Origin of the sequence: Salinisphaera sp. T5B8, assembly GCF_040361255.1 — a bacterium.
GTDB lineage: Bacteria > Pseudomonadota > Gammaproteobacteria > Nevskiales > Salinisphaeraceae > Salinisphaera.
This window is the reverse complement of sequence record NZ_APNG01000014.1, coordinates 1-57,164: the sequence shown is the minus strand read 5'-3', so window position 1 is coordinate 57,164 and position 57,164 is coordinate 1. Positions and strand designations below refer to the sequence as shown.

The 57,164-nt window shown below is 62.2% G+C and carries 51 protein-coding genes (1 of these 51 running past the window's edge); 20 read left to right on the top strand and 31 right to left on the bottom strand.

Going from position 1 to position 57,164, the window contains the following annotated elements:
• The 3 genes in view from aroE to T5B8_RS13275 are tightly spaced (each overlapping or abutting the next) and all read right to left on the bottom strand, a layout consistent with a single transcriptional unit that may run on beyond the window.
• On the bottom strand, positions 1-206 hold the beginning of the coding sequence (gene aroE / locus T5B8_RS13285; protein ID WP_353179462.1) for a shikimate dehydrogenase. The gene continues 637 nt to the left of window position 1, outside the view; only the first 206 of its 843 coding nucleotides appear in the window; its start codon is at positions 204-206; its stop codon lies off the left edge, out of view.
• On the bottom strand, positions 203-1,324 hold the full coding sequence (gene waaF / locus T5B8_RS13280) for a lipopolysaccharide heptosyltransferase II (protein WP_353179460.1): 1,122 nt from the start codon (positions 1,322-1,324) through the stop codon (positions 203-205). Before waaF ends, aroE begins: the two co-directional genes overlap by 4 nt.
• Positions 1,321-2,370, bottom strand: coding sequence for a hypothetical protein (locus T5B8_RS13275; protein ID WP_353179459.1), 1,050 nt, complete (start codon positions 2,368-2,370; stop codon positions 1,321-1,323). The genes waaF and T5B8_RS13275 overlap by 4 nt, the downstream gene beginning before the upstream one ends.
• 92 nt (positions 2,371-2,462) lie before the next feature.
• On the opposite strand from T5B8_RS13275, the gene T5B8_RS13270 reads away from it, so the two are divergent.
• The 3 genes from T5B8_RS13270 to T5B8_RS13260 are packed head-to-tail and all read left to right on the top strand — an operon-like array spanning position 2,463 to position 6,123.
• Positions 2,463-3,704, top strand: a complete 1,242-nt coding sequence (locus T5B8_RS13270; protein ID WP_353179457.1) for a glycosyltransferase — start codon at positions 2,463-2,465, stop codon at positions 3,702-3,704.
• The gene (locus T5B8_RS13265) at positions 3,701-4,939 is read left to right on the top strand and encodes a glycosyltransferase (protein ID WP_353179455.1); all 1,239 of its coding nucleotides are present in this window, start codon (positions 3,701-3,703) and stop codon (positions 4,937-4,939) included. The genes T5B8_RS13270 and T5B8_RS13265 overlap by 4 nt, the downstream gene beginning before the upstream one ends.
• Complete coding sequence (locus T5B8_RS13260) at positions 4,936-6,123, top strand: glycosyltransferase family 4 protein (RefSeq protein ID WP_353179453.1); 1,188 nt, start codon at positions 4,936-4,938, stop codon at positions 6,121-6,123. The genes T5B8_RS13265 and T5B8_RS13260 overlap by 4 nt, the downstream gene beginning before the upstream one ends.
• A 107-nt stretch (positions 6,124-6,230) precedes the next feature.
• Here the strand turns inward: T5B8_RS13260 and T5B8_RS13255 are convergent, their stop codons facing one another.
• The 3 genes from T5B8_RS13255 to hemB all read right to left on the bottom strand — a co-directional run bounded on the left by T5B8_RS13255 (position 6,231) and on the right by hemB (position 8,715).
• On the bottom strand, positions 6,231-6,980 hold the full coding sequence (locus T5B8_RS13255) for a class I SAM-dependent methyltransferase (protein WP_353179451.1): 750 nt from the start codon (positions 6,978-6,980) through the stop codon (positions 6,231-6,233).
• Positions 6,970-7,614 carry a protein kinase family protein gene (locus T5B8_RS13250; protein WP_353179450.1) on the bottom strand — a complete coding sequence of 215 codons (645 nt, stop codon included), beginning with the start codon at positions 7,612-7,614 and terminating at the stop codon, positions 6,970-6,972. The genes T5B8_RS13255 and T5B8_RS13250 overlap by 11 nt, the downstream gene beginning before the upstream one ends.
• Positions 7,615-7,713: 99 nt before the next feature.
• Positions 7,714-8,715 (bottom strand): porphobilinogen synthase, encoded by a 1,002-nt coding sequence (gene hemB / locus T5B8_RS13245; RefSeq protein ID WP_353179448.1) that lies wholly within the window; start codon positions 8,713-8,715, stop codon positions 7,714-7,716.
• Positions 8,716-8,824: 109 nt separating this feature from the next.
• Here hemB and arsS point away from each other — a divergent pair, with 109 nt between their 5' ends.
• The 3 genes from arsS to T5B8_RS13230 all read left to right on the top strand — a co-directional run bounded on the left by arsS (position 8,825) and on the right by T5B8_RS13230 (position 11,303).
• Positions 8,825-9,781, top strand: a complete 957-nt coding sequence (arsS, locus tag T5B8_RS13240) for an arsenosugar biosynthesis radical SAM (seleno)protein ArsS (RefSeq protein WP_502950800.1) — start codon at positions 8,825-8,827, stop codon at positions 9,779-9,781.
• A gap of 191 nt (positions 9,782-9,972) precedes the next feature.
• Positions 9,973-10,536, top strand: a complete 564-nt coding sequence (locus T5B8_RS13235) for a sigma-70 family RNA polymerase sigma factor (protein WP_353179444.1) — start codon at positions 9,973-9,975, stop codon at positions 10,534-10,536.
• The gene (locus T5B8_RS13230) at positions 10,536-11,303 is read left to right on the top strand and encodes an anti-sigma factor (protein ID WP_353179443.1); all 768 of its coding nucleotides are present in this window, start codon (positions 10,536-10,538) and stop codon (positions 11,301-11,303) included. Before T5B8_RS13235 ends, T5B8_RS13230 begins: the two co-directional genes overlap by 1 nt.
• A gap of 56 nt (positions 11,304-11,359) precedes the next feature.
• On the opposite strand, the gene T5B8_RS13225 is transcribed toward T5B8_RS13230, so the two are convergent.
• Both T5B8_RS13225 and T5B8_RS13220 read right to left on the bottom strand, forming a co-directional pair.
• Positions 11,360-12,193: a DUF547 domain-containing protein gene (locus tag T5B8_RS13225; RefSeq protein WP_353179441.1), complete on the bottom strand. Its 834-nt coding sequence runs from the start codon at positions 12,191-12,193 to the stop codon at positions 11,360-11,362.
• Positions 12,183-13,166 (bottom strand): alpha/beta fold hydrolase, encoded by a 984-nt coding sequence (locus tag T5B8_RS13220; RefSeq protein ID WP_353179440.1) that lies wholly within the window; start codon positions 13,164-13,166, stop codon positions 12,183-12,185. The genes T5B8_RS13225 and T5B8_RS13220 overlap by 11 nt, the downstream gene beginning before the upstream one ends.
• A gap of 201 nt (positions 13,167-13,367) precedes the next feature.
• On the opposite strand from T5B8_RS13220, the gene glpK reads away from it, so the two are divergent.
• The 3 genes from glpK to T5B8_RS13205 all read left to right on the top strand — a co-directional run bounded on the left by glpK (position 13,368) and on the right by T5B8_RS13205 (position 16,749).
• The gene (gene glpK / locus T5B8_RS13215) at positions 13,368-14,852 is read left to right on the top strand and encodes a glycerol kinase GlpK (RefSeq protein ID WP_353179438.1); all 1,485 of its coding nucleotides are present in this window, start codon (positions 13,368-13,370) and stop codon (positions 14,850-14,852) included.
• A gap of 178 nt (positions 14,853-15,030) precedes the next feature.
• The gene (locus T5B8_RS13210) at positions 15,031-15,978 is read left to right on the top strand and encodes a glycosyltransferase family 2 protein (protein WP_353179436.1); all 948 of its coding nucleotides are present in this window, start codon (positions 15,031-15,033) and stop codon (positions 15,976-15,978) included.
• Positions 15,979-15,990: 12 nt separating this feature from the next.
• Entirely contained in the window at positions 15,991-16,749 is a 759-nt protein-coding gene (locus T5B8_RS13205) for a methyltransferase domain-containing protein (RefSeq protein WP_353179434.1), read from the top strand.
• Here T5B8_RS13205 and T5B8_RS13200 read toward each other — a convergent pair.
• On the bottom strand, positions 16,743-18,050 hold the full coding sequence (locus T5B8_RS13200; protein WP_353179432.1) for an asparagine synthase-related protein: 1,308 nt from the start codon (positions 18,048-18,050) through the stop codon (positions 16,743-16,745). The two genes, T5B8_RS13205 and T5B8_RS13200, sit on opposite strands and share 7 nt — an antisense overlap.
• Before the next feature lie 59 nt (positions 18,051-18,109).
• Here T5B8_RS13200 and T5B8_RS13195 point away from each other — a divergent pair, with 59 nt between their 5' ends.
• A complete protein-coding gene (locus T5B8_RS13195) occupies positions 18,110-18,919 on the top strand; it encodes a glycosyltransferase (protein ID WP_353179430.1) in 810 nt (269 codons plus the stop codon).
• A 10-nt stretch (positions 18,920-18,929) separates the two neighbouring features.
• On the top strand, positions 18,930-19,862 hold the full coding sequence (locus T5B8_RS13190; RefSeq protein WP_353179429.1) for a glycosyltransferase family 2 protein: 933 nt from the start codon (positions 18,930-18,932) through the stop codon (positions 19,860-19,862).
• A 75-nt stretch (positions 19,863-19,937) separates the two neighbouring features.
• Here T5B8_RS13190 and T5B8_RS13185 read toward each other — a convergent pair whose 3' ends face one another.
• On the bottom strand, positions 19,938-20,909 hold the full coding sequence (locus T5B8_RS13185; protein ID WP_353179428.1) for a malate dehydrogenase: 972 nt from the start codon (positions 20,907-20,909) through the stop codon (positions 19,938-19,940).
• Positions 20,910-21,181: 272 nt separating this feature from the next.
• Here T5B8_RS13185 and T5B8_RS13180 point away from each other — a divergent pair, with 272 nt between their 5' ends.
• From T5B8_RS13180 to T5B8_RS13165, 4 genes are read left to right on the top strand one after another with little or no spacing between them, the layout of a single operon-like run.
• Positions 21,182-22,447 carry an NAD(P)/FAD-dependent oxidoreductase gene (locus T5B8_RS13180; protein ID WP_353179426.1) on the top strand — a complete coding sequence of 422 codons (1,266 nt, stop codon included), beginning with the start codon at positions 21,182-21,184 and terminating at the stop codon, positions 22,445-22,447.
• Positions 22,440-23,213 (top strand): DUF1365 domain-containing protein, encoded by a 774-nt coding sequence (locus tag T5B8_RS13175; protein ID WP_353179424.1) that lies wholly within the window; start codon positions 22,440-22,442, stop codon positions 23,211-23,213. Before T5B8_RS13180 ends, T5B8_RS13175 begins: the two co-directional genes overlap by 8 nt.
• A 4-nt stretch (positions 23,214-23,217) precedes the next feature.
• A complete protein-coding gene (locus T5B8_RS13170; RefSeq protein WP_353179422.1) occupies positions 23,218-24,435 on the top strand; it encodes a class I SAM-dependent methyltransferase in 1,218 nt (405 codons plus the stop codon).
• Positions 24,436-24,442: 7 nt separating this feature from the next.
• Positions 24,443-25,774, top strand: a complete 1,332-nt coding sequence (locus T5B8_RS13165; RefSeq protein ID WP_353179420.1) for an MFS transporter — start codon at positions 24,443-24,445, stop codon at positions 25,772-25,774.
• A gap of 955 nt (positions 25,775-26,729) precedes the next feature.
• Here the strand turns inward: T5B8_RS13165 and T5B8_RS13160 are convergent.
• From T5B8_RS13160 to pilM, 18 genes are all read right to left on the bottom strand, one after another.
• Positions 26,730-27,332 (bottom strand): SCO family protein, encoded by a 603-nt coding sequence (locus T5B8_RS13160; RefSeq protein ID WP_353179418.1) that lies wholly within the window; start codon positions 27,330-27,332, stop codon positions 26,730-26,732.
• A complete protein-coding gene (locus tag T5B8_RS13155) occupies positions 27,329-28,192 on the bottom strand; it encodes a cytochrome c oxidase assembly protein (RefSeq protein ID WP_353179417.1) in 864 nt (287 codons plus the stop codon). The genes T5B8_RS13160 and T5B8_RS13155 overlap by 4 nt, the downstream gene beginning before the upstream one ends.
• A 101-nt stretch (positions 28,193-28,293) precedes the next feature.
• Complete coding sequence (locus T5B8_RS13150; RefSeq protein ID WP_353179415.1) at positions 28,294-28,485, bottom strand: hypothetical protein; 192 nt, start codon at positions 28,483-28,485, stop codon at positions 28,294-28,296.
• Complete coding sequence (locus T5B8_RS13145) at positions 28,485-29,237, bottom strand: SDR family NAD(P)-dependent oxidoreductase (RefSeq protein WP_353179413.1); 753 nt, start codon at positions 29,235-29,237, stop codon at positions 28,485-28,487. The genes T5B8_RS13150 and T5B8_RS13145 overlap by 1 nt, the downstream gene beginning before the upstream one ends.
• Complete coding sequence (gene yihG / locus T5B8_RS13140) at positions 29,234-30,169, bottom strand: 1-acylglycerol-3-phosphate O-acyltransferase, YihG family (RefSeq protein ID WP_353179411.1); 936 nt, start codon at positions 30,167-30,169, stop codon at positions 29,234-29,236. The genes T5B8_RS13145 and yihG overlap by 4 nt, the downstream gene beginning before the upstream one ends.
• Positions 30,170-30,269: 100 nt before the next feature.
• Positions 30,270-31,316, bottom strand: coding sequence for a uroporphyrinogen decarboxylase (gene hemE, locus T5B8_RS13135; RefSeq protein ID WP_353179410.1), 1,047 nt, complete (start codon positions 31,314-31,316; stop codon positions 30,270-30,272).
• Positions 31,317-31,429: 113 nt separating this feature from the next.
• Complete coding sequence (gene pyrF, locus T5B8_RS13130) at positions 31,430-32,149, bottom strand: orotidine-5'-phosphate decarboxylase (protein WP_353179408.1); 720 nt, start codon at positions 32,147-32,149, stop codon at positions 31,430-31,432.
• 71 nt (positions 32,150-32,220) lie between these two features.
• Complete coding sequence (locus tag T5B8_RS13125) at positions 32,221-33,657, bottom strand: glutamate synthase small subunit GltD family protein (RefSeq protein WP_353179407.1); 1,437 nt, start codon at positions 33,655-33,657, stop codon at positions 32,221-32,223.
• A gap of 79 nt (positions 33,658-33,736) precedes the next feature.
• Positions 33,737-38,194 (bottom strand): glutamate synthase large subunit, encoded by a 4,458-nt coding sequence (gene gltB / locus T5B8_RS13120; RefSeq protein WP_353179405.1) that lies wholly within the window; start codon positions 38,192-38,194, stop codon positions 33,737-33,739.
• Positions 38,195-38,443: 249 nt separating this feature from the next.
• Positions 38,444-39,553 (bottom strand): 3-dehydroquinate synthase, encoded by a 1,110-nt coding sequence (aroB, locus tag T5B8_RS13115; protein WP_353179403.1) that lies wholly within the window; start codon positions 39,551-39,553, stop codon positions 38,444-38,446.
• Positions 39,550-40,062 (bottom strand): RDD family protein, encoded by a 513-nt coding sequence (locus tag T5B8_RS13110; RefSeq protein WP_353179401.1) that lies wholly within the window; start codon positions 40,060-40,062, stop codon positions 39,550-39,552. Before T5B8_RS13110 ends, aroB begins: the two co-directional genes overlap by 4 nt.
• Positions 40,059-40,589 carry a shikimate kinase AroK gene (gene aroK / locus T5B8_RS13105; protein ID WP_353179399.1) on the bottom strand — a complete coding sequence of 177 codons (531 nt, stop codon included), beginning with the start codon at positions 40,587-40,589 and terminating at the stop codon, positions 40,059-40,061. Before aroK ends, T5B8_RS13110 begins: the two co-directional genes overlap by 4 nt.
• A gap of 170 nt (positions 40,590-40,759) precedes the next feature.
• On the bottom strand, positions 40,760-42,472 hold the full coding sequence (locus tag T5B8_RS13100; protein WP_353179397.1) for an Ig-like domain-containing protein: 1,713 nt from the start codon (positions 42,470-42,472) through the stop codon (positions 40,760-40,762).
• 65 nt (positions 42,473-42,537) lie between these two features.
• Positions 42,538-44,643, bottom strand: coding sequence for a type IV pilus secretin PilQ (locus tag T5B8_RS13095; RefSeq protein WP_353179395.1), 2,106 nt, complete (start codon positions 44,641-44,643; stop codon positions 42,538-42,540).
• A gap of 14 nt (positions 44,644-44,657) precedes the next feature.
• Positions 44,658-45,170 (bottom strand): pilus assembly protein PilP, encoded by a 513-nt coding sequence (locus tag T5B8_RS13090; RefSeq protein ID WP_353179393.1) that lies wholly within the window; start codon positions 45,168-45,170, stop codon positions 44,658-44,660.
• Positions 45,167-45,808, bottom strand: coding sequence for a type IV pilus inner membrane component PilO (locus T5B8_RS13085; RefSeq protein ID WP_353179391.1), 642 nt, complete (start codon positions 45,806-45,808; stop codon positions 45,167-45,169). The genes T5B8_RS13090 and T5B8_RS13085 overlap by 4 nt, the downstream gene beginning before the upstream one ends.
• On the bottom strand, positions 45,805-46,419 hold the full coding sequence (locus T5B8_RS13080; RefSeq protein WP_353179389.1) for a PilN domain-containing protein: 615 nt from the start codon (positions 46,417-46,419) through the stop codon (positions 45,805-45,807). The genes T5B8_RS13085 and T5B8_RS13080 overlap by 4 nt, the downstream gene beginning before the upstream one ends.
• Positions 46,416-47,495 (bottom strand): type IV pilus assembly protein PilM, encoded by a 1,080-nt coding sequence (gene pilM / locus T5B8_RS13075; protein WP_353179388.1) that lies wholly within the window; start codon positions 47,493-47,495, stop codon positions 46,416-46,418. Before pilM ends, T5B8_RS13080 begins: the two co-directional genes overlap by 4 nt.
• A 287-nt stretch (positions 47,496-47,782) precedes the next feature.
• Between pilM and T5B8_RS13070 the strand changes: the two genes are divergently transcribed.
• The 3 genes from T5B8_RS13070 to T5B8_RS13060 all read left to right on the top strand — a co-directional run bounded on the left by T5B8_RS13070 (position 47,783) and on the right by T5B8_RS13060 (position 51,515).
• Positions 47,783-50,161 carry a penicillin-binding protein 1A gene (locus tag T5B8_RS13070; protein ID WP_353179386.1) on the top strand — a complete coding sequence of 793 codons (2,379 nt, stop codon included), beginning with the start codon at positions 47,783-47,785 and terminating at the stop codon, positions 50,159-50,161.
• 132 nt (positions 50,162-50,293) lie between these two features.
• Positions 50,294-50,929 carry a hypothetical protein gene (locus tag T5B8_RS13065; protein ID WP_353179385.1) on the top strand — a complete coding sequence of 212 codons (636 nt, stop codon included), beginning with the start codon at positions 50,294-50,296 and terminating at the stop codon, positions 50,927-50,929.
• Between the two features lie 121 nt (positions 50,930-51,050).
• Positions 51,051-51,515 (top strand): universal stress protein, encoded by a 465-nt coding sequence (locus tag T5B8_RS13060; RefSeq protein WP_353179383.1) that lies wholly within the window; start codon positions 51,051-51,053, stop codon positions 51,513-51,515.
• Between the two features lie 16 nt (positions 51,516-51,531).
• Here T5B8_RS13060 and cysQ read toward each other — a convergent pair whose 3' ends face one another.
• Positions 51,532-52,341, bottom strand: coding sequence for a 3'(2'),5'-bisphosphate nucleotidase CysQ (gene cysQ, locus T5B8_RS13055; RefSeq protein WP_353179382.1), 810 nt, complete (start codon positions 52,339-52,341; stop codon positions 51,532-51,534).
• A gap of 245 nt (positions 52,342-52,586) precedes the next feature.
• Positions 52,587-53,894, bottom strand: coding sequence for a DEAD/DEAH box helicase (locus T5B8_RS13050; RefSeq protein ID WP_353179380.1), 1,308 nt, complete (start codon positions 53,892-53,894; stop codon positions 52,587-52,589).
• A 329-nt stretch (positions 53,895-54,223) separates the two neighbouring features.
• Here T5B8_RS13050 and trxA point away from each other — a divergent pair, with 329 nt between their 5' ends.
• Entirely contained in the window at positions 54,224-54,550 is a 327-nt protein-coding gene (trxA, locus tag T5B8_RS13045) for a thioredoxin TrxA (RefSeq protein ID WP_348766524.1), read from the top strand.
• A gap of 375 nt (positions 54,551-54,925) precedes the next feature.
• Positions 54,926-56,182 (top strand): transcription termination factor Rho, encoded by a 1,257-nt coding sequence (rho, locus tag T5B8_RS13040; protein ID WP_353179560.1) that lies wholly within the window; start codon positions 54,926-54,928, stop codon positions 56,180-56,182.
• Positions 56,183-56,471: 289 nt separating this feature from the next.
• Here rho and T5B8_RS13035 read toward each other — a convergent pair whose 3' ends face one another.
• Entirely contained in the window at positions 56,472-57,068 is a 597-nt protein-coding gene (locus T5B8_RS13035; protein WP_353179378.1) for a PqiC family protein, read from the bottom strand.
• Positions 57,069-57,164: the final 96 nt, after the last annotated feature.

Sequence of the window (57,164 nt, the reverse complement as noted above, 5' to 3'; positions counted from 1 at the left end):
TTGAATGGCAGGGTCACATTCAGCCCCGCGCCGCCATCGGCGAAGAAGGTGGCGACGGTCGCAGCGAAGGCGTCGGGTTCGGCGGGCAGGCGCTCGTAGGTCAGATGTTGGCCGGTCTGGCGCGCGAAGGCCGTATGAATCGCCGGCGATTTGCTGTGTTCGATCGGATGGCCGATGACGGCGTAGCGATCTGGCGGTGCATTCATATCGATGGTTCGGATTCGGAGGAAACAATGGGCTCCACGGCCGGCGCAGCGGCGCTGCCGCCGGCATGATGTAGCGAGGCGATATCGCGTGCATCCGGGTCCAGACAGGCGCGCAGGACGTCGTGAACCGGAATATCGCGCATGCAGGCATTGTGGCCGAGCGGACACTGGCGCTGGCGACAGGGTGCACAGGCCAGATCGAGCCAGAAACGTGCTTCGGCCGGCGCCAGCGGCGGCGCATAGTCGGGGTGCGTCGAGCCGTAAATAGCCAGCACGCGCGGTGCGGCAGCCGCAGCCAGATGCGTTACGCCGGTATCATTGCCGACGAACGCGTTGGTCAACGAGGCGATATCGGCGATATCGACCAGCGAGGTGCGTTCGCACAGGTTCACGCCATGACGGGGCGCTGCTGCAGCCAGCTCCGCAGCCAGCGTTCGGTCGGCGGCGCTGCCGAAAATCCAGGTGGCGATGCCGCGTCGGTCGAGCTCTGCCGCCAGCCGCGCGAAATGCGTGGCTGGCCACTGTTTGGCGCCGCCATAGGCCGCGCCCGGAGCGAAGCCGATCGCCGGGCGCGTCTGGTCCAGACCAAGTTGTGTGATCAGGTCCGTGCGCCGATCGGAATCGATTTGCAGCTTTGGCCGATCGAGTTCGCCCAATTCATCGCCTTCGGCGGCCAGGCCCAGCAGCGCATAGTGTTCGACCTTGCGCGGATAGCGCGAGGTGTCGAGCGTGCGCACATCGTTGATCAGGCCGTAGCGCATTTCGCCGAGATAGCCCGTACGCCGGTTAATGCCCGCGAGCCAGGGTACGAGCGCCGCCTTGGCGCTGCGCTGGAGCACAATCGCCTGGTCGTAGCCGCGCGCGGCGAGCTCGCGTGCCGTGCGCCGGCGCGCGCCGAGTGCGATTTCGCGATGGCCGATTTCCATGCGGACCGCGTGATCCACCTCGGGCATGCGCTCAAGCAGATTGGCGGTCACCGAGGGGGCGAGTACGTCGATACGGGCGTCGGGTAAACGGGTACGCAGCAGCATGAACAGGCTCTGGGCCATGACCATATCGCCGATCCAGCTCGGGCCGACGATCAGGATTCTCGGCTGGTTTTCGACTGTCGCGGTCACGATTGGGCTTGTACGGCGTCTGTGTCGGCGCGCCGATATTGTCGACGACAGCTAACCAGCGTGTAGTAGCCGGCAAACACGGGGAATATCCACAGCCAGGAACTGATGGTCTTGCTGTGTTCGTGCCGATACACGCTGGGTGCGTATACCGCGATCCAGTAGGCGACCACGATAAACAGGATGCAGTAGGCACGCGCGAGCCGATCGCCCCGCGCATGTCGCAACAGCAGCGCGGCGCCGGCACAGCCTACGCCGGCGATCGAACAGAACAGCCCAAATTTACGCCATGCTTCGAATGTGTCGTTATCTTGCAGACGCAAGAATGAGTTTCCGATCGCGAGGGCCGCGATCGCAATCGCGGCGAGCGCCATGAATCGACTCCGGCCGGTGGATATCGGTCGCGTATCCAAGCCTACGGCAGCGGCAGTGGCGAACAAAAGCCAACCCGCCAGTTCCAGCGGCTCTTCCAGCACGCCGAATACGTTGGTCCATCCGGCGATAATGCTATCGGAGATCGGTAACCCGAATACATTTTCGAACTGGATATGGGTAGTGTGATCGCCCAGCTGGCCTAGAACTGGCAAGCCAACGCCCATAACCAGAAGCGCGATGGCTGCGAACGAACGTGCAAGGACAAGCTCGACGGTTATCCAGTTCAGCAGTACCAGAAGAAACTGGGGCCGAATATCGTCCCGCATCAGGTTGTTTTCGCTGATAAGCGAGATGGTAAAGAACAGGATGAACAACGCGGCCAGTCGAACCCGTCGTGGATCGCCATCTACGTAGGCGTTGTAGGCAATCAGCAGCCCGATCAGGCAGGCGACGAGCGATACGACTTCGGTAAGCATGAATTCGCCTCGAGCGTCTATAAACGGCGCGATCGTGGCACGCTCGCTGGCGCAAAAGCCGGCTTCCCAGCCGATACGGCAGCCACCGGCAAGGATAAAGGTCACGGCCGCGACAGCCGCGATTGCTATAATCCATCCTGTCTTAGTCATTGATTGGTTTGCGTTGGTTCTCGAGGGGCTAATTCGGGTGCATTGCATCGATGCATGCCGTGGGACCGAGCGCAAATGGCAAATCACTTGGGCGATCTGCGTGCGCGGTCGGCCCGAGAGAATCTATCAGAGATCAGTTTATGGGGCGCGATAAGGGCCGTCAGGGGCTGCGCTTGACGCATTATGTGAGTTTGAGCGGCTTCGGTGGGGTGGAGCAGCAGTTCGTGACTTTTGCCGCGCGTGCAGCGCGCCGGCATGGGGTCGAACAGTCCGTGGTGGTCTGCAGTACCAAGATCCATGCCCACCATCGCGCACTGCTGCCCAATTTCGAGGACTGGCGCTACGAAAAGAAGCTGTTCGGCTTTAAGCTCGGTCAGCATCCAGCCGCGCTGCGGCGTACGCGTTACCGCTGGCTCGGGCGTCGTTTCAAGCCGGATGTCGCCTTGCTCTGGAATCGACTGGATCAGCACACACGGGTGATCGACGCGCTGGGTGTGCGCCGTTGTCTGTACTGGGAGCACGGCTCGGCCTGGCTTGCTGGCGACGATCGTGCCCGTGCCGATGTACTCGCGCGCCTGCCTGCGGTTCTATGCAATTCCCAGGCGGCCAAACGCATGCTCGAATTGCGGTGGGGGTATGAAGGTGTGGTGCGCGTTTGCCCCAATGGCATGCGTAACCGGCATACGGTGAAAGAGTTCAAACAGCTGCCGCGGGATCAAAGCCTGCATATCGGCGTGGCCAGTCGCCTGGTGCCGGTCAAGGCCACGTGTCTGGCCTTGCATGCATTGGCGGCACTGCGAGCCCGCGGCATCAATGCCCACATGTCGATTGCCGGTGATGGGCCGCTACGCGCCGAACTCGAACAATTGGCACAATCCCTGAATATCGCTGCTCATGTGCGTTTTCTCGGCGTGGTCAAGGACATGGCGTTGTTCTTTTCGCAGATTGATGTGTTGCTGCATCCAGCGCTGCGCGAACCGTTTGGTGTGGTCGCGGCCGAGGCCGGGGCGATGGGCTGCCCGGTGGTCTGTACCGCCGTCGACGGATTGCCGGAAGTCGTGGCCCACGAACAGACCGGCCTATGTGTTGCGCCCACCGCCGATCTGGTGCGGTATCGCGAACTCGGCGGCGTGATCGATGATCTGCCGCCCGCTGTTTATATACCGGGCCGGGATTCGATCGAGGCGCCGACGATCTGCGAACCGGCGGCGCTTGCCGATGCGGTGATCGAGATCACCCGCGATGCAGAGCGGTTCGCGGCGATGAGCGATGCCGCCATGCGGCGTATCGCCGAGCGCTTCGATTTCGATCGCCATGTTGATGACGTGATGGCCGCTGTGAACGAATACCATGCCACCGGAACGCTCGAGCCGCGCGCATGAGTCTTGAGCGTGTTTTGCACTATGTCAGCCTCGACGGCGCGGGCGGCGTCGAACAGCAGTTCGTGGAATTCGTACAGACTGCTCGCCGGCTGCAAGACGTTGAACATGCCGTGGTCGCGTGTGGGCGTCGTATTCACCCGCTGATCGAAAAACGGCTCGACCAACGCACACCCGTGTTGTTCGAAAAATATACAAAGGGTTTGAAGCTGCCGAAATGGCCGCAGGTCATTCGCCGCCAGCGCCAACGTCATATCATGACGGCGACTCGTCCGGACGCGGTGGTGATCTGGAATCGCCTGCGCGATAGTCTGGATACGCTGGCTGCCGCGGGTGCGAAACGATGTATCTACTGGGAGCGTGGCGCGAGCTGGTTCGCGGGCGATACCGTGGCCAAGCGGGATTTTCTTGCGGCCGTTCCGGCGGTTATCTGTAATTCCTATGCCGCCCAACGCATGCTCGAGCTGCGTTGGAACTATAGCGGGGAAATCCGCGTCATCCGCAACGCGTTACGGCCATCGTTGTTGCCGGCGATCGCCCCCGAGCCGCGGACATGTCCAGACAAGGACAGACTCACCCTGGGCGTGGTCGCACGTCTGGAATCGATCAAGGGTGTGGCGGTTGCACTGCACGCGCTCGCGCATTTGCGCAAGCATGGCTACCGCGCAACGCTGCGTATTGCCGGCGATGGGCCAGAGCGCGCGCGTTTGCAGCAGCTGGCCAATACGCTGGATATCGCCGATTACGTGGTATTTGAAGGGTTGGTGGCCGATATGGCCGCGTTCTATGCGGATATTGATCTGCTCGTGCACCCCGCGCTGCGTGAACCGTTCGGTCAGATCGCGGTCGAAGCGGGCGCGTATGGTGTGCCGGCCGTGGTTAGCGCAGTGGATGGGTTGGTTGAGGTCATCGAGCACGAACGTACGGGTCTGTGCATTGAGCCGACACTGAGCGTGGCCGATTATCACGCGCTCGGCGCTGGCGACGACGATTTGCCGCCGCAGGTCTACGATCCGGCGCAGGATGCGATCGTCGCCCCGCGCGCACTCGATCCGCAGACGCTATGCCGGGCTATTATGGATATCTGTAGCGATGGCGCGCGCTATGCGCGCATGAGCGAAGCGGGTGTGGACGCGGCGCGGCAGCGCTTTGTATTCGACGATCACGTGCGTGCTGCGCTGGGCGCAATCGCGTCGTTCGTGAACACTGGGCGGCTAGCCCCGGCGGCGCGTTCATGAGCACGACCAGCAAGCGCATTGCCATCGCCTTTCGCGGAATCGGCGATATCGGCGGCACGAACAACACCATCACCGATCATGCCCGCTATTTTTGCAAGCTCGGTCACCAGGTCGATCTGATCGGCGGCAAAGTGCACAAGGGCGGGGTCACACCGGATATGGGGCGCGCCGTACGCATTCAGCGCCTGCCGGTGCTCAGCCGCTACAAGTGGCGCTGGTTTGCCGCGCGCGCCCAGCAGTATATCGATCAGCAGAACTACGATTTCGTGGCCGGGCACGGGCATCATTATCGGCAGGATGTGTTGTCGATGCACAATTGTCTGCATCTGGCGCATGAGCTGTTGCACGGCGACGCCCTCGACGCCCGCGGTACGCTGGCCGAAATCCACGACCGGATTTTCGCGGAGGACGGTTTTAAGCTGTGTATCTGCAATTCCAGGCTCATGCGAGACGACCTGTCGCAACGCTACGGTGTGGACCCTGAGCGACTGCCAGTTATCTATCCCGGTTATCGCCCGGCCCAATTCAACCGCGGCGACCGGCAGCGCTACCGCGACGCGGTGCGCGAAGAGTTGGGCTGCGACGAACACACCACACTGATCGGCCTGATCACATCGGGCGATTACCAGAAGCGCGGTCTGGATATTCTGTTGCATGCCTATGCGGCGCTGGAGGACGGCCTTAGGCAATCGAGTATGCTGCTGGTGTTGGGCAAGCAGGCGAGTTCTTCGTTTTTCATGGCCGAAGCACGCGCGCTCGGCATCGCCGATCGCATGCGCTTCGTGCCGCACACGCTCAGCCCGCAGCGTTACTTCCATGCCCTGGACATCTGTGCGCACCCGGCCCGTATCGAAGAGTTCGGTCAGGTCGTGCAGGAAGCCTTTGCCTGTGGCGTGCCCGTGGTGACCAGCAAGCGCGTGGGTGCGACAGAACTGCTGCCGAAGAATCTGTACGACGCGCTACCCGAGGCCCCCACGGCCGCCAACATCAGTGCCCAGCTCGAGCGACTCATTCGCGACGAGCGCGAACGCCGGGCGATCGCCGAGCAGATGATCGAGCAGGTGCGGTGCAATACGGCCGAGACCAACTTCCGAGCGACGCTGGATGTCTATCGCCAGGCCGGTCTGGATATTCCCGATGATGTTGATGGGCCCGGCACGAAAACCGAGAATTTGCCGCGCTGAAAAGCGAACCCAAGGATTCACGCTCGCCACCGCATGGGTTGCGGCGAACACAGCTCACCCGTCGCTTTTCACGCCGGTCCAATAGAAGCGCCGCCGGCGCCTTCACGTCATTTCGCGCGCCAGCGTTGTATGCGGCTGCGCAACAACGATTTGCGTTCGTAGCGAACGGTCTTGGCACCCGCCTGCGCAGGCGTCTCAGCGAGCTTGCGTGCCCAGGCCCAGGATTGGTCCTGGACCTTGAGATCCGTATAGCACGGATGCTGGGCGACCAGCAGATTGAATATGGCCGCGATATTGGGCTCGGCGATCTGGTCTTCGGAAAGGTCGCGGTTGGTGACGCCGTCACTACGCGTTTTGCCGCGTTCGATCGCGTCGGCATAACGCCAGCCATAATCGTCTAACAGAATCCAGCCGCCGGGGCGTAGCAGCTTGTCGGCGAGAAAGAAGGCGAGCCCGTCGATGGTCCAGTTCTTGGCGCCATCGATGAAGATGAAGTCGTAACAGGGCACACAGACCCCGTTCTGAGTCTGTGCCTCGATCTGTTTTTTCAGAAACCAGTTGTAGGAGTTCACCTCGCGCACGATCCGTACGTACGAGGTCAGATTGAGCCGATCCAGCGTTTTTTCGATGGTGGTTTCGAACTCGGCACTGCTTTCGAGATCCACGCTGGTGAGCGCGCCGGTGCCCAATTCATCCAGGGCGGCGGCGATGTAGCCGCTGCTCGCACCGTGCGCAAAGCCCAGTTCCAGACAGTCGGTCGGTTTTTCGCTGAGCAGGAAGTCGTAGAGAATGCGTGCCGAATGACGCGAAATATGCGGAACATTGTCGAGCAGGGCAGCCGCCTGTTTAAACTTCATCAATCAGTGTCCGGGCGTTGGGCCAGCGCGCGAGTTCGCCGCGCAGGCAGTCGTTGAAATAGCGCCATTCGCGCGCGTCTACGGCATTGCGGGCCGTGCGCTGCAACATTCGCTGCATATGCCGAAACCCTGCACGCAATCTCGACCTACGCGGTGCATGGCGTATGTCGTTGTCGATCCAGATCAGCGATTGTTGCCCAACCCAGCCGATGTTGTCGAAATGACCGTCCTTGTGGATCAGGCCGTGGCCGTGAAGACGCGCGATATCGACGGCCAAGCGCTGGAAAAACAGCGCGCGCAGGGCATCATCGGTGCATTCGCGCACGAAAGCGAGCGAAGAACGATAGTCGGCTATCTCGGCCATGAAAAGCACCGATTCATAGCTGGCCAACGGCGATAGTGACACACCCCAGCCATGAACGGCCGGTGTATTCAGCCCGGCCGCCTGGAGTTTATAGGCGCTGTAGTACTCGCGTCGCGCCTGCGCTGTGACGTATTTGCGCAGGCTGTCCCTCGGCTGGCTGCGTGGACGCACCAGCTTGGCGAGAAGCGGTGGCGGTGCGTCGATACGATACAGCGCCGAGTGCGGGCCCTGCTTGAATGGCCGCCAACCGGCGGCCGACGGTAGCTGCATGGTTTCGCCGACTCTTATACGCCAGGGACCCGGCGCAGGGCCGAGTTCACCGACGATCGCGGTTTTGAGTGTTTGCGCAGACTGCACGGCCCGCGCCGCTTATTCGGCCAGCCAGCGCGCCGCGTCCTTGGCGAAATAGGTCAGAATGCCGTCGCAACCGGCCCGTTTGAAGCTGCCCAGACACTCGAGCACAGCCGCGCGTTCGTCCAGCCAGCCGTTGTCGATCGCGGCTTTGAGCATGGCGTATTCACCGGACACCTGATAGGCAAAGGTCGGCACGCCGAAGGTCTGTTTCACCCGGTGAATGATATCGAGATAGGGCAGGCCGGGCTTGACCATGACCATGTCCGCGCCTTCCTTGAGATCGAGCGCGACCTCGCGCAGGGCTTCGTCGGTATTGGCCGGGTCGACCTGATAGGTACGCTTGTCGGCCTTGCCGAGATTGGCCGCCGAGCCAACCGCTTCGCGAAACGGGTTGTACAGGCTGGAGGCGAACTTGGCCGCATAAGACATCACCAGCGTATTCACATGGCCCTTGTCTTCGAGGGCGTTGCGCATGGCCTGGATACGCCCGTCCATCATATCGGAGGGCGACACGATATCCGCGCCGGCATCGGCATGGGCCAGGGTCTGGCGCACGAGAATATCGATGGTCGGATCGTTGAGCACATAGCCGTTGTCGTCGATCACGCCGTCCTGGCCATGGCTGGTATACGGGTCGAGCGCGACATCGGTCATGACACCGAGCTGCGGGAATTCGCGTTTGATCGCGCGAATCGCCTGCGGCACCAGCCCATCCGGGTTGGCGGCTTCTTCTGCGTCCGGCGTCTTCTTGTCGGCATCGATCACGGGGAACAGCACGACCGCCGGAATGCCAAGCGCGACCACGTCGGTCATCTCTCGCAGCAACCCGTCCAGGGTATGTCGCTGTACGCCGGGCATGGCGGTGACATCGACCGGCTCGCCTTCGGTGACGAACACCGGGTAGATCAGGTCGTCGACCGACAGTCGGGTTTCGCGCGCCAGGCGCCGGGCGAAGTCGCTTGCGCGACCACGGCGCATGCGGGTAGCAGGATAGTGACCGGGGAACGTGTGGGGCATGATAAACCTGCGCTCAATCAATCGTGTGCTCCACGATATGTGTATGCCTTATGCAGCTTTCAACTCCTGCTAACATTGTGCACAACCTAATCAAGCGCGAGGCGACGCCATGCGCCCGATGACAACGAACGCTGCCAAGACCGATTTTCCGTCGATCCGGCGTGATCGACTGCACACGTTGCAGATGAATCTCGGCTATCTGTGCAATCTGGCCTGCACCCATTGCCATGTCGAGGCCGGGCCCAAGCGAACCGAACTCATGGACACGGCGACCATGGATACGGCTCTCGAATTCATCGCGGCTCAGAATATTCAGACCCTAGATGTCACCGGTGGCTCGCCAGAAATGCATCCGCGTTTTCGTGAGTTCATGCGTGACGCCAAGACGCTCGGTGTGCATCTGATGGATCGCTGCAATCCCACGATCATCGAAGAGCCCGGTTATGAATGGGTGCCGGCGTTTCTTGCCGAGCACGAAGTCGAAGTGATCGCCTCGCTGCCGTGCTATACCGCCGACAATGTCGATGCCCAGCGGGGCAAGGGTGTATTCGACGACAGTATCGCCGCGCTGCAAAAGCTTAATGCGCTGGGCTACGGCCAGCCCGATAGCGGGCAGACGCTCAACCTTGTCTACAACCCGGGTTCACCGTCGCTGCCGCCGCCGCAGGATACGCTCGAGCAGGATTACAAGCGGTTTCTGGCCGATCGTTTTGGCATTGTGTTCGATCACCTGTTCACGCTCGCCAACATGCCGATCAAGCGCTATGCGCATATGTTGCTGCGCGAACAGCGCATGGGCGAATACATGCAGCTGCTGCGCAGCGCGCATCGCCCGGATAACCTCGCCAGCGTCATGTGTCGCGGGCTGATCAGTGTGGACTGGCAGGGCTATGTCTACGACTGCGATTTCAACCAGATGCTGAGCATGCCCCTGGCCGGCGGCGGTGCGACCCATCTGCGTGAACTGGTCGATTACGACTTCGCGGGTCGGACCATCGCCGTGGGCGATCACTGCTACGGCTGTACCGCCGGCCAGGGCAGTAGCTGTGGCGGCGCACTCAACTAAGCGCATGCCGTCGTCCGGATTGTGCGGTAATTGAGCTGCGCCCATTTTCCCGCCAGACTAGGCGGATCGACTAAAAGTGAGTCCATGCATGACTAGCGCAAGCGTTTTTGCGTGTCGTTTCGACGTACCGTCTGTCGTCGTTCAGGCGCGCGTCGACGCATTGGCGCCGGCGGTCGAAGATGGGTGCGCCCATGGCTGAACGCGACCAGCTTACCGAATGGCTCGCCGCCACCGCCCGCGGCGACGAACAGGCCTTTCAGCGTCTCTATGCGGCCACTTCGTCGCAACTCTATGCGTTACTGTTACGTATTCTGCGTAACCCCGAACGCGCGCAGGATGCGCTCCAGGATGCCTATGTGCGCGTTTGGCAAAAAGCCGATACCTATGCGCCCGAACGCGGCGCGCCGTTGACCTGGTTGTTGTCGATCGCGCGGTATCGTGCCCTAGACGTACTCCGGCGCAAACGCCCGGAAGTGGCCATGCCCGAAGAGCCCGACATGGTGGCGACGCTGCTCGAAGACGAACAGTCGCTCTCGCCGCTCGAGGAAAACGAAAACCAGCAATCGCTGGATGCGATCAGCGTCTGTTTGAAAACCCTGCAACCCCAGCAACGCGATAGCGTACTGCTGGCCTACTATGAAGGCCTGACGCACCAGGAGCTTTCCGAGCGCCTCGATGCGCCGCTGGGCACGGTCAAGAGCTGGATTCGTCGCGGCCTGTTGCGGCTGCGCGAATGTCTCGCGGAGCGCGCGTAATGGCCGGATCCGAACACGAGCAACGTATGCTGGAGGCGGCGCAGTACGTGCTCGGCACGCTCGATGCACGCGAGCGCAGCCGTTTCGAAACACGGCTCATGCACGATGCCGACGCGCGCCGCGAGCTGGCTTACTGGGAGACACGTCTGGGCGCGCTGGCACTTGCCTTACGCCCAGCCGAGCCACCGGCGGCGGTCTGGGATCGGGTGACGCAGGAACTCGGCCTGAAAACCGCAACGCCCGCGGCGACACCTTCGACGGTGCCCGCCGTCGAGCGACAGTCCGCGGCAAACGACCGCAGCGTGGGCCTGTGGCGGGGTCTTGCCCTGGTGGCATCGACCGCGGCGCTGGTGATGGCCGGGTTGCTGTTTACCGGTTCCACCGAACGTGGCGGCGAACCCGGTGCCGCCGCGGCGCCCGCATATGCCAGCATGGTCTACGACGAGTCGACCGGTATGAGCTGGGTTGTCACCGTGCATGCCAACAGTCACAAGATGAGCGTGCTTGCCATGGGCGATTACGAAGTCCCCGAAGGCAAGGTGCTGCGCGCCTGGCTCAAGCCGAAAAACGGCGAGCCGATGCTGCTCGGCAAGTGGCCGAATACGCACGGCGACCATGAAATGGTGGTTTCGGATGACGCGGCCAAGCACATGGACGAGCCCGCCCAGCTCATGGTGTCGATGGAAGATGCCGCACCAACCGCGCAGGCTGCCACGCCCAGCGGCAAACTCATGTGGACCTCGCCGATTGCCCGGCGTACCGGGTAATAAGTCGATTCCGCGGCGGCGCGCTTGCGTTGGTCCGGCGGCGGGGGCGTAGGGGTTTATTCGTCGGCTTCGATCACGGCTTCGTCGTTAAGCGCCCAGTCGTAGGCATAGCCGTCGATCGTGTGGCGCATATCCAGGCGTAGCGAGCGCTGCGGGCCGGCAAAGCGGCGCAGATAGCTGATGATCGCCCGGTCGCTGTCGCCGAAATCCGACCCGTACCAGTCGTAGATTTTCGACACGATCAGCTCGTCGTCGTCCGTAAAGTGCACGCCCGCGGGGCTGTTGACATAGTCGCGTGCGTTCTCGTTCAGCTGCGCATAGACGTTGTCGCCGGTATAGGCGCGCGTAGCCAGGTCCGGACAGCTCAAGGAGGCACAGTTGACGCCGTAGTGGGTCAGACCGTCGTGCCAGATCGGGCGCAGGATACGGTGTTCGATATCGTTCAGGCTGACTTTTTCGCCGTCGATACGTAGCCGTTTTTTCTTCCAGGGCCCGGAGGACAACACGCTGCCGCCGATATCGCGGATGGAGTCGACCGGATAGGCATCGAGCACCAGATCCAGCGTGAGCGCGTTGTAGAGGTTGATCCAGTAGGCGCGCTGAACATTGCGGTTGTAGCCATCGATATCGATTTGCTGCATGGCCTGGAGGTAGCGTTCGAGCCGTTGATGGTCGGCATCGCTGACCTGGCCATAGCGCACGCCATTGGGCGCGTGTTCGTGCGCGACGACGTAAGTACGCAGGAAATCGTCGAACGCACTGTGGTCGATCGTCTCGGTCGAATTTTCGTCGTGTGCCTGCCAGCGCGGCCACAGTTTCGCTGCCGGCGCGGCCAGCACAGCGGTACTCCACAGAGATAGCACGATCAGTGCCACGACACTACGACGCATCGACGGACTCCTCGAATGGGGTGCGGGTATGCGCTGGGGCATGCGGTATACGCGCATCGAGCCAGCGGCGAATATCGGCGATTACGGTATCGGCGTGGTGGTCGTGGAGCAACTCGTGGCGGCGCGAATCGTAGAGCCGCAGTTCGAGATCGCGTTGGCCGTCGGCCGCCCAGTCCCGTGCCATGCGCTGCGGGCCCCGCCCGAAATTGCCCATCGGATCGTCGCGCCCGGCGATGACCAGCAACCCCAATGCCAAGGGCACACGCCGCAGGCTGAAGGCACTGGCACTGCGCGCGATGCCGCCCAGGACCGTATGCCAGGCGCCAGCACACAGCGCAAACCCGCAGTCCGGGTCGGCCTCGTAGGCATCGATCGCCGAATTGTCGGTGGATAGCCAGGCATTGCTGCGTAGCGCGCCGTAATAGCGTGCCAGACGGCGATCGTAGGCGCCGATGATCAGACGCTGTAGCGCCTCGCTTTGCGCATGGGCGCCGATGCGCGCGCACTCGATGCGTGCCAGCACAGCCGCTGCGCGACAAGCCAGCGGGCTGGGTCGGTCGCTGCCGCTGAGAATCGCGCCGGCATAGGCCTCGCCATATTGGGCAAGTACGGCCAGCGCGATGAACGAACCCAGGCTATGGCCGAATAGAAAGATCGGTACGCGCGGTGCCCGCGCCGCGGCGCGCTGGCGAATACGCTCGACATCCTCGATCAGCGTTTGCCAGTCGCAACGTTCGCCCAGATCGCCGTGATCCACGGCGGCGGTGGTCGCCCCGTGGCCACGCAGATCGAACGCATGGACTTCGATGCCGGCGGCAGCCAGGTCTTCCGCCAGGCGCGCATAGCGGCGGGCATGTTCGGCCATGCCATGCACGATGACCAGACAGGCTCGTGTAGGTTGCTGTGCAGGCCAACGATAGGCCACCAGCCGGGTGGGGCTATCGGTGCTGACCTGCTCGGATTCGTACGTCAACGGTTGACCTGTATGGCATGCAGCGCGTAAAGCTGCATCCTTCCATAGAAACAAGTCCGCGATCCAGTGATGTGTTAGCACCGGCGTTTGCCGGCATGGGCGAATTTCGTGCGCTGCTGTCAGCACCATGTGGATACGATGTATTGCCTATGCCGTTAGAGGAGATTCGCCCATGAATGATGTTGTCCGGGGCCTTTGCCCATGAGTCGCGCCTGTCATCTGCTGGCTATCGATCAGGGCACAACCAGTAGCCGTGCCATCATTTTTGACAAAGACGGGCATATCCGCGGACGCGCCCAGCGCGAGTTCCAGCAGTATTTTCCACAGGAAGCCTGGGTCGAGCACGATGCGAATACGATTCGCGCCGACGTGATCGCCGTATGCCGCGAGGCCATCGACGATGCCGGGCTTGAAGCCGGCGATATCGCTGCCTGCGGTATTACCAATCAGCGCGAAACCACGGTCATCTGGGATCGCGCCACCGGCGAGCCGATTGCCCGCGCGATCGTCTGGCAGGACCGGCGTACGGCAGAGCGCTGTCGCGAGCTGGCCGACGCCAAGACCGAACAGTGGCTGCAGGACAAGACCGGCCTGTTGTTCGACCCGTATTTCTCGGCCACCAAGATTGCCTGGCTACTCGATAACGTCGAGGGCGCACGCGAGCGCGCCGAGGCCGGCGAGCTGGCCTTCGGCACCATCGACAGTTGGCTGCTATGGCACCTGACCGGCGGCGCGGTCCATGCGACCGATGCGACCAACGCCTCGCGCACCTTGTTGTTCAATATCCGCGAGCAGAGCTGGGACGACGAACTGCTGACGTTTTTTGATATCCCGCGTGCGTTATTGCCCGAGGTGCGCGATACCGCCGCCGATTTCGGTACCATCGACCCGGATCTGCTCGGCGCACCCATCCCCATCGCGGCCATGGTCGGCGACCAGCAGGCCGCGCTCGTGGGCCAGGCCTGTTTCAAGCCGGGCATGGCGAAATCGACTTATGGCACCGGCTGCTTTCTCATGCTCAATGTCGGCGAACAGGCCGTCGCCTCGCGCCATCGGCTGTTGACGACCGTCGCCTATCGCCTCGACGGGCGCACTACCTATGCCCTGGAAGGCTCGATCTTCGTCGCTGGTGCCGCCATCCAATGGTTGCGCGATGCGCTGCACATGTTCGAAGAGGCCGAGCAAACCCAGGCGCTGGCGTCCTCGGTCGATCATACCGGCGGTGTCTATCTGGTGCCGGCCTTCACCGGTCTGGGCGCGCCCTATTGGGACCCGGAAGCGCGCGGCGCGATTCTCGGCCTGACGCGCGATACCGGCATCGAGCAGATCGTACGCGCAGCACTTGAATCCACCTGTTATCAGACCCGCGATCTTGTTCATGCGATCGGTGACGATGCCGAGCCGCCACGCGAGCTTCGCGTGGACGGCGGCATGGTCGCCAACGATCTGGTCTGCAGCTGTCTGGCCGATATCCTGCAAACGCCGGTCGAACGCCCCGACGTGATCGAAACCACCGCACTGGGCGCGGCCTATATGGCGGGCTTGCAGGTCGGCCTGTACGATTCGCTCGACGCGATCGCGCGCCTGTGGCGCGCCGAACGGCGTTTCGATGTCGACAAGAGCGCAGACGAAGTCGATGCACTCTACGACGGCTGGTGTGAGGCCGTAGCCCGGGTGCGTGGATAATTGCCTGATCGCCGGTGGCCGCGCCCCATGAGCGCGCGGCCTGGCAGCGCGGCCCTTACGCGCCGATAATGGGCGCATCCGATACGCTGCCCGCCATCACGTGCGCACGCTGGAACCCGGCTGATCGAATGGTCGGTTGGATGCCTTGCTGACGATAGAACGAGCCCGAAAGCTAGCCATGGATGTATCCATTTTGTTCGCAACGCGTAATCGCGCCGCCCAGCTCGAGCGTACGCTCGACTGCTACCGAGCGCTTGATACGCAAGGACTGGACTGGGAACTGCTGATCGTGGACAACGGCAGTACCGATGCGACCGCCGAGGTCATCGAACGGGCGCGTCAGGATTTGCCGATCACTTATCTGCATGCCGACGGTGTCGGCCAGAATCGGGCACGCAACGTGGCCATGGATCGACTCTCGGGCGATCTGGTGATCTTTACCGACGACGATGTATTGCCTGAGCCCGACTGCGTGCGCGCGTATATCGAGGCGGCACGGCGCTGGCCGGACGATGTCATCTTCGGTGCGCGTATCGAGCCCAGCTTCCCCGCCGATACGCCGGTCTGGATGACCACGCCCGATTTCGAATTTGCCACCACCGCCTTTGCACGCTATCAACCGGCCGACCGGGAAGGGCCCGTAGGTCGACATCCCTATGGCCCGAGCTTCGCGGTGCGCCGCGCGGCGTTTGAGGGCATGCGTTTCAATGAACAGCTCGGCCCGCAAACCGGTAGCTATGCCATGGGCGGCGAGGGCGACTTTCTGCGTCGGTTGGCGGCGCGTGGTTATCGCTACATCTACGTGCCCCAGGCGCGGGTGGCCCATGTGGTGCGCGCCGAGCAAACGAATATCGACTGGTTACTTTCGCGGGCCTACAAGAAAGGCCGTGGCCAGGTTTATCTGCCCAGTTCCAAGAAAGCGCCCAAGCTGTACTGGGGCGGTGTGCCGCTCAAACTGTGGTTGGGCACACTCCGTTCCTGGCTATTTTTTCAGCTATATCGGTGTTTGCCGTACGCACCAGAGCGAGCGTGCGTCGAGCGGGGCATTATCTACCAATTCCGGTTGGGCCAGGTTCATGAACTGCGTGCCCGCCAGGCCGGTGTTACTCACAACGATCAGGATTGAGATACCGATTCCATGCCATCCGAAGCAGTCTATTCCGATACCTTCTATCAGGACCGCCACGCGCGTACCGTGACCGCGGCCAGTCGCATTCTCGAGCTGGCGCTCGGGGTGCTGCCGCCCGTGAAGTCCGCCGTCGACGTGGGCTGCGGCGTGGGCACCTGGCTGTCTGAAATCAAGCGGCGCGGCATTTCGGATATCCATGGCTTCGAAGGCGAATGGGTCGATACCCAGCATCTGGAGATCCCGACAGACTGTTTTTCGCATCACGACCTGACCAAGCCGATCACGCCGCCGGCGAAACGATATGACCTCGCGCTATCGCTGGAGGTCGCCGAACACCTGCCGGATTCCGCCGCGAATACGTTTGTCGAATCGCTCACCGGGCTATCCGATTGCATTCTTTTCTCGGCTGCCATCCCGGGCCAGGGCGGGCGCCACCATATCAACGAGCAATGGATCGAGTACTGGCTGGAGCTTTTCGCAGCGCACGATTATGTGGGGCTGGACGTGATACGGCCCCATATATGGCATGACGAGGAGATCGCGGAATGGTATCGCCAGAACGCGATACTTTTGGTCGCAAGATCACGCCTGGACGAACTGAGTCTGGAAGCACCGCCGCACGTATTGAAACCGTTCTCGATCGTGCACCCGATCGCGTTTTCGTCCATCACCCAGCGCCTTAGGGCCCAGATCCAGATGGATCAGACCCTGGGCGGTTCGTGGAAGCTGTTTCGGCGTGCGATCAGGTCGCGTATTCGCGGCTACTGAGGCGACGAGGGTTCGAACAGGTCGGGCCGAGCCTCGAGCAGTAGTTCGAGGTTGAACAGCACGTTCAGTGCCTTGAAATGGTCGGTCTTTTCCTCACGATGCCGACGTAATATTCCCTGCGCGTCGATCCAGGGTATGGCCCCGCTATCGTCGAGCCGAGCCATGCTTTCATCGAATAAAGCGGCCACAGTACTGTCTCGGCGAAGTTCGTTTCGGAAATCTAGATATTGCCAGCGGCGATCCGCTGGCGGCACATGAATGTTCGGAAGGATATGACTCAGGCGTGACCGGAGTCGACGTTGCCGCCGCAGCTTCTTTCGATAGCGACGGATTTCAGCGTCGCTCGCGCCCAACGGCAGACCGCCGCTTGCGGTGGTCGGTAGTGCGAAAAGCTCGGGATAGCTGTACTGGAACAGGGCGATGAAAAAACGCTGATCGCGGCGTAGGGCGTCCGGTAGGCCGAGTATGAAGGCACACCATTCGGGGTCCAGAAAGGGGCTGAGCACTTCGTAGCCGGCGGGGCAGACGACCGGGCGAACCAGGCGTTGTTGGCGAATCGCGTGATCCAGCTGCTCGAGCGGGCCCATCAGGTCCATATCGACGAATGGCGCGCTCGGCAGCGCATCGATCGGCACCATATCTTCATCGGTGAGCTTGATGGTACGGCTTGCCTGATGCCACGCCACGAACGATTCCCGGGCTTGCTGCCAGTTGCTGCTGGCACCCTTGTCGAGGTGCTTGCCCGATAAGGCGTCGCCACAGAAGCCGTTGATGTAGGTGAACTCCTGTCCGTAACGCCATGCGATCTGCGCATTGAAAAACATGTCGATAACCAACGATGGCGATGGCTCACCCTTGGCAACATCAAGCAGTGCGGCTCGCGAGATCTGTGTTTGTGTCAGGTCGATTCGGTCGTTGGCAACACCTGCATGAGCTGCGATACGGGGTGCAATTTCGTAATCGAAGGCGCCCGGCACACCGTAGGTGACGGTCTTGACAGGCGCGCCGCAGGCACGCAAACCGCCGAGCACGGCGCGCGAGTCCAGACCGGCGCTCAGGGGTAGTAACAACGGGCGTGTGGCGTGATTCGCGACTTTTCGGCAGATATGGTTCCAGAGGTCGGCGCCCTGTGCGAGCAGCTTGTCCTGGGAGGGTTCGGGCTGACGCCGGCGCTGTCTGGCCGCCTTCAGGGTATCGACCTCGAAGGGCAGGCCCTGGATCGGCACGGGTCGATTGATGGGTACCCCGTAGTGCAGTGTTTCAGCCAGGGCTTGTCGGTCGATCGGTGTATCGCGGTTCATGCTGGAACAGGCAAGGAGTTTTCTGTGATTATACGCAGGCCGTATAAGGCCCAGAGTGTATGGCAGGTATGTCCGGGCTTACGTCCAGCCCTGTGCTGCCACGAATGACATTCGAGAACGAATCTATGACCTTGACCCGAGACGGCATTACATTTGTCATCACCAGCTGCGGCCGGCCCGAGTTGTTGGCGCGAACGATCGACAGTTTCGTGGCACACAACACGTATCCCATCGCCCGCTATATCCTGATCGAGGACTCCGGTGATCGCGACATGCTCGATTTCATCGAGCGCCGCTTCGGCGATCTGTTCGATACGGTGTTGTTCAACGAGCCGCGGCTGGGCCAGATACGCAGCGTGGACCGCGCTTATGCCCAGGTCGACACGCCTTATATCTTTCACTGTGAAGACGATTACGAATTCTTCCGGTCCGGTTTCATGGAGGATTCGTTATCGGTACTCAAACACGATCCAGGTGCGATCACCGTCTGGCTACGCAACCTCTGGGAAGGTAACCGGCATAAGTTCGAAGAGCGGATACGTTATACCGACGATAACGTGATGTATCGGCGCGTATTGCCCAAGACTTCGCGCAACCACACATGGTACGGCTTCACGTTTAACCCAAGCTTGCGCCGTCTGGCCGATTACGAGCGGATCAAACCATTCAACGATGTCGGACACGAGCTCGAAATCAATTATGCGTATCATGAACTGGGTTTTTATGGTGTGACCCTGGAAGAGGGGGCGGCACGAGACGTAGGCCGTGGCCACCACGTCCCCGACGTGGGGGAATCTTTCATCCAGCGGATCAGAGCCGAGTTGCGCCGCCGGCGTCGTGCCCGGCGCGAACGTCGCGCGCATCGTTGAGGGCCACGACATGGCCGTGAAAGATGTCGCCATCAGTGTTGTAATCACCACGCGTAACCGGGCCGATAAACTCGCCGTAACCCTGTCGGCGCTCGCCGATCAGCGCGATATCGCGTTCGACTGGGAATTGATCGTGGTCGACAATGCCAGTACCGACGCAACTGCGCAGGTGCTGGAAGATGCCGCCGCCGAGTTGCCACTCGTGGTGTTGCGCTACGACAAACCGGGCAAGTGTCGGGCACAGAATCATGCACTCGATCACGTTCGCGGGGCCTTGCTGACATTTACCGACGACGATGTGGGCATCGATGCGCGCTGGCTAGCCAGCTTGTGGCGTGCTGCTCGGGAGTGGTCCGATGCGGAGCTGTTTTGCGGTCCGGTGGTGGCGCGTCTTATAGGCGATGTGCCGGCTTGGCTGGAAGGCAAGGGCGGGCAGGCGATTATCGAACGTCACTGTGGTCATTATCGACCGCGCGAGCAGGAGGGTCCGACCGACGTACCTGCGCTCGGCGCGAACATGACGATACGCCGCAGCGCGCTAGGGGGGCGGCGTTTCGACGAAAACGTCGGGCCCGATGGCACGCCTGACTACATCAAGGGCGGGGATACCGATCTGAACAAGGCGCTGATGGCCCAGGGCCACCGTTGTGTCTATGTCCCTGACGCCGTGATTACCCACTATGTGCATACCGATCAACTGACTCTGCCGGTGCTCTTCCAAGGGGCCTACCGGCGTGGCCGCAAGAATGCGTATCTGTACCCGCGGACCGGCGGAGTACAGCTGGCCGGCGCGTCGCTCGCGCTGTGGACACGGCTGGCCAAGCAATGGCTACGCTATCGGCTGAGTGCGAATGCGGCGCCGCTCAAGCGCTACGAGATCGGTATGAAGTATCACTACCGGCGCGGCTATCTCGACCAGATGCGGCGCCAGGCCCAGGCATGAAAAAAGCCGCGTCCGTGCTGGACGCGGCTTTTCAGATCGCGTGGCGCGTATTCACACGCCAGCCATGGTTGCGACTTACAGCAGCTCGGAAACCGCTTCGCGCTCGCTGCGCAGTTCGTCTTCGGTCTGCTTCATGCGCTCGCGGCTGAATTCGTCGATCTCGAGATCCTGAACGATTTCGTACTGGCCGTTTTTGCAGGTCACGGGATAGGAATACATGATGCCTTCTTCCACGCCGTAGCTGCCGTCGGCGGGGATACCCATCGACACGATGCCTTTCGAGCCATTCACCCAGTCGTGGATATGGTCGATAGCCGCCGAGGCGGCCGAGGCCGCGCTGGAGGCGCCACGGGCTTCGATGATCGCCGCGCCGCGCTTCTGTACGGTGGGGATGAAGTCGTTTTCGTACCAGTCGCGATCGACCAGATCGAGCGCGGCCTTGCCGTTGACGGTGGCATGGCTGATATCCGGGTACTGGGTCGCGCTGTGGTTGCCCCACACGATCATCTTGTCGATATCGGTGACCTGGGTGCCGGTCTTCTGGGCCAGCTGCGACAGGGCGCGGTTGTGGTCCAGACGCATCATGGCCGTGAACTGGCCCTTGTCGAGATCCGGCGCATTGCTGGCCGCGATCAGCGCGTTGGTATTGGCCGGGTTGCCGACCACCAGCACCTTGACGTCACGCGAGGCGTGATCGTTGATGGCCTTGCCCTGCACCGAGAAGATATCGGCGTTGGCCTTGAGCAGGTCGGAGCGCTCCATGCCCTTGCCGCGTGGCTTGGCGCCGACCAGCAGGCAGATATCGGCATCCTTGAAAGCTTCTTCGGGCTTGTCGGTGCCGATGATGTCCTTGACCAGCGGGAAGGCACAGTCGTTGACTTCCATCATCACGCCGTTGAGCGCATCCATGGCCGGGGGGATTTCGAGCAACTGCAGAATCACGGGCTGATCCGGGCCGAGCATGTCGCCGGCGGCGATACGAAAGATCAGCGAATAGCTGATCTGGCCGGCGCCGCCGGTAATGGCTACGCGTACGGGTTCTTTCATGGTGCGCTCCTTGTAAATGAAGGGTTGAAGACAAACGTGGACATTCGTGCGAATCGCACCGCGGCCTGACTGGCTGCGGCCCCGGTGCCCGATTTCGATACACTATCGGGCGATCGTGCGAGAGTGAGCGTATTTGTATCCACGCCGTTTCCAAAGTCGGTCGCAAAGCATAGCCGAAACACCAAAACGGGTAAAAACCGATCGCATCCGTAGCCGATCGTGGGCCGTATCAAAGGGTTCGACTTGCCCCAGTGCTTGATAAAAAGGACGACATGCAGCGAATCGCGATCGTGGGCAGCGGGATTGCCGGGCTGGGTACCGCCTGGTTGCTCGATGGCAGCGCGGAACTCACCGTATTCGAAGCCGCGAACCGGGCCGGTGGGCATGCCAATACGGTCATGGCGGGCGAGCAGCCGGTGGATACCGGCTTTATCGTACTCAACGATCGTAACTACCCGTTTTTCGAGTCGTTATTGGACGAGCTGGCGGTCGAGACGCGGCCCAGCGATATGTCGTTCGCGGTTTCTATTGCCGATGGCGCGATCGAATGGGCGGGGGATAACTGGCGCACCCTGTTCGCGCAGAAAAGCCGGCTGTTCGATGCCCGCCACTGGCGCATGATCGCCGATATTCTGCGCTTCAACCGACAGGCCCGACAGCTGATCGAAACCGATGCCTTGCCGGCCGTATCGCTGGGCGAATTTCTCGACCGTCATGGCTATAGCGATGCGTTTGCCGCGCGCTATCTGTTGCCCATGGCGGCGGCGATCTGGTCCACGCCGACGGCGGATATGCGTGCGTTTCCGGTCGGCGCGTTCCTGCGCTTTTTCGACAACCATGGCCTGCTGGAGCTGTCGAACCGACCCCAATGGAAGACGATCGTTGGCGGCAGTCAGCGCTATGTACAGGCGATTGCCCAACGTCTGGGCGCAAAGCTGCGTCTGGCCACGCCGGTCGAGCGGGTACGCCGCGACGAAAACGGTGCCCATGTGACGCTGGCCAGCGGCAAAACCGAAACCTTCGACCAGGTGGTCTTTGCCTGCCATGCCGATCAGACCCGCGCGATGCTCGCCGATGCCAGCGCGCGCGAAGCGTCGCTGCTGTCGGCGTTTCGCTTTCAGCCCAACCGTGCGGTTCTGCACAGCGATACCGCGCTGTTGCCGCGTCGACGCCGCGTGTGGGCGGCCTGGAACTATCTCGCCGATCGCGACGGCGTCGAAAATCAGCGTGTGACAGTGAGTTACTGGATGAACCGGCTGCAGTCGATTGCCGGCGAGCGCGAGTACGTGGTCAGCCTGAATCCGCGCATCGAACCCGAACCGCGCCATGTCATTCGCGAGATCGAATACACGCATCCGGTTTTCGATGGCGAAGCCATCGCCGCGCAGGCCCGTCTCGACGAGATTCAGGGCGACAACCGGGCCTGGTTCTGTGGCGCGTGGTGTGGCTACGGCTTTCATGAGGACGGGCTGGCCTCGGCGGTACGTGTGGCGCGAGGTTTGGGTGTCGATGTGCCCTGGAGCGGGCGCGATGGCTAGCGCGGGCGTTCTGTATCGCTGCCGTGTGATGCACCGGCGCCCGGGCCCGCCGCGCTATCGCTTTGGCTATCGCAGTTTCTATCTGCTGCTGGATATCGATGCCATCGATCAGGCCTGTGCCGCGTCGCCGCTGATTTCGCGCAATCGTTTCAACGTATTGTCGTTTAACGATGCCGACCACGGCCCGCACGAGGCGGGCGCGAACCTACGCCTCTGGCTCGATACATTGCTCGGCGATCAGGGTATCGACCTGGCTGGCGGGCGTGTGCAATTGCTGACCATGCCGCGCGTGTTCGGCTACGGTTTTAATCCCATCAGCGTGTTCTATTGCGAACATGCCGACGACTCGCTGCGCGCCATCGTGGTCGAGGTCCACAACACCTTTGGCGAGCATCATTTCTATGTGCTGCACGAGCAGGGCGCGCCCATGAGCTGGCGCGCGGCCCTGCACAAGGCCAAAGCCTTTCATGTATCGCCGTTTTTCGATCGCAGTGGGGGTTATCGGTTTCATTTCGCCGAGCCCGGCGAGCAGCTGGGCATGGGTATTCGCCTGTTCGAAGCCGACGGCGAGCACATGCGCATCGCCACCACCCTCACCGGCGAACGCCGGGCGTTGACCACGGCCAACATCCTCAAAGCGGTTTGCCGCGTACCGTTGATGACGATCAAGGTCGTCGCGGCGATCCACTGGCAGGCGTTCAAGCTCTGGCTGCGTGGTGCCGTGTTTCACCGAAAACCCGAGCAGAACCACGAGAATGTCTCCTGACACGATGACCATGCGACACCAGGGCGCGACCATTCAAAGCGGCGACCCGAGCAACTGGCGCGAGCGCCAGGTCGTCAAGCGCCTGGACCGGCTGCATACCGGGCGGCTGGAAGTACGTCTGCCCAATGGATCCACCGCGATTTTCGCCGGCGAGCGCGAGGGCCCGTCGGCCCGGCTGATCATGCATTCGCCAGCGATGGTCACGCGCCTGTTCAAGGCCGGTTCCATTGGCTTTGCCGAAGGCTATATGGCCGGCGAGTGGGACGCCGACGATCTGGCCAAGCTCATCTATCTGCTGCATCTCAACGAAGACGCCCTCGAGCCCGATTTTTCCCGGCTGCAGCATATCTACACCCTGATGAGCGCCATCCGGCATCGTCTGCGGCGCAATTCCCGTCGTGGCTCGCGCCGTAACATTGCCTACCATTACGATTTGGGCAACGACTTCTATGCCCAGTGGCTGGACGAGACCTGGACCTACTCGAGCGCGATTTTTGCCGACGCAAACGAGCCGCTGGCCGATGCCCAGCAACGCAAGTACGCGCGCCTGCTCGAGCGCCTGAATGTGAAGCCCGGCGATCATATTCTGGAGATCGGCTGTGGCTGGGGCGGCTTTGCCCGCTATGCGGCCGCCCATGCCGATTGCCATGTGACCGGCCTGACGTTGTCCAACGAACAGCTGCGTTTCGCCCGCGAGCGCGCCCAGGCCGCCGGTCTGTCCGAACGCCTGCACTTCGAGCTGCGCGACTATCGCGACGTGAACACGCGTTACGATCACGTGGTTTCTATCGAAATGTACGAAGCCGTGGGCGAGGCCTACTGGCCGACCTATTTCGCCGCCATCCAGGCCGCGCTCAAGCCGGGCGGGAAGGCCGCGATTCAGGCGATTACCATCGACGACACGCGTTTCGATTATTACCGCGCCAACGTAGATTTCATCCAGGAGTACGTGTTTCCAGGCGGCATGCTGGCCTCGCCCAGCGTTTTCTGCGACCAGGCCGAGCGCCAGGGTCTGCGCGTACGCGAAACCGATTTCTACGGCGGCGACTATGCGCGCACGCTCATGCGCTGGGACGCCTCGGTGCGTACCGCCGCGGATACCATCATCACCGAACGCGGCAGCGCCTTCTACCGCATGTGGCGCTATTATCTGGCCTACTGCGCGGCCGGTTTCACCTCCGGCAATATCGATCTGATGCAGATCGCCTTGCAACGCGATTGAGGCAGGCATGAATGCCCGTACCGCAATGGATCGTCTGGCGGCCTATGGCCTGCTCGGGCTGCCGCTGGCAGCGCTCGGGTTGCCGCTGACGGTCTATCTGCCGCCGTTCTATGCGCAGATGCCGGGTTTGAATACCGGCCTGGTCGGCGTGCTCATCTTTGCCGCGCGTCTGTTCGATGTGGTCACCGATCCGGTGATCGGCAGCGCCTCGGACCGACTGCAGACCCGTTTCGGCCGCCGCCGACCCTGGATCGCGGCCGGTACGCCGCTACTCATGCTCGCGGCCTGGTTTCTGTTCGTGCCGCCGGATAATGCCGGCGCGGCCTATCTGTTGATCTGGAGCATGCTGGCCTATCTGGGCTGGACGCTGATCTATCTGCCGTATACGACGCTCGGCGCGGAAATGTCGGCCGACTACGACGAGCGTTCGCGTATCACCGCCTGGCGCGAGGGCTTTTTCGTGCTCGGCACCCTGGTCGCCATCATGCTGCCGGCCCTTGCGCAGCGCTTTGTGGGCGGTGCGGCGGCGGGTCTGGCCGCGATTGCGATGTTCTTGCTCGTCGCGCTACCGATCGCCACCGGTTTGTTTCTCTGGCGCGTGCGCGAACCGGATGGCGTCAATGCCTCGAAAATCCGCTGGCGCGAAAGTCTGGATCTGCTCAAATCCAATCGCCCGTTTACGCGGCTGTTGATCGCCTATTTGCTCAATGGCGCAGCTAATGGCCTGCCCGCGGCGCTGTTTCTGTTCTTCGTGACCGCGATTCTGGGCGGCAGCGAAATCACCGGCGGCATTTTCCTGGCGATCTATTTTCTGTCGGCCGTGCTCGGCCTGCCGCTGTGGCTGAAAATCGGGCGCAACTGGAGCAAGCATCGCCTGTGGTGTGCCTCCATGCTGTGGGTGAGCTTCGTGTTCATCTTCACGCTCACCCTCGGCGAAGGCGACTATATCGGCTACGGCCTCATCTGCGTGCTTGGCGGCACCTGTCTGGGGGTGGATCAGGCGATTGCGGCCTCGATTCAGGCCGATGTGATCGACGAAGACACGGCCGCCGGCGGTGATGGACGCGCCGGGTTGTATTTCGGCCTCTGGGGCATGGCCACCAAGCTGGCCTTTGCGATCGCGCTCGGGATTGCCTATCCGGTGCTCTGGCTGGCCGGTTTCGATGCCGGCCAGGACAACGACGCCGTCGCGCTATGGACGCTGGCCGTGTTGTACGGGCTGCTGCCGGTGGCGATCAAGCTCGGCGTGGTCGCCATGATGTGGGACTTTCCGCTGGACCGGCGTCGTCATGCCGAATTGCAGGAGCGTATCGGGCGTAGCGAACGGGCCGCACGCTAACAACCTGATCGGACTTCTACCAAACGCCTGCGGGTGCGTTCTAGAAAGGATATTGTCCGCAAATGAACGCGAATATGCGCAAATAAGACAGGTGGTTTGGGGTAACCTCGGCCCGCGGTGCCTCCTCTTTGCCAAGCGCTTCGTTTCTAGAAGAGGTATCCGCAGATCGACGCAGATTCACGCAGATGTGAAAGGCGACTACGCTGCGCAAATGAGCGCGAAGATACGCGAATAAAGCGCAAGTCAGTCAGGTCGAACAGCGGATGCTGAGCGCTTGTGTTCGATTCTCAACTTTGCTCGTAATCGGAATCGGCGAACGGCCAAGATCAAACACCCGGTCTTGATCTGCGTTGATCTGTGTCGATCTGCGGACGAATAATCGGACAATGCCTTCGCGCAGAGGCGCTAACCGCCATCAAGCGCTGCGTTTCTCATAAAGAAGCACCCGCTGGCCGACGCAGAGCCGCGCAGATCAGCCGGGTGCGTTCTAGAAAGGATATTGTCCGCAAATAAACGCGAATATACGCAAATAAGGCGTAAAACAGGTAGTTTGGGGTAACCTCGACCCGCGGTGCCTCCCCTTTGCCAAGCGCTTCGTTTCTGGAAGACGTATCCGCAGATCGACGCAGATTCACGCAGATGTGAAAGGCGAATACTCCGCAAATTAACGCGAAGAGACGCAATAAAGCGCAAGTCAGTTAGGTTGAACAGCGGATGCTGAGCGCTTGTGCTCGATTCTCAACTTTGTTCGTAATCGGAACCGGCGAACGGCCAAGATCAAACACACGGTCTTGATCTGCGTTGATCTGTGTCGATCTGCGGACGAATGACCGAAGAACGCCTTCGTGCAGAGAGGGTAAAGACCCTCAAGGGCCGGGTTTGTCAAAAAATGAATCCGCGGACTTAAGCCGATTCTTGCAGCTCAGCGCGCGCTCGACTATTTGCGCAGATCCGTTCAGTCGAGCTGCCCGAGCAGGGTTTTCAGGTCTGCGGTGATTTCATCCACGCTTTCCTGCTGGTTGATCAGCAAGCGGGAACGATCGTCAGGGCCGAACACGAAGATCGCACTGCTGTGGGATACCAGATAGAAGCCGTTGTCGTTGGGCTCGCCGTAGCCGTAGGTGACCCGGTAACGCTTGGTGAGTGCCTTGAGCTGTTCCTGGGTGCCGGTCAGGCCCACCATATTGGGGCCAAAGCTGGAGGTGAAACGTTGCAGGCGCTCGGGTGTGTCGCGCTTGGGATCGACGCTCAAAAACAGTACGTCGATATCGTCGCGGTCCTGTTCGTCCAGGCCGCCCAGCGCGGCACGAATACGCGCCATCGTGGCCGGGCAGATATCCGGACAGTTGGTGTAGCCGAAGAACAGCAGCTTCAGCCTTCCGTCGTAATCGTCGGCCGTAACGGCCTCGCCCTGTTCGTTGGACAGATTGAACGCGAGATCGGGCATCACGCCGGTGATGTCATGCGCGGTGTAGTCGGCGCCGCCCGAGCAGGCTGTTACAACGATGCCCAGCAGGGTGCTCAGCAAGACACGGGAAAACAACTTGTACACAGTCATGTCACGGGTTCCTTGACCGGCGCGCCGCTGCCTTGCGCGGTTGTCGCACGCCGTTCGTGAATGAAGCCGAAGCGCAACAGGATGAGCGTTGCCACAACACTCATCATGGCTGCCGGTATCCAGGTGATCAGCCCGCCCAGCTGCTGGTCGACGATCGGCGAGATCGGAAACGCGCGCCCGCAGACCGCATACACGTCATAAACGGTATCCGGCGCGAGCGCGATATAGGCGCCGAGCGCAATCTGCGGCGGCATGACCGCCCACAGCACGATGATGCGCAGGCCGGTGGAATAGGTGGTACGCGTGGTTCCCGGCGCGCGCGGGTCGAGCATGAACCACCAGAACAGCAGGCCATCGACCGCCATGGACAGATTCATCAGCCAGTAGTCGCGTGCCGAGAGCATGGCGGTGAAATGAATCGAAGGCGTAAGCCAGAAATAGATCAGGCCCACGAACAGCAACGCGCTGATGAACGGGTGCTGCACGAACCGGTAGCAGGCCATCACGGGCGGTAGTTCGCCCATCCCGCGCACGCCGCGATTAAGCCAGGCGGGCGCGCCAGCGGCGAGCACGGCCGTAGGCATGGACAGCGCGATCAGAAACGGGCCGAGATGGTGCAGGATCAGATGCTGGGCGCGGTGGATGAAGAACATGTACTGCGCGTAGTAGTCGACATGCGTTTGCATGACGACATACATGCTGATCAGGCCGATACCGAAAGCGATCGCGGGCGCGATATCGCGTATGCGTCGCCGCCGGGCAAGCCCGCGCACATAACACGCCGCGGCGAGGGCAAAGACCGCGATCAAGACCGGCTGAGGCTCCCAGGGTGTGAGCCAGCGAATGATCTCGTCGGTCATACGATCGCCTGGGTTGAAACTAAAGCACACAGGCGCCCGTCGCGGGCGCACGCCAGCCGCTATTCTACGCCGGTGGGCGCGGCGGCGGACGAACGCGGGGGTTAGCTTTTCCAGTCGTCCTTTTCGCGTTCCTCTTCGGCCCAGGCGTCGTCGTCGAGATTACGCAGCTTGCTGCGATCGACATGCTTGAGATCTTCTCGACTCGCCGCGATCTGGGCGCGAACCCAATTGACGATGCCCAAGGCGGCAACCAGCAGCGCGATGACGATGACAACCCAGATGACGGTATTCATTAGAGCCTCGCGACACGACGAATGATGGGAAAATACAGCGCATACGGCAGGCGCTGCATAAGCTTGAGTATGTAGGACAAACGGCGTGGAAACGTGATCTCGAAGCGTTTCGCGGCCAGGCCGCGACGGATACGCCGGGCTGCGTCGTCGGCGTCGACCATGAACGGCATGGGAAACCGGTTCTTCTCGGTCATCGGCGTGCGCACGAAACCGGGTGTAATCACGCTCACGGCGATACCGTGACTATCCAGATCGAGCTTGAGCCCCTCGGCCAGCGCGATCATCGCTGCTTTTGAGGCCGAGTAGGGTGCGCCCCCGGGCAAACCACGAAAACCCGCTACGCTGGCGGTCAGCGCGATCTGGCCGGCGCCGCGCGCGAGCATCCCAGGCAACACCGCGCCGATGCCGTTGACCGCGCCGCCGTAGTTCACGGCCATGCGATTCTGGACGTCGGCCGCATCGAAGCGAGTCACCGAAAACTGGCTACCGATGCCGGCATTGAACACGGCAAGGTCGATCGGGCCCAGCTGTCGTTCGATCGCGGCGACCGTTTCGTTATTCGCCGCGCCGTCGGTGACATCGAGCACGAAAGCATGGATTGCGTCGGGTGCATCAGCACAAAGTGCATCGAGGCGTTCGCGGTTACGCCCGCTGGCGGCGACCTGCCAGCCGTTGGCGGCCATCTCGCGGGCCAGGGCCGCGCCGATGCCTGAACTCGCGCCGGTAATCCAGACTACATGCGGGCCGCTCACGAGGCTTTGTCCACCTGTGAGAAACGCGTCGCGGATCGGCGCGGGTCCTGTAGCGCTGCGACCTCGATATCCTTTTCGGCCCAGAGTTGTTCGAGCCAGCGCTTGAAGCGATTGCGGTAATCGGCATCGCCCATGTAGTCGCCTTCGAGCAGATCGCTGGGAACATCCAGCCGGCGTACGCGGATCACGACTTCGTCGATACGCCCGCAGAGCATGTCCCAGAACTTCGGCTCGGGCGTGTTCACATAGGCCACGGTCATGTCGAGCACGCCATCGAGCACGTCGTGCATGGCGTTCAGGGTAAAGGCGGTACCGCCGGCCTTGGGCGGCATCAGTGCTTCGTAGGGCGAATTGACCGCCCGGCGCTTGGCGGCGTTCGAGCGCGTGCCCTCGGCATAATTGACGATGGTGACCGGCCAGTCGCGAAAGGTTTCACAGGAGCGGCGCACGGTTTCCATGTCCCGAGTGCGCAGGGCCGGGTTCTTTTCGATTTCGGCGCGGCTGTGGCGTTTCATGAACGGGAAATCCAGCGCCCAGCAAGCCATGCCGACGACCGGCAGCCAGCGCAGCTGTTCCTTGATGAAGTAGCGCGGGAAGGGCAGCTGCGGTTCGATGACGTGACATAGCAGCATCACATCGGCCCAGCACTGGTGGTTGGAGATCACCACATAGCGGCCATGCGGATCGTCGGGCACCTGCTGATCGTAGCTCACGCGGGTGCGACCCATGCCCAGAATGCAGGCATTGATGCCACGCGCCCACCAGCGTGCCACCCAGAGCACGGCGTGGGTGGCCGGTTTTTTCACGGCCGGCCACGGCGCGAGCAGTTTGACCAGACTGGTGGGCAATAGCGGAATAAAGCCGATCAGTGTGACCAGCACCATGCCCGCGATGGCGATCGCCCCGCGAATGTTTTGTAGCGCGCGCTTCATACAGGCGTCGTACACAGCTTTGAAGAAACGATGTCGGCAATGTAACGGTTGCCGATGACAAGGCCAAGCCGGCCCGCGTGGGACTGGCCCGATTTATCGCTCAGCGCGCGGAAAACTCGTGTACGGCGTCCACCAGGGCTGCGACATGGTCGGGGTCGACCTGCGGCGTGACCCCGTGGCCAAGGTTGAACACATGGCCCGGATGATCGCCGAAGCGGTTGAGCACGTCGGCGACGTTTTCACGAATGACCTCGGGCTTGGCATAGAGCATGGCCGGGTCGAGATTGCCCTGTAGGGCGACCTTGTCGCCCACGCGCGCCCGCGCTTCGTCGATATCGATGGTCCAGTCCAGGCCCAGCGCATCGCAGCCGGTGGCGGCCATGGCTTCGAGCCAGGGGCCGCCGCCCTTGGTGAACAGGATCACCGGCACCTTGCTGCCATCCGGCGCGTCGTCGAGTTGTTCGACGATGCGCTGCATGTAGGCCAGCGAAAATTCGCGATAGGCTGCCGGGGTGAGCACGCCGCCCCAGGTATCGAATATCTGCACGGCCTGGGCGCCCGCTGCGATCTGGGCATTGAGATAGGCCGCGACCGAGCGCGCGAGGATATCCATGAGCTGATGCAGCGACTCGGGCGCGTTGTACATCAACGCCTTGATGTGCTGATAGTTTTTCGACGGCCCGCCTTCAACCATATAGGTGGCCAGCGTCCACGGGCTGCCGGCAAAGCCGATCAGCGGTGTCTTGCCGTCGAGTTCGCGGCGGATCAGGCGCACGGCGGCCGGGACATAGCCGAGGCTTTCCTCGATATCCGGTACGCGCAATTTCGCGATCTCATCGGGCGTGCGCACCGGATGATGGAAATGCGGGCCTTCGCCGGCCACGAAATGCAGGCCCAGACCCATGGCTTCCGGAATCGTGAGGATGTCGGAAAACAGGATCGCGCCGTCGAGGGGAAAGCGTCGCAACGGTTGCAGCGTGACTTCGCAGGCCAGCTCCGGGTTCTGGCACAGGTCGAGAAAGCTGCCGGCCTGTTCGCGCAGCTTGCGGTATTCGGGCAGGTAACGACCGGCCTGGCGCATGAGCCAGACAGGGGTGACATCGACAGGTTCGCGCTTGAGCGCACGCAGCAGACGATCGTGGGACATAAGGCACTCGCAACGCACGCGACGCTCGGCCGCGCGAAGAATGGGACGGCGCGCAGTTTAACGGCTTGGCCGGGCGGGGCATACCGCCGGCCTGTTCAGGCGTTGGCGAGCGGCTAGCGGGCTGCGATCGCCTGGCTGATTTCGCGCTGAATTGCGACTGCGGCCGCGCGCGGATCGTCGGCGTTGCGGATCGGCCGGCCGACCACCAGATAGTCCGCGCCGGCGGCAATCGCTGCCGTGGGCGTCATGACCCGTTTCTGATCGTCGCCCGCGCCTTCATCGTTGGCGACCGGGCGAATGCCGGGGGTAACCGCAATCAGCTTCTCGGGCGCGTGAGCGCGCAGGTTGGCGACTTCCATGCCCGACGAAATCACGCCGTCGCAGCCGGCCTCCAGAGCCCGCTTGGCGCGCGACAGCACCAGCGATTCGATATCGCAGGCAAAGCCCATGTCGTCCAGGTCGCCCTGGTCGAGGCTGGTGAGGGCGGTGACCGCAAGAATACTCGAGCTGCCGCTGCGCGCCTCGGCGGCGGCTTCCATGACCTGCTGGTTGCCGTGCACGGTGATGAAGTCGATATCGCGCGCGCATAGCCGGCGTACGGCCGCGGCCACGGTAGCCGGCACGTCGAACAGCTTCACGTCGACGAAAACCTTCTTGCCGCGTGCCTTGAGCCAGTCGACCAGCTCGAAATAGCCGGGCGCCATGGCCAGTTCGAGGCCGACCTTGTAGAAATTCACTGCATCGCCCAGCTGGTCGACCAGTGCACGCGCGGCCTCGGCGTCGGGTACGTCGAGCGCGAAGATGAGGCGGTCGATATCGGCAATGGGGCGCAAGGCGTGCTCCAGTCAGCGGTCTAGTTCGCGGCGCGTGGCAGAGCCGACGCGCCGCGTGAAAAGGCGATCGATCAGGCCGCGTTGCCGGATTCGCCGACGCCGACCTGCAGATAGTCGAGAATGCCCTTGGCGGCTTCCCGGCCTTCGAACACCGCGGTGACCACCAGGTCGGAGCCGCGCACCATATCGCCGCCGGCAAAGATCTTGGGATTGGTGGTCTGGTGCTTGAAGCGACCCTTGCCGGGGGCAATCACGCGGCCGCCGTCGTCGATATCCACGCTGTGCGTGTCGAACCATTCCTGCGGGTTGGGGCGGAAACCAAAAGCGATAATCACGCGATCGGCTTCGATGACTTCCTCGGTGCCCGGGACCGGCTCGGGTCGGCGCCGCCCCCGTTCATCCGGCGCGCCCAGCTTGGTGGTGACGACCTTGATACCTTCGACTTTGGTGTCGCCAACGATCTCCACCGGCTGGCGGTTGAACATGAACTCCACGCCTTCCTCGCGCGCGTTCTGAAATTCGCGCGCCGAGCCGGGCATGTTCTCTTCGTCGCGACGATAGGCGCAGATGACCTTCTTGGCGCCCTGGCGGATCGAGGTACGGTTGCAGTCCATGGCGGTATCGCCGCCACCGAGCACCACCACGCGCTCACCGCGCATGTCGATGAAGTCGCGCGGATTCTTTTCCAGGCCCAGTTCGCGGTTGATGTTGGCCACCAGGAAAGGCAGCGCTTCGTGCACGCCGTCGAGATCCTCGCCGGGGAAGCCGCCTTTCATATAGGTATAGGTGCCCATGCCCATGAATACGGCATCGTATTCTTCCATGAGGTCTTCGATCTGGACGTCCTTGCCCACTTCGCAGCCCAGGCGGAATTCCACGCCCATGCCTTCCATGACCTCGCGGCGGGTTTCGACCACGCTCTTTTCGAGCTTGAACGGGGGAATGCCGAAGGTGAGCAGGCCGCCGATACGCGGGTACTTGTCGAACACCACGGCCTTGACGCCGCTGCGCACGAGGATATCCGCCGCGCCCAAGCCCGCCGGGCCGGCGCCGATTACGGCGACCTTCTTGTCCGTCCACACCACGTTCGAGACATCCGGACGCCAGCCCTGCTTGAAGGCCTCGTCGGTGATGTATTTCTCGACCGAGCCGATGGTGATGGCGCCGAAGCCGTCGTTCATCGTGCAAGCGCCTTCACACAGGCGATCCTGCGGACAGATACGGCCACAGATCTCGGGCAGGGTGTTGGTGGCGTGCGACAGTTCGGCCGCCTCGAACAGATTGCCCTCGTTGACGAGCTTCAACCAGTTCGGGATGTAGTTGTGGACCGGGCATTTCCATTCGCAGTAGGGATTGCCACAGGAAATACAGCGCCCGGCCTGCTGGGAGGCGGTTTCCTTGTCGAACTGGCCGTAGATTTCGGCGAATTCGTGGATGCGTACCGGCACCTCGACCTTTTTCGGGTCCTGGCGCGGTATGTCGAGAAACTGCAAATGATTCTTTGCCATTGCTAACCTTTAGTCGTTACGCAGCCCGCGCCGCGCCTGTTGATGAGCAGGCGCGGCGCGGCCCCTTTCTGCGGCGTGATCAGGCCGCGCGATTGAGCGTATCCAGGATCGTTTCCACGCTCTCGGCCTTGGGCTTGACCAGCCAGAACTGGCCGATGTAGTCGCGGAAATCTTCCAGGATTTCGGCGCCCCAGGCGCTGCCGGTTTCGGCCACGTGGGCTTCGATCATCTCGCGCAGATAGTGGCGGTGGGCTTCCATGTTCTCGGAAACCAGCCGATGGATGTCGATCAGCTCGTGATTGTAGCGGTCGACGAACTCGCGTTTTTCATCCAGCACATAGGCCAGACCGCCGGTCATGCCGGCGCCGAAGTTCACGCCGGTATGGCCGAGCACGACCACGCAGCCGCCGGTCATGTATTCACAGCCGTGATCGCCAATGCCTTCCACGACCGCGGTCGCCCCCGAGTTACGCACGCCAAAGCGTTCGCCGCCCATGCCGGCGGCATACAGCGCGCCGCCGGTGGCGCCGTACAGACAGGTGTTGCCGATAATGGCTGCATCGCGGGCGACGAAGCCGGCATCCCGCGAGGGCCGGATCACCAGCCGACCGCCGGCCATGCCCTTGCCCACATAGTCGTTGGCATCGCCTTCGAGATACATATGCAGGCCGCCGGCGTTGAACACGCCGAAGCTCTGGCCGGCGGTGCCGGTGAGCTTGAGCGTGATCGGCGCGTCTTCCATGTCCAGGTTGCCGTGACGACGGGCGATCTCACCCGATAGCCGCGCGCCGAGTGAGCGGTTGTTGTTGTGCACTTCGTATTCGAAGGTGCCGCCGGTCTTGTTTTCGATCGCATCCAGCGCGTCGGCCACCATCTGTTCGGCCAGCTCGCCCTTGTCGAAGGGCTCGTTGTGCGGATCCAGACACTGGGTCGGGATATCGTCGGCCAGTCCGCCCTTGGACAGGATCGGTTCCAGATCGAGACCCTGCTGCTTCGGCGTTTCGCCCGGCAGAATTTCAAGCAGATCGGTGCGCCCGATCAGCTCGCCGAGCGAGCGCACGCCGATCTTGGCCATGAGTTCGCGCGTGTCCTGCGCGATGAAGCCAAAGAAGTTCTGCACCATCTCGGGAATGCCGATGAAGTGGCGTTCGCGCAGCACCTCGTTCTGGGTGGCGACACCCGTCGCACAGTTGTTGAGATGGCATACGCGCAGGTACTTGCAGCCGAGTGCGACCATCGGGCCGGTACCAAAGCCGAAGGATTCGGCGCCCAGAATCGCGGCCTTGATGACGTCGAGGCCGGTCTTGAGGCCGCCATCGGTCTGTACGCGCACCTTTTCACGCAGGTCGTTGGCGCGCAGCGTCTGCTGGGTCTCGGACAGGCCGAGTTCCCAGGGCGTGCCGGCATAGCGTACCGAGGTGAGCGGGGAGGCGCCCGTGCCGCCGTCGTAGCCGGAAATGGTGATCAGATCGGCGTAGGCCTTGGCCACGCCGGCCGCGATCGTGCCTACGCCGGGGCCAGAGACGAGCTTGACCGACACCAGCGCCTGCGGATTGACCTGCTTGAGGTCGAAGATCAGCTGGGCCAGATCCTCGATCGAGTAGATGTCGTGATGCGGCGGCGGCGAAATCAGCGCCACGCCCGGCTTGGAATAGCGCAGGCGGGCGATCATTTCGTTGACCTTGTGGCCGGGCAGCTGACCGCCTTCGCCGGGTTTCGCACCCTGGGCGATCTTGATCTGCAGCACTTCGGCGTTGACCAGATAGTGCGGGGTCACGCCAAAGCGGCCCGATGCCACCTGCTTGATCTTCGACATCTTGTCGGTGCCGTAGCGGGCTGCGTCTTCCCCGCCTTCGCCCGAGTTCGAGCGCCCGCCCATGCGGTTCATGCCCTGGGCCAGCGACTCGTGGGCCTCGGGCGAGAGCGCGCCCAGCGACATGCCGGCCGAGTCGAAACGCGGCGTGATGTCTTCGATGGGTTCGACATCGTCGATCGAGATCGGCTCGATATCGTCGCGCAGCTTGAACAGGTCGCGCAGCACCGACACGGGCCGGCCCTGCACGATATCGGCGTACTCGCGGTACTTGGCGTAGTCGCCGGTCGACACGGCGTCGTGCAGCGTGGCGATCACGTCCGGGTTGTAGCAGTGATATTCCTGGCCATGCACGAACTTGAGCAGCCCGCCCTGGTTGATGGCCACGCGCGGGTTCCAGGCGTTCTGGGCCAAACGGGCGATATCGGCCTGCAGATGGGCAAAGCCAGCACCGGCGACACGGCTGACCGTACCCTTGAAGCAGGTGTCGGTCACCTCGTGGTCCAGGCCCACGATCTCGAACAGCTGCGCGCCGCGGTAGCTTGTGACCGTGGAAATGCCCATCTTGGACATGATCTTGTACAGACCCTTGTTAATGCCCTTGCGATAGGTCGCACAGAGCTCATCCGGGTCGCGGCTGTCGATCTGGCCGCAGCGCACCAGATCGTTGAGGCTTTCATAGGCCAGATACGGATGGATCGCGCTCGCCCCGTAGCCGATCAGGCAGGCGAAGTGGTGCGCATCGCGTGCGCTGGCGGTATCCACCACCAGATTGGCGTCGCAGCGCAGATTCTCGCGGGTCAGGCGATGATGAATCGCGCCGGTGGCCAGCAGGGCCTGGATCGGCAGCTTGCCCTGTTTGATCTCGCGATCGGAGAGCACGATGACGGTCTTGCCGGCGTTGACCGCATCCACCGCCTGATCGCAGATTGTGGCGATCGCATCGGACAGCGCGGTGTTCGCGTCGTAGTTCAGGTCGATGATCGTATGCGCGTAGTCGTCATCGTCGATCGACAGCAGGCGCCGGAATTTGCCGGTCGAGAGCACCGGCGAATCCACGACCAGACGCTTGGCGCGTGCTTCGTTTTCCTCGAAGACATTGCGTTCGCGCCCGAAGCAGGTCTCGAGTGACATGACGATACGCTCGCGCAGCGAGTCGATCGGCGGGTTGGTGACCTGGGCGAACTTCTGGCGGAAATAGTCGTAGATCACCCGATCCACGCGCGACAGCACCGGAAACGGCGTGTCATCGCCCATGGAGCCGGTGGCTTCCTGACCGGCTTCGGCCAGCGGACGCAGCACCTGGTCGCGCTCTTCGAACGACACATGGAAGAGCTTTTCGTAGACCTTGACCTGCTCGCGCTCCATCCAGGCTTCGTCGCGGGTGTCGGCCAGCCGCGATTCCAGCATGCGCGCGTTCTTTTTCAGCCACTGCTTGTAGGGGGCACGGCTGGCCAGACGCTTGTCGATTTCCTGCGGCTTGATCAGTTCACCGTTTTCGGTATCCACGGCGATCATGTCGCCGGGCTTCAGGCGGCCCTTGGCGACGACATCGGCCGGGTTGTAGTCCCAGACCCCGATTTCGGAGGCCAGGGTGATATGGCGATCCTTGGTGATCACATAGCGCGCCGGGCGCAGGCCGTTGCGATCCAGGCAGCAGGCCGCATAGCGCCCGTCGGTGAGCACGATGCCCGCCGGGCCGTCCCAAGGCTCCATATGCATGGAGTTGTACTCGTAAAACGCACGCAGATCGGCCGACATGTAGTCGACGTTCTGCCAGGCCGGCGGCATCAGCAGGCGCATGGCATAGAAGATGTCCATGCCGCCCGCGAGCAGCACTTCGAGCATGTTGTCGAGGCTTTGCGAGTCCGAGCCGGTGGTGGAGACCAGCGGCAGGATCGATTCCAGGTCGGGCAGCTTGTCGGAGGCGAATTTGTTCGCCCGCGCGGTCGACCAGTTGCGGTTACCCGTGACCGTGTTGATCTCGCCGTTGTGCGCCAGATAACGAAACGGTTGGGCCAGGCGCCACTGCGGCAGCGTGTTGGTGGAAAAGCGCTGATGGAATACACACAGCGAGGTTTCCAGGCGCTCGTCGGCCAGGTCCTTGTAGAACACCGGCAGATAGCTGGGCATGACCATGCCCTTGTACGACAGCACATGCGCCGACAGCGACGGCACATAGAAGACATCGTCGTCGGGCAGCGCGTTTTCCGTGCGTCGGCGCGCGAACACCAGCTTGGATTCGAACAGCGCGTGGTCCATCTCCGCCGGGGCGTTCACGAACAACTGTTCGAGATGGGGCAGGGTTTCCAGCGCCTGATTGCCACAGGCGGACTGTGCATCGATGGGCACTTCGCGCCAGCCGGCGACGCTCAGCCCTTCGTCCTCGAGCTGGCGGTCCAGCTCGGACTTGGCTGCGTCGCGCTGGTTGGCGTCGAGATTCAAGAAGACGATGCCGCTGGCGTAATGATCGGCCAGTTCGATGCCGGCTTCCTGGGCGATCGTGCGCAGGAAGGCATCCGGCTTTTTCATCAGAATGCCGCAGCCGTCGCCGGTCTTGCCGTCGGCTGCCACCGCGCCGCGGTGGGTCAGGCGTTCGAGCGCGCCGATCGTCGTCTTGACCAGCCAATGGCTCGGCTGGTTGTCCATATTGGCGATCAGGCCGAAGCCGCAGGCATCTCGCTCGAACTCTGGCGAATAGAGTCCGCCTTTCAACTGGTGCATTTTTAGTCCTCGGGTCAGATTCGGCTCGCTCGCGGAGCAATTCCGGATGCCGAATGCCGTATCGGAAAAATCGTGTGTCGCGGTCAGGCCGCCTGGATGATCACACTATACGGCGCAACGGGCCGTCATGATGCCGCGGCCTCATGCAAGGCGCCGACAACAAGCCCACGTTGGACAAAAGTATAAAAGGCGGTCGGGAAGCAATCAATCGGCGCGGGGCCGATTGGCGCGCGATCGCCCGGCGCTGCGTTATTTTGCGAAATAGCGTTTCAGCGTCGCATCGAGTGCATCGCCATAGTCGCGCGTGACCACCGCATCGCCGATATCGCGCATCAGCACAAGCCGAAGCGTGCCGGCCGCGACTTTCTTGTCGCGGGCCATGAGCGAGCGGATACGCGCGCTATCCAGTTCGCGCGGCGGGGCGATCGGCAGCTTGGCCGCCGCGATAATACGTTCGATATCTGCGCACTGATCGGCGTCGAGCCAGCCCAAGCGCTGGGCGGTATCGGCGGCCATGCACATGCCTGCGGCCACGGCTTCGCCGTGTAGCCACTGGCCGTAGCCGAGCTCCGCCTCGAGCGCGTGGCCATAGGTGTGGCCCAGGTTGAGCAGGGCGCGCTGGCCGGCTTCGCGCTCGTCGGCGGCCACCACCTCGGCCTTGTTCGCACAGGATCGACGGATGACTTCGATCAGCGCATCGGCATCGCGCGCGTTGATCGCGGCCATGTTCGTATCCAGCCAGTCCAGAAACGGTCGGTCGCGAATCAAGCCGTACTTGATCACTTCGGCCATGCCCGCGGCAAATTCGCGTGCCGGCAGGCTATCGAGCACCACCACATCGGCCAGAACCCGGGTCGGCTGATGAAAGGCGCCGATCATGTTCTTGCCGAGCCGATGATTGACACCGGTCTTGCCGCCCACCGACGAGTCCACCTGGGCGAGCAGGGTAGTGGGCAGTTGCACGAAGTCGATCCCACGCTGGTAGCTCGCCGCAGCGAAGCCGGCGATATCCCCGACCACGCCGCCACCGAGGGCGACAATGGTCGCGTCGCGGCCATAGCCGTTCTCTAGCAGTCGGTCGTAGATCGTATCCAGGGTGGCCAGCGTCTTGTACTGCTCGCCGTCGGGCAGTACGAGCGTATCGACTTCGTGCTCGGCCGACAGCGCGTGTTCGACAGCGCGGGCATAGAGCGGGGCGACCGTGTCGTTGCTCACGATGAGCACGCGTTGACCGCGAATCGCGCCTGCATAGGCGCTCGGGTCTTCGATAAGGCCGCGCGCGATCACGATATCGTAGCCACGCTCACCGAGTTCGACGCGCAGGTCAGCGCGCGCGGTGTGGGTGTCCGCCTTGCTCATGCCTGCCACCGCTCAGGCTGCTTTGCCTGCGTGTCCATCGTGTCATGATCGAAGCGAGCGGCGCCGTCCGGGCGTGGGCGCACCACAACGGTATGCGCCAGCTTGTCGTGCCAGCCCTGCTTGCGCGAATCGAAAGCGACCCAGAGCAGGCCAAGGCCCAGCGGGAAAGACGACAGGAAATACCCCAGATACCGAATGACGAACTGGCCGGTCGTCGGGTGGCCGCCGGTACGTGCATCCACTACCCGCGCACCCACCATCATCTTGCCGGGGGTGGCCTCGCGATATATCCAGAACGCGATAATGGCGACGGCGGGCAGCACATAGCCCAGCAATACATGCGCCGGGCCCATGATCAACGGAGCATCCACGGCAAAGAAAGCCGGGCCGTAGATGAGCCGCATCAAGGGCAGCAGAATAATCGCGGTCAGGATGGTGTCGACCAGTGAGGCGAGCACTCGAATCCAGAAGCCCGCATACACCAGCCCGTGATCGGCCGCGGCGCTCACGCCGTGCCGATCGCCTCGAGCTGCTCAACGATCTCGCGAGCGAGCCGGCGTGCCTGTTGATCTCCGGTGGCCACCACGACATCGGCAATCGAGCGATAGAGCGGGTCGCGCTCTTCCATAAGACGGGCGAGCGTGGCTTCCACGTCGTCACTGCCTTCCAGGATTGGGCGGTTATTCGCCTTGCGCGTACGCGCGAGCTGTTGCTCCAGCGATGTCTCGAGATAGACCACAACGCCGCGGGCCGACAGCAGGTCGCGGGTCGATTCGTCCAGCACGGCACCGCCACCGGTTGCCATCACGGTATTGGGTTGCTCCGAGAGCTCCGCAATCATATCGCGTTCACGCTTTCGGAAACCCTCTTCGCCTTCCATATCGAAGATGAAGGAAATATCGACGCCGGTGCGCTTTTCGACCTCGTGGTCCGAATCCACGAAGGTCATGCCCTTGATCTCGGCAATGCGTCGACCGATCGTCGTTTTGCCGGCGCCCATCGGGCCGACGAGATAGATGTTTGGGTTAGCTGCCATTTACTCTCAATTCGCTCTCGGATAACGAAGGTCGGTTAGCGCGCTCGCTTTGCTGGCGCAGGACTCGACCGGGATCATCTCACTAGCAGTTTAACGCAGTTAGCCCGCCATGCGGCGGGCTAACCTGGAGTTGTCGACACAACGGCTGTACGAATGCACTTCCGAACAACTTACGGGTTTTGCGATACCGGTGCGGAATCGCGACTGATAATGTTGCGCGGCGTCGTAACCGTAATATTTAGGCGGCCCGTTTGCGGCTCGGTCGGATTATCCTCCGGTTCGAGCTCGAAGGTCACGACGTACGGTCCTCGCGCCGAGGTGCTGCGTACAGTATAACTCGATGGGCCGACGATTGAGCCGAGGGTTGTCGATGCAGTGATTGTGGTATCGGCGGGCGGCACCTGGCCGTTTCGGCCGCCAACGGCGACGTTCACGATGACGTTGCCGTTATCGAGATTGATCGTGGACGGGCTGAAATCAATGATTTGGGTGCTGTCGCTGAAGACGATAACCACCTGATCCCGAACGTTAATCGACTGCGTGTCGCAATCGAGCTCGTCCGACTGGTTGGCGCTCGGCTCGCATCGAATGCCGGTGAACTGACCGTCACCCAGATCATAATTCTTGTTGTTATTGAAATCGATATAGCGCTCGTCGCTGTCGCGGACGCCGTTTTCATTGGAGTCAACGAACGCTTCTGGGAGATCGTCGTCGATATCGAACTCGCCTTCGTCGAAGCGGCCGTTCGACGGCGACGTGTCTGCAAACGACTCTTCGCCGATCGCGGTTGCGAGAACCGTGGCGCGACCGTCTTCGGGACGTTCTTTTTGCGAGGTGAAGGTCACGCTGCAGGCCCCGCCCTGGGTCGTGCAACTGGCGCCCACAGCGCCTCCTTCGGTTGTAAACGTCACCGTCGTGTTGTCTGGCACTGGATTGTTAAAGCGGTCGGCCGCCCGAATGGTGATCTGGCTGGTTATACCGTCGAACTCTTGGCCCTCGATATTTAGCGTAGTCGCGCTCAGCGAGAAGCTGTTGTTGTCGGGCAGGCCGGTCGTGACCGCGAGGTCGCTCGATTGAGCGCTCTGCCGCTGGCCGGACGAGCCGACCGTCGTTGCTGTGACGCGCACCGAGGTAGCGACCGTGCCCGATGTGACCGTTGTGGTGGCAATGCCTTCATTGTTAGTTGTCGTGGACTCGTTGCTCAGGCTAAGACCGCCGACCTGTGTATTGAGCGAGAAATTCACGGTCTGGTTCGGCAGCGGAGAGCCGGTGCTGTTGGTGACCTTGAAGGTAACAGTGGCCTGCTCGGGGAGCGCGCCCGTGCCGCGAAGACCGATCAGCGACTGACTTACCGAATCGAATTCGATCGCGCCAAATTCGGCGGCCTCGGTTTGGATATCACCGGTCGCGGTAAGGGTTGTGTCATCGATACTGGTACGGGCAGTCACTGTATCGGTGCCCGAACAGCCCAGTGCCGTGTAGGTCGTGCTGGCGATACCGCCCTGGCTAGTCGCCACGGCCGGCGAGATACCGGCCTGTCCGGTTGACGAACAGGACGATGTGAAGAAGACCTCCACACTTTCCGTCAGGCTGTTACCGTCGCCGTCGCGAAGTCGCACGGAAAGGCTGGAGCTTTGTCCGGCCTGAAGCGTGTTATCGGCTATTTCGATTCGGCCGTTCTGAAATTCGCCGTTGTTATCCAAGGAGCCAATCTGGGGGTTAGAGTCGGCCGGGTCGGGGTTGGTCGTGCCACCGCCGCTGCCGCCGCCAGAGGAGCCGCCGCCGTTGTCGTCATCGCCGCCGGAGGTGGAGCCGCCGCAGGCGCTCAGCGCCGCGGCGAGGGCCGCGATGGTCAGCAGTTGAGAGATTGATTTGCCCGACATGTCTTGTCTTCCCCTGAAAATTCTCAAAAACGCGGTCGCGTTTGTCGCGGCTTTGGCCAAGCCCGTTAGTTATCGAGTGTGAGCTGATCCCGGAGGATCTTGGGTGTGACGAACAGCAGCAGTTCGCGCTTGTCACGCTGACGTTGGGTGCCTCGGAAAAGGCCCCCGACCAGTGGTATTTCGCTCAGGATCGGAATGCGATCCGTTTCATCCCGGTTTTCTTGTTCGTAGATGCCCCCGAGTACGACCGTTTCGCCGTCGTCAACCAGCACCTGGGTGCTCAGGCTGCGGGTATTGATCGACGGTACGCTGCCACCACCCTGTACAGCGATCGTATCACCCTGGGTGTCCTGGGTGACGTAGAGATCCATGATCACGTGTTCGTCGGGGGTGATCTGCGGCGTGACGGTCAGCCCCAGCACCGCTTCCTTGAACTCCACCGTGGCGGCACCGCTGGAAGCGGCTTCCAGATAGGGGATTTCGACACCCTGTTCGATCTTGGCTTCCTTGGCGTTGGCGGTAATCACGCGCGGCGCGGAAATGATTTCGCCACGATTTTCCGATTCCAGCGCCGACAGGGTGAGGTCGAGGTTGAATGTATCGCCGACGATACTGGTGCTAATGGTGCCCGCCGGATTGGTGACCGGTAGGTTGATGGTATAGCCGTTGTCGACCAGATAGTTACCGTCGGTGGGCGATTCGAAGGCGGCATTATCGGTCGCCGACGAGGATACGCCCAGATTGCGCGAGAACTCGCGGTTGGCGACAACGATACGCGACTCGATCAGCACCTGGCGCACCGGGATATCGAGCCGGTTGATGACATTGCGGATCTCGTCGAGCTTGTCGCGGGTTTCGTTGATCAGCAGGCTGTTGGTGCGTTCGTCGACGGTCACCTGGCCGCGCTCGGACAGCAGTGATAGTTCGCCGGTGGTGCTGCGTAGCAGCGCGGCGAGTTCGTCGGCACGGGCATAGTTGATCTGAATGATTTCCGAGCGCAGCGGCGCAAGATTCGTGGTGGCCTGCTGGGCGGCGAGTTCGGCCTGTTCGCGCGCGGCGATCTCGGCCAGCGGGGCGACGGTAATCACGTTGTTTTCGCGCCGCATGCCAAGGCCCTTGGCCTGCAGAATGATATCCAGCGCCTGATCCCACGGCACGTCTTCCAGGCGCAGGGCGATATTGCCGCTCACGCTGTCGGAGACGACCATGTTGACGTCGGCCACATCAGCGACGATCTGAAGGACCGCGCGCACGTCGATGTTCTGGAACGACAGGGAAATACGCTGGCCAGTGTACTGCGGTTCCTGGGCTTCACGCTTTTCCTGCTCGCTGGCAGTCAATGGCTGTAGTTCGATATAGAAGCGATCGCCGGTCTGGTAGGCGATCTGTTCGAAATCGGCCCCGGAAACCGGGGTAATCACGATACGGGTGCCGCCATCGCGCGACATGGCATCGATGGTTTTTACCGGTGTGGCGAAGTCGAGTACGTCCAGGCGCCGTTCGAGCGCCGTGGGAAGGGTGACCCCCGGCATATTGGCGATCACCTTGCCGCCGCGTTCGCTCACATCGACCGCGCCGTTGACGCCGTCGAGGGCAATTTCGATGCGTCCGGCCCCATCTTCGCCGCGACGAAAATCGATATCGCGAACCTGCGGGCCGCGAATCGAGGCAGCCTGGGTCTGGTAATCGCGCTCGGTGACCGGTTGCAGCGGCGTCTGCGGACGCACCGACGCACGCGTGACCTGCGGCGCGGCGTCGCCACCGATACCGATGCGAATGGTATTGCCGTTGCGGTTGACCGTGTATTCGGTCATACGGCTGAGTTCGACGACCACGCGTGTACGGTTTTCGCCGGCCGCCAACGCAATCGCCTGGACCGGGCCTTGTTCGATGCGCTGATAGCGCTCGGCGACGTCGAGTTCGGTATCCGGCAGATCAATGGACAGCCGCGCTGGCTCGTTGACCGTGAATACCGAGGGAATCGGCGCACTTTTGGCCATGGTCAGCTGGATCGTAACCTGGCTGCTGCTGCTCTGCGTCGCATCGACCGCGGTCAGCGTATTGGCGGCGGCCTGGACTGGCGCGGTGCCGGCCAGAAGCAGGGTGAGGACCAGCCACGGCCGGCCGAGCCGGCGCGTGAGCGAGGAAATACGTGCAATCGGTCTGCTCATAGTCTGCTTCTCTTTCACCGCGAGGGGGCGATCGTGGCCGGGCGTTGGATATAGCCGCCGAGGCCGTCCGGTACGATTTCGGTCAGAAGAATGCCGTTTTCGGAAATGCCGTCGATCTCGCCGTAGTTCTGGCCCAGATGCGCGCCGGTGGTCACGCGATGGACGACGCCATCGGGAGCCTGAATGAGCGCGTAGGTGACGCCGCGGCTGGTGATCGTGCCGACCATGCGCAATGCATCGAGCGGGAAGGCCTCCAGCGCCTCGCGCGGGCGGTCCGTGTCGGGGGCCAGATCGTTGTTGCGATTGACCTCGCGCGGTCGTTCGGTGGGCGTGAACGGCGTACGGCGGCCGTCCGGCTCGTAGGTATAAGGTGTATACGGCGCGATTTCGGGGATTGGCTCGATCGGTGCGGCGGGGCGTTGCTTGACCTCCGCGACGAAGGCCTTGAGATCGCGGTCATCACCGCCGCAGCCGGCCAACGCCAGGCACAGCCCGGCGATCACGCTCGCTTGCTTGTACCCCCTCATTTGGCCTGACTCCCGGCGGGCTGGGTGGTGTCGCCGGCATCTTCGAGATAGCGATACGTATTCACGGTCATGCTCATACGCAGCTCGCCGCTGTCATCACCTTCTTCGACCGGCTCGATATTGATGTTTTCGATGGTCACGATGCGCGACAGTGCAGCGACCCCCGACACGAAGCGTCCGAGCTCGTGATAGGTGCCCGTCACGATCAGGTCGTTCGGCAGAATGGCGTAGAAATCCTGCGGATTTTCCGGACGCGGCTTGAACAGTTCCTCTTCCAGACCGCTGGCGATACGCGTTTGCGAGATGTCGTTGAGCAGGCTGGGCACTTCGGTCTTGCTCGGCAGCTGCTGGAGCAGGGCACCGAACTGCAGTTGCATCGCTTCCAGCTGGGTGCGATAGGCATCGAGATTGGCCACAAGCCGCTGCTTAGATTCGAAGGTCTGCTTCAGCTCGGGCTCGCGCGCCGATACGCGTTCCAGGGTTTCCTGCTTGGGTAGCACGAAGTACCAGGTGCCAATGGCGATAATCACCGCGCACACCAGCACGATCGCAAAGCCGTAGGCCCAGGTTGGCCAGCTGCCGATATTGTTCTGATCGAGGCTACGCAGTTCCTCGACGTATTCTCCTAGACTCTTCATGAGCGCGGCGCCACTGAGGTGTTTGTCTCGGCCGCGTCGTCGTCAGCCGCCTTCTTCTGCGGGCTGTCGCCGCGCACGGTCAGGGTGAAGTCGGCGTAGCGCTGCGGACCGTTCTCGCTGGACTTGATCACGATCAGTCGTGGATCGGCGAACCAGGCGGAGTCGTCGAGGTTGACCATGTAATCGGATACGCGCGCATTCGATTCGGCCACGCCGTCGAGATTGGTGTTGTTGCCTTTCTGGCTGAGCGAGGTCAGATAAACGCCATTGGGGATGGTGTCGACCAACTGATCGAAGTAGTGGACGATGCCCGAACGCGATTGCTGTAGCTGTTCGATGATGCGCATGCGCGTAATCAGGCTTTCGCGTGTCTTTTGAAGCGCGCGGATCTCCACGAGTTGGCGGTCGGCGATCGCGATCTGGCTTTCCAGGTAGCGATTGCGTGCCTCCTGGATCTCGGTGAGATGGTTGTAGTAGAGCATCGGTACAACGATCACCAGCACCAGACTCGCCAGTGCGGCAAACACCAGCGCGCCAAGGAACTGCTTGCGGCGGCGTTCGCGTGCGGCGGCACGCCAGTCCAGCAGGTTGATTCGAATCAGGTTGCTCATCGGATCGACCTCAACGCCAGGCCGGTGGCCACCATCAACGCGGCCGCTTCGTGATCGACGTGATTGCGCCGGGCACGACTGCTGGCGAGCATCCCCGCCAGCGGATTGCCGAGCGTGACCGGGCGTGACAGATGCTGTGCGATCGCGCTTTCCAGCCCCGGATAGAGTGTTGCGCCGCCGACAAGCACGACATGTTCGACCGCTTCGTCATGAGAGCTGGCCGACAGATAAAACTGCAGTGCGCGCTCGATCTGGCCGGCCAGGCGCTCGGCGAAATCCGCGACATCGCTGGCGATCGCCGCGCCGTCGAGTTCGCCGGTGCGCAGGCGGGCGCGCAACTGATCGGTGTCTTTGAGATCGTGGCGGTCGATCAGCCGGGTGGCCAGGCTATGACCGCCGAAGGACAGCTCGCGCGAATAGACGTGGCGTCCGTTGGCTTGAACGCTCAAGCGCGTCTGATGGGCGCCGACATCGAACACCCCCACGCTGGCGTTGCCCGCCAGCGCCGGGGTTTGTTCGATAAGCAGGGTCGAGGCGTTCTGTAACGCATATTCCTCGACATCCACGATCTTGACCTTGACCCCGGCCATATCGAGCGCGCCGATGCGCGCTTCGATGTTCTCGCGTCGACAGGCCACCAGCAGCACCCGGTTGACCTCCGGGTTGGTCGGGTCGCGTTCGAGGACCTGGAAGTCCAGGTTGACCTCGTCGATGGCATGCGGGATGTATTGCTCGGCATCGAAACCGATCTGCTGTTCCATGTCCTCGTCGGACAGGTCGGCCGGCATGTCGATGACCTTGCTGATCACGGTGGGCCCGGATACGGCGATGGCGGCATCGCGGGTTCGCGTGCCGGCGCGCTCGAGGGCACGCGTCATGGTCGCGGCCAGCGCTTCGGGATTGACCACCTGGTCGTCGGCCACCGCATCCGATGGCAGGGCTTCGCTGGCATAGCTAAGCACGCGATACGCGCCCGGCTTGCCATCGAGTTCGAGCACCTTGACGCGCGTGGAGCTGATGTCCACACCCAGAAAAGGCCGTGTCCTCGGCTTGAAGATTTGCTCGAATCGCCCCATCCGATCCCCCTGATTGGCCTCGCGTTGCAGCTAAGGCCCGCGGAACACCCCCGTGTCCGCTACCCCTGACCCTTCTATATGGGCCGCGGCGCGAAATGCCGGGTATAACTATACTCGTAGCGCGCCGCTTGGCAATCCATGCCCTGCTTTTAAGCGTTTGAATCCGCGCGTCTAATGTTTATCGGCAGCGCGGGGCGATTTTGCAACGTCGTCGGCAAAAAAAAATCGGCCCCGGTATCATGGCCGCAGTTTTTTACGATCTGCGGCCCGCGAGCCGTACCTGCCCGATGAAAGCGATGCCGCGTGCCGCCCGTATTCTCGTATTCCTGCTTGCCGGTCTGTTATCGGCCGCGACCCTCGCGGTGCTGGTAGTTGCCGGCGTCTATCTGTACTTCGGGCCGCAGTTGCCAAGCGCTGGCGATATCGGCGATCCGGAACTCAACGAGCCGTTGCGGGTATATACCGCCGACCAAAAGCTCATTGGTGAATTCGGTCTTGAGCGCCGCTTGCCGCGTACCTACGACGAAATTCCGCCGAAGCTGGTCCAGGCGTTTGTTGCCGCCGAAGACGATCGCTTCTTCGAGCATCCGGGCGTCGATTATCAGGGCATTGCGCGTGCGGCCTATGTGTTGGCGACCACCGGTCGCAAGACCCAGGGCGGCAGTACGATCACCATGCAGCTCGCGCGTAACCTGTATTTGACCAACGACCGCACCTATGTGCGCAAGATCAAGGAAATCATCCTGGCGCTGCGGCTGGAGTCGAAGCTGACCAAGGAGCAGATCCTCGAGATCTATCTCAACAAGATCTATCTGGGCAATCGTGCCTATGGCGTGGGCGCGGCTTCCGAGGTCTATTATCACAAGCCGCTCAACGAACTCACCATTGCGCAGATGGCCATGATCGCGGGCCTGCCGAAGGCGCCGTCGCGCTACAACCCGATGGCCAACCCGGAGCGTGCGGTCGAACGCCGCAACTATGTGCTCTCGCGTATGCATGCGCTGGGCGATATCGACGACCAGACCTATGAAAGCGCGCGCGAGGCGCCGGTAACCGCGACCGCACGCGTGGCCGACGATCGTTACGAGGCCGACTATGTCGCCGAGATGGTGCGTCAGGACATGGTCGCGCGCTACGGCGACGACGCCTATACATCCGGTTTCGAAGTCACGACCACGATCGATGCCGAGCGCCAGCGCGCCGCCAACCAGGCGTTGCGCAAGGCCTTGCTCGCTTACGACAGTCGTCATGAATGGCACGGCCCGGAAGACACGCTCGATAGCGCCACGCTCGACGACGCCAAGGCGTTGAAGAGCGCGCTTGAGGAGCGGCGCGTGGCCGGCGGTCTGGTGCCGGCAGTGGTGACCGATGTGGCACGGCGTAGCGCCACGCTGATGACCGAGCGCTACGGCGAGGTCACGCTTGATGCCAAACAAATGCCCTGGCTGAGCGGCAACGATCCGGCCAGCAAACTGGTTTCGCGCGGTGACGTCGTACGGCTGGCCTATACCGGCAGCAAGGACGAAACCAAGGCCTGGACGCTGGCCGAAATCCCCAAGGTCCAAGGGGCGATGGTCGCGCTCGATCCGCATACCGGCGGTATCGAGGCGTTGGCCGGTGGGTTCGATTTTTCGTTGTCGAAATACAACCGTGCGGTCCAGGCGCAGCGCCAGCCGGGCTCGTCGTTCAAGCCGTTTCTGTATTCGGCCGCGCTTGCCCACGGGTTTACCACGGCCTCGTTGATCAACGATGCGCCGGTGGTCTACGACAGCCCGGATCTGAGCGACGCCTGGCGGCCGCAGAACTACAGCGGCCGTATCTATGGCCCCACGCGCATGCGCGAAGGCCTGGTGCATTCGCGCAACCTGGTATCGATTCGTCTGCTGCGCAGTATCGGTATCGATGCGGCAGTCGAACATATCGCCAAATTCGGTCTGCCCAAGGACCAGATTCCGCGCAATCTGTCGATGGCGCTGGGTAGCGTGTCGTTTTCGCCCTTGCAGATGGCCCAGGCCTATGCGGTATTCGCCAACGACGGCTTTGCCGTCAAACCGTATTACATCGCCCGTATCGAAGACGGGCGGGGCAAGGTGGAATTCGAGGCCGAGCCCAAGGTGGCTTGCGCGAGTACCAGCAATTGCCCAGCTTTGCAGAACACCGGCAGTACCCACGATGCATCACGGCTGGCCGAGCGCGTGGTCGATGCCGATAACGCCTGGCTTGTCGGCGACATGATGCGCGACGTGGTCAAACGGGGCACCGGCCGGCGCGCGATGACGCTCGGGCGTAACGATCTGTCCGGCAAGACCGGCACCACCAACGACCAGATCGATGCCTGGTTCGTGGGTTTCAATGCCGATCTGGTGGGCATTAGCTGGGTCGGTTTCGACAAGCTCACGCCGATGGGGCATAGCGAAACCGGCGGCCATGCAGCATTGCCGATGTGGATCGATTTCATGCGGGTCGCCCTCGACGGCACGCCGGAAGCGATCCCGCCGCGACCGGGTAATCTGGTGGCTGTGAGTATCGACCCCGAGTCCGGCCAGCGTGCGCTCGATGGCGGCGGCATGACCGAGTATTTTCGGCCCGACAACGTACCGTCGGTCGAAGAGGCCCGCCGTTCGGGCAAGAATGCGCCCTCCAAGGAGGTGGAGCAGCTGTTCTAGGCATTCGTTCCAGGCATTTGAGCTGCCACCGCGTCTCATGCACGGTGGTGGCCAGTTGGCACGTGGATCGGGTCGGGGTTTCTCGAAACCGATACGCACTCGGCGCGGCATATTCAGGAGACGATTCGAGTCATGGCAAGCGCGCGCAAACAGGCAGCCCAGCGCCAGCATATGGCGCAGCTGGCCGCCCGTCTCATGGCCGAGCAGGGCATCCGCGATTTTCGTATCGCAAAGCAGAAAGCCGCTCAGCATCTGGGTATCGATGTGCGCAACAGCATCCTGCCCAAGAACAGCGAGATCGAAACGGCACTGGCCGAACATCAACGCCTGTTCGCCGGCGCCGAACAGCCAGCCCAGCTGCAGGCCATGCGCGAAGCCGCGCTCGAGGCGATGACGCTGTTCGCCGACTTCAAGCCGCGTCTGGTCGGCGATGTGCTGTCCGGTCTTGCCGATTCGCATTCCGATATTCAGCTGCACGTATTTGCCGAGCATTCGGAAAGCTTCGATTTCTTCCTGCAGAGCCAGGGCATTCCGTTCGAAATCGTAGAGCGGCGTTACAAGCTCGCCCGCGATCGCTATCGCTTCTATCCGGCGTTTCGGTTCGTGGCCGGAGAGCACCGTTTCGAGGCCACGCTGTTCGCCGCAACCGAGATCCGTGAGGCACCGCGCAGTCTTGTCGATGGCCAGCCCATGGCGCGTGCGAGTGCGAGCCAGCTCGAGCGCCTGCTTGCGGATGAATCGTTGCGCGCCCGACTGGCCGGGCTGTAGTCGAATGGCCGCGCCGCCGACGAGCGTGCAGCCTTGACATCAGCTTTCGTGGGGACCTTTATTGTAGTCGGCGCGATAGAGATCGCGGCCACCGAATTTGCTGCCTGGATGAGGGGATCGTATGGAAAACTTCGAGAAGATTCTGCTGGCCTACGACGGTAGCGAGCACGGCCGTACCGCGTTGCGGCGCACCTTGCCGTTGCTCGGCGCTGGCGAGGTGGAGGTGCATCTGCTGGCGGTTGTGCCGTTGACCGGGGCGGTGGCCGCCGCGGAAGGCTTTTATACCGAGAGCATGTACGAGGCCGAACGCGAGCGTATCGAGAATATCCTCGAAGAGGGGGTGACGCTGCTCAAGAATCGCGGCGTGGATGCCGAGGGCCATCTACGCGCGGGCGAGCCGGCCCACCAGATCGCCAAACTCGCCGAGGATCTGGCGGTGAATCTGGTGGTGGTCGGCCACCAGCGCCGCGGGGTGCTGGCGCGTTGGTGGCAGGGCTCGGTCGGCGCCTCCTTGCTCGACCGGCTCAATTGCAGTTTGCTCGTGGTCCAGGCCCCCGGCGAGGAAGAAGACGTCGCCGGGCCTTGATAGCCCGAGCGCCGGGCTACGAGCGGGCGCGCGGCAGATAGCTGCGCCAGTCGTGCTCGCTGTCGCCGAATGCCAGAAAATGCGGGTTCAATATGCTTTCGGTGGCGTTATAGCGTAGCGGCTGGCCGTCGAGATCGGTGACCTGGCCCCCCGCGACGGCGAGCACGGCATGACCGGCGGCCGTATCCCATTCGCTGGTGGGCCCCAGGCGCGGATAGAAGTCCGCGCTGCCGTCGGCAATTACACAGAATTTCAGCGATGAGCCCATTGTGACCGGTTCGTAATCCGGCAGATTGGCCAGTACGGCATCGATGTCCGCCGAGCGATGCGAGCGCGATACCAGCACGCGCGGCTTGTTCGTGTTCACTGTGCTGGTGGCAATCGCCTCCGGCGCGCTTTGTCCCTGCTTTCGAAATACGCCGATGTCACGCGCGGCGAACCACAGGGTCCCCAGTACCGGCGCATAGACCACACCCAGCACGGGCTCATGGTCGACGATGAGCGCGATATTGATCGTGAACTGGTCGTTCTTGTTCACGAATTCCTTGGTGCCGTCGAGCGGATCGATCAGCCAGTAGGTCGACCAGGCACGCCGGGTTTCGAAGTCGATATCCGCACCTTCCTCGGACAGCTGCGGCGTATCCGGTGTCAGTGTTTCCAGACCTTGCTTGATGCTGCGATGCGCGGCCAGGTCGGCCTGGGTCAGCGGGCTGTCATCGTCCTTGGTTTCGACTTCGAAGTTGCTGTTGTAGATCGGCAGCGTTTTCTGCCCGGCGGCGACGGCAATGTCGCAGACCGAATCCAGCAGCTCTCGCGTGATGTGCATGTTGGTTTTCCCACGGGGCGGACAAGCGCGCATCATAACTGCTGCGGGCCAGCCACCCAATGACGGCACCGCCGGCCGCGCTATGCCCGTTCGCCGGCTGTGTAGAGAGGGTGCACGCCCATGGCGAGCCCGCGAGTCACCGTGTTTTCGCAAGCCACGTGGGCCCGGATGCCGGCGAGCGCGAACACGTCGGGCAGGGCTTTGCAGGCGCAGTCGTGTCTCGCGCTCACGAGGCGCGGTCGTGCTTAGCGGCGGCGCGGACCACCGCGCCCGCGCGAGCCGCCCTTGCCCGGCCCGCCGCGCCGCTTGCGCGGCCGGCGCGCGGGGATCACTACATCGTCGGCAAAGTCGTCGCCGTGCGGCATTTCGGCATCGATCTTGTGCTCGATATAGGCTTCGATATCGGGCAGGGAATAGACGTATTCCTCGCAGGCGAAGGAAATCGCATCGCCGGTGTTGCCGGCACGCGCGGTGCGCCCGATACGATGTACGTAATCCTGGGCGTCCTGGGGCAGATCGTAGTTGATCACGTGGGTGACATCGGGAATATGCAGCCCGCGCGCGGCCACGTCGGTCGCGACCATGATCGGCAGCTTGCCGGTCTTGAAGTCCTCGAGCAGGCGCAGGCGCTTGTTCTGGGCGACGTCGCCCGAGAGCGTGGCGGCAGTGAAGCCGTTGGCATTGAGCCCGTCTTCGATGAATTCGGCGGTGCGCTTGGTGTTGATGAAGATCAGCGTGCGCCCGTTGTCGATCCGCCGCAGGGTGCCCACGAGCAGGGCGAGCTTGTCGTCCTTGGACACGTGATAGAGCTTTTGTGTGATCGCGCCGATATTCACCGTTTCGGTATCGGTGCGTATCAGCGTCGGGCTGTTCATGTGCTCGTAAGCCAGTTCCAGCACGCGATGGCTCAGCGTGGCCGAAAACAGCAGATTCTGGCGGTTCTCTGCCGGTGGCATCTTGCGGAACATGTAGCGAATATCGTCGATGAAGCCCAGATCGAACATGCGATCGGCCTCGTCGAGTACGGCCACCTCGATCGCCTTGAGCGTGTAGACCTTCTGCTTGTAGTAGTCGATCAACCGACCCGGCGTGCCGATGAGGATATCCACGCCATCGGTAATCGCCTGGCGTTGTTCCTCGTAGCCGGTGCCGCCGTAGCAGACCACGCATTTCAGGCCCGTGCCCGAGGCCAGGGGCAGGGCATCCTTGTAAATCTGGTCGGCGAGTTCGCGCGTGGGGGCGAGAATCAGCGCGCGCGGCTGACTGGCGCCAACCGGTGCGTGATCGCTGGGCTCGGGATTGTCCTTGAGCAGCCGGTGCATCGTGGCCAGCAAAAAGGCCGCGGTCTTGCCCGTGCCGGTATGTGCCTGACCGGCGATATCCGCGCCCTTGAGCGCGAGCGGCAGGGTTTCGGCCTGAATGGGCGTGGCGTGGCTAAAGCCCCGCTTGATCAGCCCGGAGAGAATGGTTTCGTGCAGGCCCAGCGCATCGAGGCGGGTATCGGTGAGCAGTTTTTGCTGGGCGCCATCACTGGCGGATGCGGTTTCGGTCATATTGGCCCTTGGAATAGCTGAGCGGCACACCGACGGTGGCCGGTTCACGCAGGGGTTGAAAAACACGCCGAGATAGGCTCCAATAGCCCGAACGTTGCGAATACGGGTATTCGCTGCACTGCCCGAGTCGGGTCGACTCGCATTCCGGCACTGTTTTTTGCAGCCCGCACTATAACAGCTTGTGGTCTTCACGGTTGTCGGGCCGCGACCTTTTCGCGCAGCTTGCAAACATCTTTTCGCGCCCTTAACTACCGGCTCAGCGGCGCCGCGTCTTATGGCGACGCGCGCGAACCTTCATTTGTCCCGCTTGCATTCCTTCGAGGACGCCCATGAGTGAAAATATCGTCAAAGTCAGCGATGACAGTTTCGAACAGGACGTACTGTCCGCCTCCGGTCCCGTACTGGTGGATTACTGGGCCGAATGGTGTGGCCCCTGCAAAATGATCGCCCCGGTGCTCGACGAGATCGCCGACGAATACGATGGCCGTTTGACGGTCGCCAAACTCAATATCGACGACAACCCGAACACGCCGCCCAAGTACGGCATTCGCGGTATCCCGACGCTGATGCTGTTCAAGGACGGCGAAGTGGCGGCAACCAAGGTCGGTTCGGTCTCCAAGACCCAGCTGACCGAATTCGTCGATCAACACATTTGATCCGCTTTCGGCCGCCGACGGTCCTGTCGGCGGCCTTCGTTTGACTTGCAAGGAGTCGAACGCCTTCCCACCGCGAATAGGCGCGCACCGCGCACCGTTTTTCGCTGCAACTCATAGATAGCCGTGTCTGAAGAAACAGTCGACGAACGCCAGTCCAAGGATTCGAACAACAGCAATAATGGCAATGGCGGCAACAACAACCGCCGTGGCCGTCGTCGCAAGAATCCGAATGGGCCCAACAAGCCTCGCAACAACAACGGCAACAACCGCGGCAAGGGCGGTGGGCCGAACAAGGGCGGCAACAACCCGCCCAACGAGGATATCGACGAGGCCGAGTTCGAAGCCTATGCCGGGGTCGCCGGCGACGGGCCGATCCTGAACTTGTCCGAGCTCAAGCAGAAGACCGCCTCCGAGCTCATGGACATGGCGCAGGAGATGCAGCTCGAAAACATCTCGCGCATGCGCAAGCAGGATCTGATCTTCGCCATGCTCAAGGGGCATGCGAAATCCGGCGAGCGTATCTACGGCGACGGCGTGCTGGAGATTCTCTCCGACGGTTTCGGCTTTCTGCGCTCGAACGAGTCGTCCTACATGGCCGGGCCGGACGATATCTATGTCTCGCCCAGTCAGATCCGGCGTTTTTCGTTGCGCACGGGCGACAACATCTCTGGCCGCATCCGCCCGCCGAAAGAGTCCGAGCGCTATTTCGCCCTGCTCAAGGTCGACGAGATCAACGGCGATCCGCCGGAGAAGTCGAAGGGCAAGGTCCTGTTTGAAAACCTCACCCCGCTGTTTCCGACCGAACGGCTGGTGATGGAACTGGGCAATGGTTCCACCGAGGACATCACCGCCCGCACCATTGATCTGGTCGCCCCGTTCGGCAAGGGGCAGCGCGGGCTGATCGTTTCGCCGCCCAAGGCGGGCAAGACGATGATGATGCAGAACATCGCCCAGTCGATCGCGCATAACTATCCCGAGTGTCATCTGATCGTGCTGCTCATCGACGAGCGGCCCGAGGAAGTCACCGAGATGGAACGCAGCGTGCGCGGTGAAGTCGTCTCCTCGACGTTCGACGAACCCGCCTCGCGCCATGTGCAGGTCGCCGACATGGTGATCGAAAAGGCCAAGCGCCTGGTCGAGCACAAGAAAGACGTGGTGATCCTGCTCGATTCGCTCACCCGTCTGGCCCGTGCCTACAACACCACTGCGCCGTCGTCGGGCAAGGTGCTTACCGGTGGTGTGGATGCCAATGCGCTGCAAAAGCCCAAGCGCTTCTTCGGTGCCGCGCGTAACGTCGAAGAGGGCGGCAGCCTGACCATTCTGGCGACCGCGCTCATCGAGACCGGCTCCAAGATGGACGAGGTCATCTACGAAGAGTTCAAGGGCACCGGGAATATGGAAGTCCATATGGACCGCCGCATTGCCGAGAAGCGTATTTACCCGGCCATCCACGTCAATCGCTCCGGTACACGCCGCGAAGAGAAACTGGTACCGCAGGACGAGCTCCAGCGGATGTGGGTACTGCGTAAGCTTCTCCACGGTATGGACGATCTGGCAGCCATGGAGCTGCTCATCGATCGTATGAAGCAGACCAAGACCAACGCCCAGTTCTTCGAATCCATGAAGCGCTAGCCTTCAGATTCGACTCGCACGTTAAAAAGCGGGCTGCGGCCCGCTTTTTATTTGCCCCGGTTGGTTGACTACGGCATCGGCGCCGAAAGGCAACGAGCGCATCGGTCAGCAGGAATCAATCGTCCCGCCACCGTTTTGTTTTTTTGTTTTATGGGCCGTCTTCGCGTTCACCTGCACAAGCAAGATGGCTAGTTGGGCGCCGGTGCCTGAGTCGCATGTATAACCGGCCGCGTGACTGACAACAGACGAGATGTCAGCCCGTACGCGTTGCGCGACGGGTTGCTGTCGTTCAGGGCGATGGCCTCACGGTATGCGCGATATCGTCAGCCAGCGCCTCGGCGCTGTCCTGCCAACCCGCGGCCAGGCTGTCGACCAGCGCGTCGTAGCCGTCTTCTTCCAGCGCAACGTCCCGGGTGAAGCGCCGCTCGATAAGTGTTTCGTCGTTAGCGCCGGCCAATCGCCAGATACCGGCAATACGGGCCTGCCCGTCGTAATGGCCCATGAAGCGGTCCACGCGGGTATGCAAGGTCATCGTCGACGCCTGACCGGCCGGGGCGCGGCGCACAACCGTCACGCCCGGCAACGCCGCGCCGAGGTTGGCGATCAGCGCATCGCGCAGCTGGCTGTCGAGCGGCGCGGCCCAGCGATTGTGGTTGGCGATCACCACCCGATGCGGGGCGGTTTGATAGACGATGCCGCGCTCGTCGAGGATCGGCGCGATCTCGACCGGGGCGACCACCAGCTGCGCCTGCGAGGCTGCAGGCGATACCGGCAGTCGCGCTGCAGGCGCGCTGTCGAGCACGTACAGGGAGGGCGCCGAGGCGCTGCCGGCACAGCCGGCCAGCAGGGCAGTCGCGACAAGCCAGGTGAGATAGCGCATGGTCATCGGGCGGCCTTTGGCATGGGATCGCCGTCGTCGGGACGGCCGAAAATAAGGTTCATCGCAGATTAGCGGGACGCGGGTGTAAGAAGCGGCGACGCT

What these genes read in the sequence shown, in the direction of transcription:
- T5B8_RS13080 (WP_353179389.1), bottom strand. Translation starts at nt 46,419, where the DNA reads ATGAGCAACCTGATTCGAATCAACCTGCTGGACTGGCGTGCCGCCGCA.
- T5B8_RS13100 (WP_353179397.1), bottom strand. Translation starts at nt 42,472, where the DNA reads ATGTCGGGCAAATCAATCTCTCAACTGCTGACCATCGCGGCCCTCGCC.
- cysQ (WP_353179382.1), bottom strand. Translation starts at nt 52,341, where the DNA reads ATGCACATCACGCGAGAGCTGCTGGATTCGGTCTGCGACATTGCCGTC.
- T5B8_RS13225 (WP_353179441.1), bottom strand. Translation starts at nt 12,193, where the DNA reads ATGCGTCGTAGTGTCGTGGCACTGATCGTGCTATCTCTGTGGAGTACC.
- T5B8_RS13190 (WP_353179429.1), top strand. Translation starts at nt 18,930, where the DNA reads ATGGCCGTGAAAGATGTCGCCATCAGTGTTGTAATCACCACGCGTAAC.
- T5B8_RS13070 (WP_353179386.1), top strand. Translation starts at nt 47,783, where the DNA reads ATGAAAGCGATGCCGCGTGCCGCCCGTATTCTCGTATTCCTGCTTGCC.
- T5B8_RS13185 (WP_353179428.1), bottom strand. Translation starts at nt 20,909, where the DNA reads ATGAAAGAACCCGTACGCGTAGCCATTACCGGCGGCGCCGGCCAGATC.
- yihG (WP_353179411.1), bottom strand. Translation starts at nt 30,169, where the DNA reads ATGAAGCGCGCGCTACAAAACATTCGCGGGGCGATCGCCATCGCGGGC.
- T5B8_RS13275 (WP_353179459.1), bottom strand. Translation starts at nt 2,370, where the DNA reads ATGCAATGCACCCGAATTAGCCCCTCGAGAACCAACGCAAACCAATCA.
- T5B8_RS13235 (WP_353179444.1), top strand. Translation starts at nt 9,973, where the DNA reads ATGGCTGAACGCGACCAGCTTACCGAATGGCTCGCCGCCACCGCCCGC.
- trxA (WP_348766524.1), top strand. Translation starts at nt 54,224, where the DNA reads ATGAGTGAAAATATCGTCAAAGTCAGCGATGACAGTTTCGAACAGGAC.
- T5B8_RS13165 (WP_353179420.1), top strand. Translation starts at nt 24,443, where the DNA reads ATGAATGCCCGTACCGCAATGGATCGTCTGGCGGCCTATGGCCTGCTC.
- T5B8_RS13160 (WP_353179418.1), bottom strand. Translation starts at nt 27,332, where the DNA reads ATGACTGTGTACAAGTTGTTTTCCCGTGTCTTGCTGAGCACCCTGCTG.
- gltB (WP_353179405.1), bottom strand. Translation starts at nt 38,194, where the DNA reads ATGCACCAGTTGAAAGGCGGACTCTATTCGCCAGAGTTCGAGCGAGAT.
- T5B8_RS13195 (WP_353179430.1), top strand. Translation starts at nt 18,110, where the DNA reads ATGGCAGGTATGTCCGGGCTTACGTCCAGCCCTGTGCTGCCACGAATG.
- T5B8_RS13260 (WP_353179453.1), top strand. Translation starts at nt 4,936, where the DNA reads ATGAGCACGACCAGCAAGCGCATTGCCATCGCCTTTCGCGGAATCGGC.
- T5B8_RS13060 (WP_353179383.1), top strand. Translation starts at nt 51,051, where the DNA reads ATGGAAAACTTCGAGAAGATTCTGCTGGCCTACGACGGTAGCGAGCAC.
- aroK (WP_353179399.1), bottom strand. Translation starts at nt 40,589, where the DNA reads ATGGCAGCTAACCCAAACATCTATCTCGTCGGCCCGATGGGCGCCGGC.
- T5B8_RS13085 (WP_353179391.1), bottom strand. Translation starts at nt 45,808, where the DNA reads ATGAAGAGTCTAGGAGAATACGTCGAGGAACTGCGTAGCCTCGATCAG.
- T5B8_RS13175 (WP_353179424.1), top strand. Translation starts at nt 22,440, where the DNA reads ATGGCTAGCGCGGGCGTTCTGTATCGCTGCCGTGTGATGCACCGGCGC.
- T5B8_RS13050 (WP_353179380.1), bottom strand. Translation starts at nt 53,894, where the DNA reads ATGACCGAAACCGCATCCGCCAGTGATGGCGCCCAGCAAAAACTGCTC.
- aroB (WP_353179403.1), bottom strand. Translation starts at nt 39,553, where the DNA reads ATGAGCAAGGCGGACACCCACACCGCGCGCGCTGACCTGCGCGTCGAA.
- pilM (WP_353179388.1), bottom strand. Translation starts at nt 47,495, where the DNA reads ATGGGGCGATTCGAGCAAATCTTCAAGCCGAGGACACGGCCTTTTCTG.
- T5B8_RS13150 (WP_353179415.1), bottom strand. Translation starts at nt 28,485, where the DNA reads ATGAATACCGTCATCTGGGTTGTCATCGTCATCGCGCTGCTGGTTGCC.
- glpK (WP_353179438.1), top strand. Translation starts at nt 13,368, where the DNA reads ATGAGTCGCGCCTGTCATCTGCTGGCTATCGATCAGGGCACAACCAGT.
- T5B8_RS13255 (WP_353179451.1), bottom strand. Translation starts at nt 6,980, where the DNA reads ATGAAGTTTAAACAGGCGGCTGCCCTGCTCGACAATGTTCCGCATATT.
- T5B8_RS13125 (WP_353179407.1), bottom strand. Translation starts at nt 33,657, where the DNA reads ATGGCAAAGAATCATTTGCAGTTTCTCGACATACCGCGCCAGGACCCG.
- hemE (WP_353179410.1), bottom strand. Translation starts at nt 31,316, where the DNA reads ATGTCCCACGATCGTCTGCTGCGTGCGCTCAAGCGCGAACCTGTCGAT.
- T5B8_RS13230 (WP_353179443.1), top strand. Translation starts at nt 10,536, where the DNA reads ATGGCCGGATCCGAACACGAGCAACGTATGCTGGAGGCGGCGCAGTAC.
- T5B8_RS13180 (WP_353179426.1), top strand. Translation starts at nt 21,182, where the DNA reads ATGCAGCGAATCGCGATCGTGGGCAGCGGGATTGCCGGGCTGGGTACC.
- T5B8_RS13035 (WP_353179378.1), bottom strand. Translation starts at nt 57,068, where the DNA reads ATGACCATGCGCTATCTCACCTGGCTTGTCGCGACTGCCCTGCTGGCC.
- arsS (WP_502950800.1), top strand. Translation starts at nt 8,825, where the DNA reads ATGCGCCCGATGACAACGAACGCTGCCAAGACCGATTTTCCGTCGATC.
- T5B8_RS13065 (WP_353179385.1), top strand. Translation starts at nt 50,294, where the DNA reads ATGGCAAGCGCGCGCAAACAGGCAGCCCAGCGCCAGCATATGGCGCAG.
- T5B8_RS13170 (WP_353179422.1), top strand. Translation starts at nt 23,218, where the DNA reads ATGACCATGCGACACCAGGGCGCGACCATTCAAAGCGGCGACCCGAGC.
- hemB (WP_353179448.1), bottom strand. Translation starts at nt 8,715, where the DNA reads ATGCCCCACACGTTCCCCGGTCACTATCCTGCTACCCGCATGCGCCGT.
- T5B8_RS13270 (WP_353179457.1), top strand. Translation starts at nt 2,463, where the DNA reads ATGGGGCGCGATAAGGGCCGTCAGGGGCTGCGCTTGACGCATTATGTG.
- T5B8_RS13265 (WP_353179455.1), top strand. Translation starts at nt 3,701, where the DNA reads ATGAGTCTTGAGCGTGTTTTGCACTATGTCAGCCTCGACGGCGCGGGC.
- T5B8_RS13095 (WP_353179395.1), bottom strand. Translation starts at nt 44,643, where the DNA reads ATGAGCAGACCGATTGCACGTATTTCCTCGCTCACGCGCCGGCTCGGC.
- T5B8_RS13205 (WP_353179434.1), top strand. Translation starts at nt 15,991, where the DNA reads ATGCCATCCGAAGCAGTCTATTCCGATACCTTCTATCAGGACCGCCAC.
- T5B8_RS13155 (WP_353179417.1), bottom strand. Translation starts at nt 28,192, where the DNA reads ATGACCGACGAGATCATTCGCTGGCTCACACCCTGGGAGCCTCAGCCG.
- T5B8_RS13250 (WP_353179450.1), bottom strand. Translation starts at nt 7,614, where the DNA reads ATGCAGCTACCGTCGGCCGCCGGTTGGCGGCCATTCAAGCAGGGCCCG.
- T5B8_RS13210 (WP_353179436.1), top strand. Translation starts at nt 15,031, where the DNA reads ATGGATGTATCCATTTTGTTCGCAACGCGTAATCGCGCCGCCCAGCTC.
- T5B8_RS13090 (WP_353179393.1), bottom strand. Translation starts at nt 45,170, where the DNA reads ATGAGGGGGTACAAGCAAGCGAGCGTGATCGCCGGGCTGTGCCTGGCG.
- T5B8_RS13200 (WP_353179432.1), bottom strand. Translation starts at nt 18,050, where the DNA reads ATGAACCGCGATACACCGATCGACCGACAAGCCCTGGCTGAAACACTG.